Genomic DNA, 57,671 nt, shown 5'->3' with positions numbered 1-57,671 from the left:
ATACAACGGCTGCTTGTTTCAGCCATATCAACTTTTACTGCCTCTAATAGCCCTTCCGTACTTAAAAAAGCCAATGAATCTGCGCCGATCGCTTTTCCCATTGCTTGCTCATGCTCATGCACATTAGCAAATAATTCTTCCTTCGTCGGCATATCAATCCCATAAAAAAATGGATTCCGTACCATGGGCGAGCTAATTCGGACATGAACCTCTTTAGCGCCAGCCTGCCGAATTAATTGAACAATTCGCTTGCTTGTTGTTCCTCTTACGATGGAATCATCAACAAGCACTACTTTTTTTCCTTCGAGAATTTCTTGTACCGCACTTAATTTGAGACGAACCGCTAATTCGCGTAATTCTTGAGTTGGTTCAATAAAGGACCTGCCGGCATATGGATTTTTGATTAATCCCATTTCATATGGAATACCTGATTGTTGAGCAAAGCCAATAGCAGCGGGAACGCTCGAGTCAGGAACAGCGACTACCACATCCGCTTCTGTTGGATGTTCTTTTGCCAATATTTGCCCCAGCTCCTTGCGAATCGATAAAACACTTCTCCCTTGGATCACACTGTCAGGACGGGCAAAATAGACGAATTCAAAAGAACAAAGAGAAAGGTTTTCTTTTGCGGCAAATCGCCCTGTCTTCACTCCTTGTTCATCAACAAGAAGCCATTCACCAGGCTCTACGTCGCGCCAAAACTTAGCATCAACAGCCTTCAACGCACATGTCTCTGACGCAGCAACAATAGCATCCCCAATTTTCCCAAGTGAGAGAGGACGCAAACCATTGCGATCAAGAGCGATCAGCATTTGTTTTTCTGTCATGATAAGCAGGGCAAAAGACCCGTCAAGCTTTTTTAACACATCAGGGGCTGCTTCTCCAAACAATTTTTTCTTAGAGCGGGCGATAAGATGGGCAATAATCTCTGTATCAGTCGTCGTTTGAAAAATGCTCCCTTGCTGTTGTAAAATATTTCGTTCAAATCCTGCATTTACTAAATTTCCGTTATGGGCTACAGCTAAATCACCTTCACTATATTTAAAAACAAGCGGCTGTGCATTTTGCAATAAACTCATGCCTGTAGTTGAATAACGAACATGACCGATTGCCATATTGCCGCTTAAGCCATTTAGAATGTCTCGTGTAAACACCTGAGTTACTAATCCCATTCCATGATGGTGTTTAAATGATTTGCCATCACTTACCACAATTCCCGCACTCTCTTGGCCGCGATGCTGCAGAGCGTGAAGCCCATAATACGTTAAATCAGCGGCTTTAGGATGATTAAAAATCCCAAACACACCGCATTTCTCTGTCATTTCCGATGACATTCCAATCCCTCCGAATCACATCATTTTTCCTATTTTTTACTTAAGAATAAATTCTATCCTCAATTATTTACGAGATATAGGAGATGGACTAGGAGGAAGATATTTTTCAATTTATAAAGTAAAGAAAATTGGAGATATTAAGGAAAAAAGTAGGAGGGTTGATTGTATGCCTTCAAGTCAAGCACCTATCTCATCCTCAGAATTAGCTAATTTGTGGATGACTTATCAAGAAAAAACAATGATTTTAAGAATGTTGGAGCATTTTATTGAACACGCTGGAGTTGAAGAAAAAAAACTGTTGCAAATGCATTATTCAGGTACACTCGAAAATATAGACAGATTGAAAAGTATTTTTCAGCAGGAAGGTGCAGTTTTACCGATTGGTTTTACAGAAGGCGATATCCATAAAGGGGTTCCAAAACTTTTTGATCATATGTTTGATAATGAGAAAGTAAAACAATATCTTGTTAAAGGGATGAAATTATCAAAAAAAATTGAGATCGAACTTGGTGAATATTTAAGGCAAAGCTTTATTGAACCTCCAGCCAGTCATGCCGGAAAAGCCACAACTTCTAAAGCAGCTCCATTTTCTGATAAAATAATGCTGTACAATACAAGTTTGCTGTCTTCATTTGGGCTCGGAAGCAATGCAATAGGAAGTGCTTTTAGCTTACGTAGCGACTTGCCATTTAAAATGGCTTTTTTGGCAAAGAATATATACTCGGAAGGTGCAAAAATCATGTTAGAAAATGGTTGGCTGGAAGAACCTCCACAAATTGAGGACAGGAATGAGCTAACGAAATAAACGACTTAACAGGAGCCTATAGAAAATGGCTCTTTTTTTCTTCTCACATTAAATATATTACATCTAAAATGTTTTTTACAATAATCCCCAAAAAAACAAGGGATTTAGCAATCTGTATAGAACCTTAAAAAGGAAAGTTGATCCCTATTGAAGCAAGGAGGATTCCAAATGAAACAGCAAACAATCGAGCTGTATGATTATCATGATTGGGCAAACCAAAAAGTTTTTGAGCACTTGAAGGAACTGCCGAGAAGCATTTACCAGAAGAAGATTCAAAGCGTTTTTTCGTCGATCTCTGAAGTGTTGGTGCATATATATTTAACCGATATAACCTGGTTGGGAGTCATGTCCAACAAAAGTTATCACGAAATAGCAGAAAATAATAATCAAGTACTCGAGAAAGTTAACGGAAAAAGTTTAGAAGAAATGGAGATCATGTATAGAGAATTATCCATAGAAATGAAAGAATTTTTTAAACACTATGACTTCGATCAAAGAATATACCCTGAACATCCAACCTATGGCCGACTGGAAACAAATATATTTGAATTAGTCCAGCATGTTGTCAATCACGGAACCTGTCATCGAGGGAATATAACAGCTATGCTGCGGCAATTAGGTTTTCAAGGTATTGGCACTGATTATGTTTTTTATTTGTATGTTAAGAAAACTGGCAAGTAGTTCTAAAGACACCCTTTTCCTTCAAGGCAGTTTCAAAAAGTTCAGCTTTTTGAAACTGCCTTTATACATACCCTCCAGCAAATCCTGCTTTTGGATAGGATACCAATCTTTTGTAAATACTATCAACAATTTAATGGAAGCATTTCAATCCTCAAGGTGATAGAATGAAGCAGGAAAAAATTAGTGCACTGCAATTACTATATATAATCGTAGGATTTCAAATTGGCAATACGTTTGTATTTGGTTTAGGCGGAGGAGCCAAACAAGATGCTTGGATCGTTATTCTAGTCGCAATGACTGGTGGTTTTATTTTGATGTTTGTCTATACGAAATTATCGAATTATTATCCAAATGATACATTGATTGAAATGATCCCTAAAATCATCGGTAAGTTTATGGCATTCCCGTTTATTTTGATCTATATTAGCTATTTTACCTATTTAGCTGCTCGTGCTTGTCGGGATTTCGCTGAAATCTTAGCAGCATCCATGCTGGTTAAAACACCTATGGTAATCATTATCGGAAGTTTTATGATCTTAATCGTGTATTGTTTTCGCGGGGGAGTTGAGTCCTTCGGCAGAATGGGAGAAGCCGTTATTCCATTTTATATTATGTCTTTAAGTATCATCTGGGTGCTTTTGTTAACTGTAAGAGAATTCAATATTCAGCAGCTTACCCCAATTCTAGGAAATGGTCCGAAACCGATTATTAAAGAAGTTTTTCCTATGGTATTAACATTCCCATTTGGAGAAGCGATCATCATCACGATGTTTTTCCCTTATTTAAACAAAATGAATGAAAAAAGAATAGCAGGAATGACTGCCATCTTCCTCACCGGTATGATCATGACCGTTAATTTGATTATGGTTTTATCTGTATTAGGCCCTGAAATATACAGTAAAGATTTCTTCCCGCTGCTTACTGCAGCTCGGATGGTTTCCATTGCAGATTTCCTGGAACGATTTGATGCCTTAGTTATTTTAACGATGTTAGCCGGCGTGTTTTTTAAAATTGGCGGCTGGACATTCGGTTCAGCAGTTGGAATTGCCCAACTATTTAAATTAAAACAAAATCGCTCTGTATACATTGGAATGGGAATGATCATCACTCCCTTATCCCTTTTAATCGCATCAAACCAAATACGTCATAATGAAATTGGTTTGGATTATTTCACATTATACTTTCATGTCCCGTTACAAATTCTCTTTCCATTATTATTGCTTTGTATTGCATTTTTGCGAAACAAGTTCCAATCTAAAAATAATCCAAAATAGCTATAAGTCACCATTAAAAAATAAAAGGAATTTCAAAAAAAATACGGAATATTATTATTTATCTAGAAAAAAGGAGGCTATTATAATGAAAAACTTTGTGACGAAATTAGAACCAACATATAAGGGTGCAACATTTACTTAACTGACATAACGTGTTTGCCCTTATATGTGAGACAGATGCATAATGAAACTCGAACATACAAGGAGCAAATGGATGAATACGAAATTCAAAAAATTTCTTTCTTATTACAAACCGTATTTAAGATTGTTTTCGGCTGTTTTAACCTGTACTTTTATCGTGTCTGCGATTTCGTTAAGCTATCCATTATTGACGCGATATATAACGAAAGATGTGCTTGAAGGAAATATCGCAAACGCACTTACAGAAATTTATTTGATTGGCGCTTTGATGATTTTATTAGTTATGATTCAAAATCTATGTAACTTTTTTTCGGATTATCAAGGACATAAGCTTGGTGCCATGATGGAAAGTGATATGCGTAACGAATTATTTGATCACTTTCAAAAATTATCATTTCGTTTTTATGATAAGCAAAAAACAGGGCAATTAATGTCGAGAATTACAAATGATTTACTTTTGTTATCTGAATTGTATCATCATGGTCCTGAGGATTACCTTAGATATCTTGTAAAGTTTGTAGGTGCCTTTGTGATCTTAATAATGATCAATGTCAAATTAACGTTGGCTGTCTTTATGTTTTTACCGCCCATGGCGTTTTTTGCCTTGTTTTTAAATAAACGAATAAATGCAGCTATTAAAAGAAATAAAGCGAGAATTGCTGATATTAATTCACAGGTGGAGGACAGCCTTTCAGGGATTCGAGTTGTAAAATCATTTGCGAATGAAGAAATTGAAAAGGATAAATTCGCATTTGAAAATAATCGCTTTCTTGAAAGCAGAAAAAGCACCTATCGAAATGAGGCCTATTTATACAATGGAATGGAAACGTTTATCCAGCTCATTACCGTTACCGTTATTGTGTTTGGCGGTGTGAACATTGTAAATGCTTCGTTAGATCTGGCTGATTTAATCACATTTTTATTATATATAGGCCATCTAATAGAGCCTTTACAAAAGTTAACCCATATGACGATGCAGTACCAGGAAGGCATTACCGGCTTTGAACGATTTATGGAAATACTAGAGATTGAACCGGAAATTCAAGACTCAAAAGATGCAATTGAATTAAATGATGTAAATGGAGACATAGAGTTTAAACATGTTAGCTTCAAATATCTTGATACCCATGACTATGTTTTGGAAAATATATCTCTAGACGTTAAAGCAGGGGACTATATTGCATTAGTTGGTCCATCCGGAGCCGGAAAAACAACATTGTGTTCGCTCATCCCCCGCTTTTATGAAGTAAGAGAGGGAGAAATATTATTAGATGGGATCAATATCAAGGATATTAGCCTGAATTCTTTAAGAAGGAACATAGGAGTAGTCCAGCAGGATGTCTATTTATTTGCCGGAACCGTCCTGGATAATATCCGCTATGGAAAACCAAATGCAACGAAAGAGGAAATTATTGAAGCAGCAAAAAAGGCCAATGCCCACGAATTTATAATGGGATTACCCCATGGGTATGAAACTGATATCGGTCAACGAGGAGTGACCTTATCCGGCGGCCAAAAACAACGATTGAGCATTGCACGCGTCTTTTTAAAAAACCCGCCTGTTCTTATTTTTGATGAAGCAACAAGCGCTTTGGATAATGAGAGTGAACGAGTCGTACAGGAGGCATTAGAAGAACTAGCAAAAAATCGAACTACATTTGTTATTGCTCACCGACTATCAACCATTCGAAATGCCAAAAGGGTTGTTGTTCTAACAGATCAAGGAATTGATGAAGAAGGAACACATGAAGAATTATTGGCATATGAAGGGACCTATGCCCATTTATATCAAATGCAATTTAAGATAAGTTGAATGATGATTGGGATTGCTGCGGCAATCCTTTTCTTTTAGTAAGAAAAAGAAAATTCTTTCAGAGATTACAGGACAATGTCCATGGTAACAAAAGTAATAAGATATAAAGACATAGCATGAAAAAGATGATTCTACTATCTTATGGAGTGATCATTATGGATAAAAAATTACCACTATTTATTGTTACTGGAGCAAGCGGTACTGGGAAAAGCACAGTCGTACCCTATATTCGTGAGTTGTTAGAGGATTTAGATGTGTTTGATATTGATGTAATACAACATGATGTCGAAGACTGGCAAAAGCTTAAAAATATCTGGGTAAAGGTTGCAAGTCACATCGCTAAAAGTCAACGAATGACAGTATTATGCGGAACCATGCTGCCTTGGGAGGTAGAAAAATGCGATGATTTTCAAGAATTTAGTAAGATTTATTATGTAAACCTTCATTGTGATGATCAGACCCGTGAAAAACGTTTGCGTGACAGAGGCTGGTCAACGGAACTTATACAGGAGCACAAAGACTTTGCAAAATGGCTAATCGAAAATGCAGATGAAGCTTTTGACCCCATAATGCCGACAATCGAAACAACATATACTCCTATAAATGAAGTTGCTCTTAAAATAAAAGAATGGGTTACAAAATATGCTGAATAAATGATTTTCCTCCGAATGAATAATCCAAGCTCTAAAATATTTGCAGTTTCATAAATTTTGATTTTGGGAGAGAGAAGAGTGAGATATTTGATAAAAATAAATCCTTTCATTGCTAATCATGAAGTCCCAGATTTAAGGGAAGTGATTGGCTGGGAAAGACGTGATGAAGACTATCCTATATTATTTAAACACTGCAATTTCTGGGCAGGAGTACGAAATGAAGAAGAAAGACTGATTGGATTTGGATATATTTCAGGGATGGGCTTACAGCATGGCTATATGGAGGACATTCTCGTACATCCTGATTATCAAAAGCAAGGAATTGGTGTTAAGTTAGTAAAACAGCTATTGAACGAAGCTGAACGATTTGGAATAGAAATTGTTACCTTGACTTTTAACTCGAAACACTTGAAATTTTACGAATCATGCGGCTTCACTGCTTGTCATGGCGGAGTGTGGAGGAAACATAATTAACATGTCCTGTTAAAAAAATTCCAATAAAAAGATTGACAATAATTAACATCCATCATATGATAAAAATGACAGTGATCACTGTCATAAAGCAAGCCCCTTATTAGTAGGGTTATTCTGCTAATTAAAATAGAGATAAAGTTTATACATTAAGGGTGAGAATATGGAAAGCCAGCAAAAGCTAAGCAATTCAGACAAAATGATGATTACAGCAATCAATTTAATTTCAGAAAAAGGCTACAATAGTGTAACAACAAAGGAGATTGCGGAAGAAGCTGGTTTTAGTGAAAAAACATTATTCCGTCATTTTGGAAGTAAACAAAATCTGCTTGAAACTGCCTTTAATCGATTTCATTATTCAGAAGAGATGAAGACACTTTATAGCGAAAAGTTGGTCTGGGATCTCCAAACTGATTTGCTTTTGATCAGTCGCAAATACCATGAACTGATGAATCGCAACCGAAAAATGATCCAAATCAGCATTAAAGAGGCTGGAAATTTACCACCTGGGTTCTTGGAAAAAACCCAAGAACATCCGAAACAATTTCTGGACATTCTGACGGAATATTTTTCCCAAATGCAGGAAAAAAGAAAGATGATTCAAACAAAGGCAGATGTGCAGGCCCTTTCATTCATGTTTATGAACTTTGGTGCTTTTATGAATAAATTAGATGACTCATCAAGCTTTACTACGGTATCACTTGATGAGTTTATCAAAGAGAGTGTTCAACTCTTTGCTAGGGCTTTAACTCCCTAGTTTTTATTTGCACAGAATGTCAGTCAGTACTGACATACCTATTTTAAATATGGAGGTTTATAATGGAAACGAAAATAACGGCTAATAACCAGAAACTAATCTTTTTACTAATGGTTACTCTTATTTTTTCAGCAATGAGTGGTACCATTTTCAACATTGTCCTTCCTCAAATAAGTGAGGAATTTGAGTTAAGTATCTCAGAAGTAAGTTGGATCTCTTCTGCTTATGGTCTGATTTATGCGATAGGAGCAGTGACTTACGGGAAGCTCGCTGACCTGTACAAATTAAAAAATTTATTGACCGTTGGACTGTTGTTGTTTGCAGGAGGATCACTGCTTGGTCTTGTCTCGCAAACTTTCTGGCTCATCCTTGTTGCAAGATGTCTGCAGGCAATGGGAGCTGCCGCTATCCCCGCTACAGCCATGATTATACCCATTCGATATTTTCCTCCAAAAAATAGGGGATATGCTTCTGGAATGGCCGCATCAGGTTTGGCAATCGGAACAGCGATCGGTCCCATTATTTCAGCTCTCATTATTAGCATAGCACATTGGCGTTGGTTATTCAGTATCACGCTCCTTATCTTGCTTGTCCTTCCTTTTTATCGAAAATACCTCGGAGATGAGGTAGGTGAAGGTGGAGGCTTCGATTGGATTGGATGTGCAAGTCTTGGTGGAACCGTTGTTATGCTACTATTGGGTGTTTCAAATGGTTCTTGGTTCTTACTAGTCGGAAGCTTACCTCTCCTGATACTCTTCATTGCGCGGATTCATAAAGCATCTGATCCATTCGTACAGCCTAAGCTCTTTAAAAACAAACAATATACATTTAGTTTAGTTCTATTCTTTCTGATCAATTCGATTGGTTATTCATTATATTTTCTTAGCCCGTTACTTCTTTCTAATGTGCAGAACTTGTCTTCAAACTGGATTGGCTTTGTGCTCGTTCCTGCAGCTGTTGCTTCAGCAGTATTTGGACGAAAGGGTGGAAAGCTCGCAGATAAAAAAGGGGCTTCCTTTTTGTTTTTTATTACTTCAGGGTTGTTAATCATTTGTTTTATGTTACTTTTTACTTTCACCGAAAGTTCTCCGATATGGATCGCTGGCTTTCTGATTTCAGGAAATGTCGGGCAAACTTTTATGATGATCGCGATGACACTTTTCGTTTCATTTATCTTGCCGAAGGAGCAAACAGGAGTAGGAATGGGGCTTTTATCGATGTCAAATTTCATTTCCGCCAGTATAGCAACAGGAATTTATGCAAAGATCGTTGATATCGGAGCAAATAACCATATCAATCCTCTTGTATCTAACTCGTCTAGTTTTATATACAGCAACATATATTTTGTATTGTTTATCTTGCATGCAGGAATTCTCTTGCTCTATTATTTTCTGCTTGTCAAGGGATATAGAAACAAAGTTCAATTAAATACTAGGTTAAAAGCATAGTGCAATTTTCCACTATAAAAAATGAAAGGATGTGATGCAGCCTATTCATGTAAATAAAAATAGTGCAGATGGTTACTTATATCCTTAAAAAAACTTTTATGAATAGCGAGGGAAGTATGATGAAAAATGAAGCATTGAGAATTGGGATTATTTTAGGAAGTACACGCCCAGGGCGGGTAAGTCCTCAAGTAGGAAATTGGGTAAAAGAAATTGCTGACAAACGCGGGGATGCATATTATGAAATCGTTGATTTAGCAGATTTCAAGTTACCTTTTTTAGGAGAATCAGGAGGGGAAAAACAAGTGAGAGCCTGGTCAGAGAAAATTAATAGCCTAGATGGATTTGTGTTTGTCACAGCTGAATATAATCACAGCATCTCAGGTGTATTAAAAAATGCACTTGATCTAATTCGAACAGAATGGAATGATAAAGCAGCAGGCATCGTAAGCTACGGTTCAACGGGAGGAGCACGGGCTGCAGAACATTCACGTGGAATATTAGGAGAACTGCATGTTGCGGACGTTCAAATCCACCCAACGTTATCTATCTTTACCGACTTTCAAAACTTTAACCAATTTAAGCCTACTGAGCTCCACCTTAATAATATAAACGGAATGTTGGACCAAGTGATTAAATGGTCTGCTGCCTTAAAAACAATTCGTGTATAGTTTTTGGTAAAAATTAAATGAAAAACTAGAAGGAAGTAGCCTCGGTACAGCTATCAGTTTTTGAACTGTTGCCGCGGCTACATCTTTTTTTGTTTAAAATTTAACCTAAATTAAACTTACTCTTTATTTGCTACTATTGATACGAGGAAAGATTCCCCTATATATTTATAGTAAAATAAATTAGATTTTCAACCTGCCCTTGATGACTATAGCAATTTAAGCAAAACTTTCCTTCTATCAGAGCAACATGGATAAAGAAATGTAGCGGAATTTTCTCTATGATTAGGGTAAGAGTTTTCATGCTCAAAATAAATCCTTTTGAAAAATGTAACTTAACCCTTTTTAGGACTTAGAAAATAAGTATTCAAAAAGCAGTTATCTATTTAAGGAAGTGAAAAAATGAGATTTGGGTGTTGTACAGATATAAACCATTCAGCCATTGTGAAAGAAGCCGGTTTTGACTTTTTAGAATGTACAGTTGTCTCTTTAGTACCTGACAATGATGGTGATTATGAAAAGATTTTAAATAGATATAAACAAAGTTCATTACCTGTTGAAGCCTGTAATATTTTTTTACCAGGAAACCTAAAAATTGTCGGAAATGAAATTAATCATGGAGCTGTTGAAAGTTATGTTGAGAAAGCACTCTCAAGGGTAAAACAAATCGGTGCTAGAACAGTTGTATTCGGAAGCGGCAGATCCCGGTCTATGCCAGAGTCCTTTTCCCGTGAGAAAGGTGAGGAACAAATCTTAATGTTTCTAGATATGGTAGCCGATTACGCGGACCCTTTAGGGATTACGATTGTGATTGAACCATTGAATCGAAAGGAAAGCAACATGATTAATAGTGTTCCAGAAGCTGTAGAAATCGCTAAAAAAGTGAACCGAGACTCTATACAGGTGCTGGCTGATTCCTATCATATGGATGAAGAAAAAGAACCAATTGAACATCTTTTTACAGCTAAGGATCATCTCAAACATATTCATGTTGCCGATACAAACAGATTTGCTCCAGGAACAGGTAAGTATCCTTATGAAACGTTTGTTCATTGTTTAAAGCAAGCCAATTATGACGGCTTGGTCTCTATTGAATGCAATTGGAAAGACTTTGAAACAGAAATCTTTCAAACCAGACATTTTTTACAAAAACTGTTTGAATAAAATCATGTGAAATTTCAGTATAATCAGTTACTCCTTTTTTGGTTTTCCTGATCGTTTCAAAGATAAGTTTCGAGGAGGGTGAGTTATGAATGACGGGAATATACGTGCTAGTTACCGAATTAAAAACGAAGTTTCCTCAAAAGACGAATTTACCTACCATTCACATGAACGCTATGAAATCTACTATTTCCATAGCGGAAACTGCAAGTATCTAATCGGTGATCACATTCATTATTTGCAAGAAAACGACATTATCATCATGAATGGGTTAACCTTACATCGGGCAAACCCTGAGCTTGGAAAGCTATATGAACGAAGTGTGATTGAATTTTCAGCAGAATGGGTTCGACCGATTTTATGCAGCCTAAAAGTTCCAGAGTTATTAAATCCTTTTCAAATGCTAAGCAACAGTTTGTTTAGAGGGGGTGAGAAAGCAAGGCTTGTTGAAATAGAAGATTTAATGAAAAGGATTGCCGCATTAAATGCATCCTATAAAAATACCAATTCTTCCAATTTTGAGATTCGCCTCTTAGAGGGAGAGGTTTCAGCACTGCTCGTTCAGCTTTTATTTAAAATCTATGAACTAAGTAAACTAAGACTAGTAAAAATACCCACTGTAAAATCGGAGAAAGCAAGTCATGCTAACCGGATTGCAAAATGGATTGAACAACATCTTGAAAGCAATATTACGTTAGATCACATTGCTGATAATTTGAATATTAGCAAATATTATATGTCAAGGATTTTTAAGGATGTAACAGGATATACGATTATGCAATATCTCATGTGCTGCAGAATCAATCGGGCAAAATATTTATTAGAAATGCATCCCGAGAAATCCATTTTAGAGGTTGCGTTAGAATCAGGCTTTGAAAATTTATCCCATTTTAGTCGATTCTTTCGAAAACAAGTCAAAATTACACCAAGTGAGTATCGAAATTTGAAAGCAATTGATTTCCAATCACGCCAAATTGAATCTCGCTAATTTGCGATTTAACATGAGGGAAAAGAGAGTAGTATGTAAACGTATCATTACATATTTACAGGCACTTACAACTGTAAGCGTTATCATTATCATTGAATGTAAGTAGGAGGAAGATGACATCAATACAAATTTTGCTTTTAATGGAAAGGAGAATAAGATGGCCAAAAGCAATCCTGAATTAACGACAGAGATCGAGATAAACTTAGTAAAACAAAAAAGCTTGAATAATAGTTTTAAGTGGTATCTCTTTTTGCTTCCTAGCTTCTTAGGCATTTTATTGTTTATGATGTATCCGGTATTTGAATCGCTCCGACTAAGTTTTTATCAATCAAATGGTACAATTGAAAACTTTATTGGACTGGCAAACTTTCAATCTGTCTTAACGTCAGGTCCTTTTTGGAATTCTGTTTGGAATACTTTCTATATCGGTATCTTTCAAATCATTATTACAATCCCTTTAGGTTTTATCTTTGCCACACTTATTAATTCAACATCAAAAGGACAGAATTTCTTCAAGGTTATCTACTTCTTGCCAAATATCACATCTATTGTTGCAGCAGCCATGATCTTTGCATTTGTTCTTCACCCTGAAATGGGGATTGTCAACTATGTACTTGGATCGATTGGTTTACCTACTCCAGGCTGGCTATCTGACCCATCCACTTCGAAATGGGGTGTCATTTTACTCGCTGTTTGGCATTGGATCGGGTTTGTCATCATTATTTGTATCGCAAACCTGCAATCCATATCTCCTGAAATGTACGAAGCAGCTAGAATTGATGGAGCCTCCAATTTTCAACAATGGTTATTTATCACGATTCCAAATATGACAGGCACTTTTGCCTTTCTTCTTATAACCGGCTGGATTGGTGCTCTTCAGCGTTTTAATGAAGTATATGTTTTAGGCGGACCAAATGGCAGTCCAGCAAGATCGATTCAAACAATGGGGGCTTTTATTTACGAACGAGGCTTCACAGGATTTGAATTCGGGATTGCATCAGCCGCCACCTATATCATGTTCATTATCATCCTAATCTTCACGTTTATTAATTTGAAAATCTCAAATATGAAACTATAAAGCAAGAGAGGAGGAGGTTATTGTGAACGATAAGATTTCTTATCAGAAAATGGAACAAATAACGACGGCGGTAAAATTTATTTTCCTGCTCATTTGCGGCTGTTTGCTTATGGCCCCATTTATTTGGATGGTAAGTGTCGGCTTCGATCGAACAGCAAATGTGACGATGCCGTTTCCGCCAAAGCTAATACCTGAAAATCCATCCCCGTTTAACTACGGAATTGTTTTTGAAAATGGACGGTTAATCCAGTCCTATATCAACTCTGGATTTATCACGGTTATCTCCGTCTTCCTTTCTGTTTCATCTGCACTGTTAGCGGGGTACGCGTTTTCAAAAGGGAAATTTAAAGGGAAAAGGATTTTGTTTCTGATCGTGCTTTGCACACTGATGATCCCTATGGAACCTCGTCTGATTCCGTTATATAAGTTATTTAATTCTGTCAATCTATTGAATACGTATTGGCCGCTGATTTTACCGTCCATCATTAGCGGAATGTTAATTTTTCTCTGCAAGCAGTTTTTCGATCAACTCCCAGACACATTGCGAGAAGCTGCACAAATTGATGGAGCAGGAGAATTTAAAACTTTTTTCCAAATCTACCTTCCGCTTGCCGGGCCTATTGCCGCAACGATGGTCATTTTATCCTTCATATGGAGCTGGAATGATTTTATGTGGCCGCTTGTTGTGTTGAGTGACCAGGATCTTCATACCGTTCCACTTTATCTTGCTAGCTTCTCTTTAGAGAATGGAACAAGCCTGGGGGGATTAACAATGGCTTTGGCAACCGTCAGCATTTTGCCAATCATCATCGTGTATCTCTTTTTACAACGATACATTATTCAAAGTATTGCGTTAAGCGGGGTAAAGGGGGAATAAATGAGCAGTTGGTTTTTTGCTAGGTGAATGATAAACAAGGGGGAATAAGGATGAAAAGCTTGTTACAAAAAGGAACTTTATTTTTAGTAATAACATTGCTGGTGATTGTAGCTGCGCTTACTGGTTGCAGTCCTAAGGCAGGAACGACAGAAAATGCTGGTGGCGGTGACGGGGAATGGGCCGGCCAAAAGATAAAGGTCCAGTTAATTGGAGATTTTACAATGGAAACATCGACAGACCCGATCACAGGTGATTCTGTCAAAGGGGTAGAGGTTTTAAAAGAAGAGTTTGAGAAGCAGCACCCAGGAGCAACGGTTGAATTTATCATTATGCCGTGGGAAGGTTACACGGAAAAAACGCAAGCAATGATCACTTCTAATGAAGCCGATGTTTATCAAATGCCTGGTGTCGCTGACTTTGCACCACAAGGCGTCTTAGAACCGTTACAACCGTTTATCGATAATGATAGCGAATTTAGTTTGGACATTTTCATTGATAATCAAGTTGAAGGATGGAAGGTTTTAGGTCCGGATGATGATGAATTACAAATTTATGGCTTGCCGTTTTTAGGAGATGCCAGATTTATTTCATATGATAAGAAATTATTTGATGACTGGGGTGTAGAGTATTTATCAGATCATCCAACGATGCAAGAAATTGCTGAAAAGGCAAAGAAAATGACGGGCAAAAATCCGGTAACAGGTGAACAAAACTACGGGATTTGGTTCCGTGGAGACTGGTCTTCAGCCTTTACCCTTGTTAATCTTGCAGAGGGGCAAAACGGTTCCTGGGGAGAAGGGTTTGCCTGGGATGAAGTGAAGTTTAACTTCAATTCTCCAGAAATGCTGAATGGATTAAAATGGTTAGCTGACATGCAACAATATGCACCAAAGGGTTTAGTTAGTAACCAGGGACAGGAAAAGTGGCTGACAAAAGATAATAATATCGCCATTATGTTAAACCAAGGACCAGGAGATATAGTTAAGCAAACATATGCCCAAGGCTTGGAAGATCGGATTGCCATTGCTCAAGAGTTTAAAAATGAACAGGGACAGGGTGGTTTATTTGCAGGAAGCCCGCTGGCCATTGCGAAAAGCAGCAAAAACAAAGAATTAGCATGGGAATGGATTAAATTTGCCACGAGCGAATTCACACAAAAATATCTTTTTGAAGAAGTGGGTGCTATTCCGGCCATTAAAACGGCAACCGAGTGGGATAGTGTTAAGGAAAAACCTTTGATGCTGCAGGTATTTGAGGCAATGAGCACACCGATGACTCCAAGATATCCTTGGGCATCCTCACAACCGCGCTTTATCTTAACATCTGAAATAGAAGCAACTTTAACTGGTAAAAGAACACCTGAAGAAGCTTTGGAAAAGGCACAGAAAGAAAGCACTGATTGGGTAAAGAACAGGTAATCGCTTTTAAGAAGGGGGAGCTATCTTCCTTCTTCTTATTTTTTATCTATCTTTTAGTATATGAAGCTATATATAATGTTCTATAAGTAACGATGAAAGCAGGTGGGTTTTATGAGAGAAGAGGTCGCAAACGGCCGATCGTATTGGATCAACATGATGCTTCAGTTGGCAACACCTGTTCTTGAAGCATTAGAAAAAAGACAGTTAAAGGCCTCCATGCCTCTAGAAATGAAAAAAGGAACAAATCGGGAAAAATTCACTCACTTAGAGGCATTAGCAAGATTGTTAGCTGGGATGGCACCATGGTTAGAAAATGAGGCAGAAGGAGAAGAAGCAACGCTTTCCTCTTATCGAAGATTAGCGAGAAAGGCAATTGATGCGGGGACTGACCCTCTGTCGCCAGACTACATGAATTTTAGCGATGATTTTCAGCCAATCGTGGATACTGCCTTTTTAGCTCAAGCAATACTCAGGGCGCCAAACCAGCTTTGGGAGAAATTAGACATGAGGGTGCAGCAAAATGTCATTGCTGCTTTGAAGGCCACGCGAACAAGGAAACCATTTTTCTCAAATTGGCTTTTATTTTCGGCAATGATTGAAGCAGCTTTATTCAAACTAGGGGAAAAGGATTGGGATCCGGTACGAATCGATTTTGCCATTAAACAATTAGACCAATGGTATTTAGGCGATGGCGTTTATAGTGATGGTCCTGATTTTCATTATGATTCCTACAATAGCTTCGTCATCCATCCGATGCTGGTGGATTTAATCGAAGCTGTCGGGGGTGAATATCCAGATTGGCAAAAGAGAAGGAGCACCATCATCAAACGGTCTCAACGATATGCTGTGATTCAGGAACGCCTTATTTCTCCAGAAGGGACATTTCCTCCAGTTGGACGTTCGCTCGCTTATCGATGTGGTGCTTTTCAATGTCTTGCTCACCATGCGCTGAGAAATGATCTGCCGGAAGAACTCACTCCAGCACAGGTACGATCATGCCTTACTGCTGTAATGAGAAGAACATTAAACGCACCAAATACCTTTACGAAAGATGGCTGGCTTACTGTCGGCTTTGCCGGACATCAACCAGGGGTAGGCGAACCATACATATCTACGGGAAGCACCTATCTATGTTCTGTCATTTTTCTTCCCTTAGGACTTTCACCCTCACATCAATTTTGGAGTGATCCAGAAACGGAATGGACTCAGAAGAAAGCTTGGTCTGGAAAGGATTTTCCTATCGATCATGCTCTTCATGATTAAATTAGTCCAATTTAAGGGGAGTAATAGCATGTAAAAGGACTTTTCATTTATTCGAATTAGCTCAATTGCCCAGAGAGTTACTTTTATTAGATTTTAAGTAATTTGTTTGCCAATGCTTATTATAAACATACAGCATGATGAACATAAGGAGGATTTGACATCTCTCTATTATTAATCGAAGAATTTAAAAGCCTTTATTTCGATAAAATGTTGGCGGCACACCTTCTATGTTTTTAAATGAGCGACTAAATGAGTGGACAGAATGAAAACCAAATCTTGCAGCAATTTCTGTTATTGATAGATTAGAATACTGAATTAATTCCTTAGCTTTTTCAATTCTTATCTCCAAATGATACTTAATTGGGGTTACTTTGTAAGCTTGTTTAAATAATCTCAGTAAGTGATACTTACTTAAATTTGACATTTCACCAAGTTCCTGTAATGAAACCTCTCGATTAACGTGATGGGATAAATAAGCTTTAACGTTTTGTAAGTGATCCCAATATTTTTGGAGCTGTTCGTTTTTTTGCCAATGAGATTCTCGGGTTAAATGACTCCATAATTGCGAAAAAAGCCCTTGAATGTTTAATTCATAAAAAGGTAATTTTTGAGTGAATTCATTTATTATTTCATACAATATATTTTCGATGATGATTGGATTCCTTAATCTTATCACGGATGGGATTTGTACAGGCCATTGACGAGTGATGTCTTCGCGAAACCACTTCATTTCTTCAGTAGGCATATCATTTAATTTTTTGAATGAAACCTTTACATCCTTGCTATCTTCTTGATAATAAAAGTCAAAATGAATATGAGGTTGATGAATAGGACTATTTTTAATTGTTTTCAACATATGATTTTGTTTTGGTCTTAAAAAAATGATATCCCCTGGTATACAATGGTATGTTTCTTCACCAATCTTCGCTAGTAATTCCCCTTCTTTTAAATATATAATTTCGTGATCAAAAATGGATCGATTAAAATAAAAATTCGATTCAATTTTACTATCCATAGCAACGCGAATAAACGGAGTGAAATTTTTTAAATCCATTTCGATATAGTCCTCTCCAGCAAACTCAATAAATGTTAAACAATAGAAATAATGATTGCTTTTATACTTTCCATCTTAGCGAAAAAACAATAATTGATAAAGCAAGAATTTAATCATTTACGTCAAGCTTTTTTCTATCCTTCAGAATCACGTATAAAAGCAATTATTGTTAAAAGATTGCAAATACAGGCTAAAGACGACAAGATGAAAGCACTTTTATAATAATAAAGTACAAGTAACGGTTTTATTAGGGAGGGAATAGGATGGAAACATTTAATGGTTTAGGTATGGGGTTACATAACATCTCTTTACTTTCATCAGCAAAAAGTCGTTCAATAAGTGCTGAAAATTTCACAGGGGAGAAAGGCAAGGGCGGATTAGCCACAGAGGGTACTGGCAAAGAGTGTGCAAGAGATTTGGGGGTCGGTTGGAAAGTCTCACCGTCTATTGCTATTAAAGCACAAAGTCAATTTACAATAGCAGATATTCAGGATTCTGGCGCCATTCAACATATGTGGATGACTTGCCCAAAAGAACATTTTCGGTCATTAATCCTAAAAATCTATTGGGATGGGGAGAAAAACCCATCTGTTAATGTTCCAATTGGGGATTTTTTCTGTAATGGATGGGGAGAAAGAGTTAATGTAAATTCATTACCAATTGTTGTGAATCCTGCTGGTGGATATAACAGCTATTGGGAAATGCCATTTAGAAAATCGGCAAAAATCATCATTGAAAATATTGGGGATGATGATGCGATTTTGTATTATCAAATTAATTTTACACTAACCGAAGTTCCAGATCATGCAGCATACTTCCATGCGCAATGGCGAAGAGCCAATCCATTAAAATATAAAGAAGTGTATACAATCCTTGATGGTGTTAAAGGCCAAGGTCACTATGTGGGCACCTATTTAGCGTGGCAAGTAAACAGCAATGGATGGTGGGGCGAAGGGGAAATAAAGTTTTATCTTGATGGAGATGAACATCCTTCCATTGTCGGTACCGGGACAGAAGATTATTTTGGAGGAGCCTGGAATTTTGAACATCCAAAAGGACAGTACGGCGTTTATTCTACTCCTTTTTTAGGCTTTCCTCAGGTATCTAAACCAGATGGATTATACCAATCACAGCAGAGGTTTGGCATGTATAGATGGCATATCATGGATCCCATCCGCTTTGAAGAAGATTTAAAAGTGACCATTCAGGCACTGGGTTGGAGGTCTAAGGGCAGATATTTGCCGCTCCAAGATGATATTGCATCCGTTAGTTATTGGTACCAAGCTGAACCTCATGCCAAAATGCCAGAATTACCTGGGAAGGACGAGCTGGAAGTGATATAAAAGGCAAGTGACATATTCTTTTTAAGTAAATAAGGATAAAAAGACTGAACGCAAATGATCCGATAGGGTTCAGTCTTTTTATACAATAACTTAAGTATTTTTTCGATTCGGAATTCTGTTGTTTTGACTGCCATTACCTCGGGTAAATTCCTTTGTTTCCACTTCTTGTCCTTTTTCAATTGCTCTTTTTTCAGCTTTAGAGCGAATTTGACGGCCATCACTTTGGTTGCCCATTTTCATCATTCTCCTTTTTTCATGATCATAAATAGCTTTGGTTATTTTTTAAAAAATATGAAAAGAATATTTCCTTTACCGTATGAATTATAAAGAGGAAAAAAGAAGATGATGTCTAAATCATAATGTAACCGTTTTATTTTAACTCGTAATAGAAATGTAAATAAAGGAGCAAACGTCATGAATTTAAGCACTATACAAGAAGTAGCTGCAAAGGTAAAGAAAAATATTCAAAAAGTTGTCATCGGAAAAGAGGAACAAATCGATCAGCTTCTCGTAGCATTTATCTCATCTGGACATGTCCTTTTAGAGGATGTTCCTGGAACAGGAAAAACCCTCTTAGCAAAAGCAATGGCTAAATCTCTGGCATGCTCATTTAAACGAATTCAATTTACCCCGGATTTATTACCTTCCGATGTAACTGGTATCCATTTTTACAATCAGAAGCAGGGAGAATTTGAATTTCGGCCAGGACCTATTTTTTCGAATATTGTTCTGGCAGATGAAATCAATCGGGCAACTCCTAGAACGCAATCAAGTTTACTTGAGTGTATGGAGGAAAGACAGACGACCATTGACGGTGAGACACATCTACTAGATCGTCCATTTATGGTCATCGCGACCCAAAACCCTGTAGAAAACCAAGGAACCTTCCCGTTACCCGAGGCTCAGCTCGACCGTTTTTTACTAAAAATAAATGTAGGTTATCCGTCAAAAGAAGAAGGCATCGATATTTTAATGCGGTTTAAGGATCATAGTCCGCTGGAGGAAATTACAGCTGTTGTAAGCAGGGAGGAGATAATTGCTACTCAAAATCTTTATTCCAGCATTTTTGTAAGCGGTGACATACTTGATTACATTATGACGATTGTAGAAAAAACAAGAACACATCCTTCCATTGCATTAGGGATTAGTCCGCGCGGGAGTCAAGCGTTGTTAAAAGCGGTTCAAGTATACGCTATTCTGAAAGGAAGAGATTATGTAAGTCCTGATGATGTCAAGGCAATGGTTAAGCCTGTTTTAGGACACCGTCTTATTATTCATTCAATGATGAAAGCAAAAAATGAAAGGGTTGATACGATAATAGATGAACTATTGAATGCAATTCCAGTTCCTACAGAGAAAGAGCTGATGAAGGGGCTTCAACAGAGATGAATATTACTTGGTTTCTTATTATCACTCTTCTTATTAGCGGCTTCCAAAGCTATATTTTCACCAAATTTGGGCTATTACGATTAAAGTATTCACGTGTTTTTAGTAAAGAGGCAGTGTTTGCAGGCGAAGAAATTGAAATGGTTGATGAGCTGGTAAATAATAAACTGCTTCCAATTCCTTGGTTACGATTAGAATCAAACATTGATCGACATTTACGGTTTGCAGGCAAACATAATCAAATGACCGATTTTCAATGGGAAGAACTGCATCGGACGTTATTCAGCCTATTGCCCTATCAAAAAATAACAAGAAGGCATAAGGTTTGCTGTACGAAACGTGGTTATTACGAGCTTAAAACAGTTTCTTTGACACTTGGAGATGTACTTGGTATTACGGAAAGCTTTAAGCAATTTGATGCTAAAGCCGTTGTTACAGTATATCCTGAACTTACAGCAATGGAGGATATTCCTTTGCCATCCCATAGCTGGCTCGGAATTATAATGGTACGAAGATGGATCATTGATGACCCCTTTGTCATCGCTGGGGCACGAGAGTATTCCTATGGGGACCCGCTAAATTCTGTCAATTGGAAAGCAACAGCTCGTACAGACAAATTACAGGTTAGCAAGAGAGATTATACAGCAGATCATCACCTGATGATTTATATAAATTTTGATGAGACAGAGGATATTTGGATGCCGATACAAAACAAAGCTCTATTTGAAAAAGGAATTTCTTATGCTGCTTCCATTGCTCAATATTCAATTTCAAAAGGAATAAGCACAGGATTTGGCTGTAACGCCTATCTAATTGAGCCTTTCGGACAATCAACTGATCCTAATGTGAAATTACCAGTTCGAATTGAACCAGCAAGTGGGAAGCAGCAGCTGACCTACCTTTTTGATACAATGGCCAAGTTAAGCATGGACAGGAGCATGAGCTTTAATCGATTTCTAATGGAAGACATTGAGCAGCGAAACAATACAGATATCCTTATCATCACGTCAACCCTAACAGAAAATGTCACTGAAAAAATCCGGCTTTTAGAAACACAGGGGAATAAAATTGAATTTCTAATGCTAATAGATGATTCGATCAATATCGATGACAGAGAAGGGGAAGTAAAAAATGAACAGATTTCTTGAAAGATTTGGATACAGCATGATCGAACTGACCCTCATCTTTCCGATTGTTTTTTTCATTGCCATATCCTTTGCTCCTAACCCTTATCTTTGGATCGCTAGTCTGCCCTTTCTCTTTATCTTAGGGTATTTTATTCGGATGATTGCTGGTACTCAAAAGAGAATGGTTTATCTGGCAGCTGCAACCATCATAAATGCAGGAGTGACGATGTTTTTTCATGATTCTCTATTAACATACTTGCTCATTTTTGCTGCTAACAGTGTGATGTTTTACCGAAGCATTCTTTATGCAGAGCGGGAAATCGAGGATTTAATCAGGTTTTCATCATTATGGATATTTGGGTTTCCGATTTACTTTATTGCTTTTTTCGTCTTTCGATTCGTTGATTGGCTAAATCCTTATCTTGAAATTATCACCTGGAGCTGCATCCTTTTAGTCACCATCACTTTATTCCTTTCTAATCATCATATGTTAAAAACATCAACCCTATCAAAACAAAAAAAGCCGTTTGTAACTGGTTCCATTAAAGGCAAAAATCGTGTCTATATTTTGGTTATTTTATGTATTATTGCAGTCATAACCAATTTGGAAACGATAAAACATTTCCTTAAAAAGCTTGCTTCAACCGTCATTTCTATGATTATATCTGTCTTATCTCTGTTTGAAAATGAAGAGCCTGTTGAAAGTACACCGCCACCTAATGAAGCTGCTTTTCCGGTCATAGAGGAAGGCGAGCCTTCTGCATTTGCTGTCATTATGGAAAGGCTGATGTATGTTGTCTTTTATGGGATTGCGCTAGTTATCATTGCTTTTTTTATCATTTATGCCGGAAAGAAGTTTGGTCGCCTGTTTAATCTTCTTCTCAAATGGCTGATTGAATGCTTGAATCAGATTTTCAAGATACTAGATAGTGAACAGGATGAAGAAATCCAGTATATTGATGAGAAGGAAAGTTTAATCGATTTTAAAAAATGGCGAAAAGGAAAAGAAAATCAGGCAAGAGAATTTTTTTCTCAGTTGTTTAGCCGAAAACAAAAATGGGATGAATTATCTGACAAAGAAAAGGTACGTTTTGCATATCGTCATGTCGTATTAGATGAGGTTATGCAAGGATTAAACTTTAAAGTTTCGCAAACCCCGTCTGAAACAATCAATGAAATTAACAAAGGCGCCAAACAGCAAAAGGATTTGCACATGTTATCAGAAGCGTATGATAAAGCTAGATACGGAAATACGGATATAAGTTTGCCGGAATTAGAGCAGGTAAAACAGCTTGTTGATCGTTACGAGTAATCCAATTCGTTATAGAAAGTGGACAAGGAGTTTTAATATCGTACATCAAGGACCAGAGAGACAGTGTTTTCCTTACTGTTAATCTGGTCTTTTTGTGTAAGTATTTTTTTTGAGAAAATAAATTATTGTTACTGACCCACACCATTTGTGTACCACACACGTTCCCATAATAAAAAAATCCATTATTGACATTATCTAACAACATGCTATAATTCATTTGAAAGTTATCAAATAGTAATCATTACGATTTATAAAAAATAAAGGTAGAGGTAGTTGTGATGAAACAGGAAATTGACTTTATAAAAGTAAATCCAACACAGAATATGACCATTCTTGTTAAAAGTAATTATTCAGTTGAGAAGTATAAGGACATCGCATCAAAAATGATGGCATATGACAGTGTATACGCTGAACAAGTTGGTTTTATAGCAAAACCGGCAAACAAACAAGCTGCTGCCCGCCTGCAAATGGCAGGAGATGAGTTTTGCGGTAATGCTTGTATGGCATTGGCAGCCTTGATTGCAGCTGAAAAAGGACTAAAGCAAAATGATTTGACGGAAATAGTATTAGAGGTTTCAGGAACAGATTCGTTAATTATGTGTCAAGTGAAAAAAACTTCAGATGAATATTATTGTCAGGTTACAATGCCCATTCCAAAAAAAATCGAACAGAAAACAATAAAGTATGATGGCAATGATTTGAACATCATTATCGTGAGATATCAAGAGTTTATACATATTGTGATAGAAGTAGATGAATTTAGTAAGACAGTAAGGGAAAAAGCGCAATCATTGGCAAAGTTACTCGGAGTCACTTTAGGTGCTGGCTTGATCGGCATATTATTGTATAATCCGGATTCTTATGAATTGGCTCCCCTAATTTATGTCCCATATTTAGACAGTATGATCTGGGAAAGGGGGTGTGGTTCTGGTACTGCCTCTATTGGAGCCTATCTTGCTTGGAAGAAGAAAGGGGAAATTGTTGCAAAGATTAAGCAGCCCGGAGGTACGATTAATGTTTTTGCTACTTATGATATAGAGGAAATAACAAGTCTTAGTATTGAAGGAGCTGTTGGAATTGTAGCACAAGGCAAAGCTTTTATTGATGTTAATCAAAACAATATAGTGAGGTGAAATGATTGAATGCATTAAAAACGTTTCAGGAATGTTTAAGCGAGTTTTCAGAAAAATTTGATGAATTATCAGGACGATACGATCATACAATCAATCATTGTTCAGAGTTAGAGATTTTAATAGATGACTATTCAAAATTTATTACAAACGAGAATAATAGAGAAGCGTGGGAACAACTTGAACAGCAAGAATCCAGTGGATTCATTCAGCTTGTAGCGGATTTAAGAAAAAAATCGTCACTTTGTGTGGCTATTATGGAGAAATATCGTGCTTTAAAGCTGCTGAATGGATATGCAGACATGACTGATTACTTCAAAAATATCGAATCATGTATTGAAAAAGAATTCGGCAGTTTTCAAATTACTTCTGAATCAAAAGTATTATTAGTAGGCTCAGGTTCATTCCCGATGACATTATTGTTAATTGCTAAGCGAACAGGAGCAGAGGTTGTCGGGATTGATATTGATGATGAGGCCATTCAACTTGGATTAAACGTAGTAGAGAAATTAGGAAAGGGATTAAATATAAGATTAGCAAAAGAATTAGTGGAAAATCTGGATTTTACAAAAGATGTTACACATATCATTTTTAGTTCTACTGTTGAACAAAAATATGACATATTGGATCAATTACATACAATGACGAATGAACATGTCGTTGTTGCGATGAGATATGGGAATCTTATTCCTGTTACATTTTCGGATATCGCTGTTATTTCAAGCAGCTCTATTGGATCAATGATCCTGCAAATTTCAGGGTTTTCCTTTTTGGGTTTAGGAATCCAAGCCCCAAATGCTGAATGGGGGATGATGTTAAATGAAGCGAGAGAAGTTATGTTTACGAGACCAGAGCTAATGGCTGCACCTGGTTTAGCCATTGTTTTGATCGTATCTGCTTTTCATTTTTTATCGGATGCACTTCAAGTTGCTTTAGATCCTAAACTTGTAACCTCAAAATCGGAACTCGAGGAAAAACTGGAAACCTCTAAGATTAAGTTTCAAGAAAAAGAGGCGGCAAATAAATGATGAATATATTAGAAGTTAAAAATTTGAACATACGGGATGTTAAATCCGGTAATGAGATTATCTATAATAGTTCATTCAAACTAAAGCAAGGAAGCTGTCTGGCCATTGTAGGTGAAAGCGGAAGCGGGAAGTCTGTGACTTGCAAGTCTATTATGAGATTGAATACATCCTCGCTTCGCCAATCAGGAGACATTCTATTTAATGGAGAAAATTTAAACCATCTATCCGAAAAAGAGATGAGAAGGAAAAGGGGAAGAAACCTTTATATGATTATGCAAAATGGGATGAGTGCTTTTGATCCTTCTTGTGTAATTGGTATTCATGTAAAGGAAACACTTTCTCAACATTTCGGCTGGAACCATAACGTAATCGATGGAAAAATAAAAAATGCCATGGAAAGCGTCATGCTGAAAAATCCATCAGAAATTTTGAATAAGTATCCATACCAGCTATCGGGTGGGATGCTCCAGCGAATGATGATTGCATTGGGATTCGTATTAGAGCCCGACATAATGATCGCCGATGAACCGACAACATCGTTAGATACAATCTCACAATTTGAGGTTGTTGAACAATTTATTAAAGTAAGAGAAAGAATGGACTGCTCGATGATCTTTGTTTCTCACGATTTAGGCGTTGTAAAAAAGATCGCTGATTATGTTTTGGTCATGAAGGATGGAAAGATTATTGAAAGAGGAAATACCCAATCTATTTTTTCAGACGCACAACATGAATATACAAAATACTTAATATCCACTAAAGAAGAGCTGAGTAATCATTTTAAAAAAATGATGGGGAGGAGTTATCTTGCTGAAAATTGATTCAGTAGAGAAATGCTATAAAAAAGGTGGTTTGTTTTCTAAAGAACGACAGCAGGTTTTGAAGAATGTTAGTTTTGAATGCAAGAACGGTGAATGCCTTGGGATTATCGGAGAAAGTGGAAGTGGAAAATCCACATTAGGACGTTTGATAGTAGGAATTGAAAAGCCGGATCATGGCACGGTTTTATTCGTGGGAAAGAATGTAAGGGATAAAAGAGTAAGATTAGGTGCCATTAGTGCTGTTTTCCAGGACTATAAATCGTCCATAAATCCTTTTTTTACAGTTGAAGAAGCCATTTTGGAGCCATTAATCGTTCAAAAAAAGACGCAAAAAGAAAAGCAAAACAAGATTGAACTTCTATTAAATCAAGTTGGTTTAGATCCTTCCTATAAAAAAAGTATCCCCATGAGTTATCAGGAGGAGAGGTTCAGAGGGTGTGTATTGCAAGGGCCATATCCACAGAACCTAAATGTATTTTATTAGATGAAGCAATCAGTTCTCTAGATGTATCTGTTCAAATACAAGTACTTAATTTATTAAAAGAATTAAAAAAAGTCTACAATATCAGTTACATTTTTATTACTCATGATATTCAAGCTGCGGCTTATATTTGCGACAGAGTCATTATCTTTAGAAATGGTCAAATTGAAGAGAACGTCAACATTGAACAATTAAAGGACGTTCAGTCAGAATATGCAAGAAAACTATTAAAGATGATAATTAACATTTGAATCAAATACATAAACTCGCAGAAGTTATTATAGATTAGGAGGGGAAAAGATTGAGAGGAGCGATGTCTTGGCCGTTTTTACGTTTGTATCTGTTGGTACTCCTTTATTTTAGTGCCAATGCTATATTAAACGTTATTATTCCTTTACAAGGGGAAATATTAGGAGCCAGCAATACAACAATTGGCTTGATTATGGGGGCATATTTGTTTACAACAATGTTCTTTCGGCCATGGGCGGGTCATATTATTCAGAAGCATGGACCGATAAAAGTGTTACGCGTTATTCTTATTATCAATGGCTTTGCTTTAATCCTTTATACGATTACCGGTTTAGGAGGCTATCTAGTTGCACGTATGCTGCAGGGGGTGTCGACAGCCTTTTTTTCTATGTCATTACAGATAGGCATTATTGACGCATTGCCGGAGAAGGATCGTTCTCAAGGAATTTCCCTTTATTCTTTATTCTCTTATGTTCCTGGTATCATTGGCCCCTTATTGGCATTAGGCATTTGGCGGGCAGGGGATATGAATACTTTTACAGTGGTGATGATTGCTATTGCCGCCTTTACAGGGGTAATTGGCTATAGTGCCAAAATAAATAAAGGGAAGATTCAGCCTGCTTCAACTCAAACTGAACAGGAAGTAAATATGTTTCAATCGTTTGGTCAGCTAGTCAAAAATCCGTTTTTGTTTAAATGCAGTGTATTGATGTTAGTGGCATCCCTTGTATTTGGAGCAATTACAACCTTTATACCACTGTACGCAATGCAAATAAAAAATGCTAATGCCGCTATTTATCTCATGCTCCAGGCCGGTACCGTTGTTTTTGCTCGTTTTGCTTTAAGAAAAAAAATCCCTTCAGACGGTATATGGCATTCATCATTTATGATGGGAACGATGCTTCTTTTAGCCGTATCTGCACAATGTGTAAGCTTTTCTATAAATGGTGGAGCTATCTTTTTCTATATCGGTGCCATTCTAATGGGACTGGCTCAGGCATTCCTCTATCCAACATTAACAACCTATTTAAGCTTTGTCCTGCCTCAGATGAATCGCAATGTATTACTTGGTTTATTTATTGCAATGGCAGATTTAGGTGTTTCATTAGGTGGTGTCATCATGGGGCCGATAGCTGATCTTTACTCATACTCAATAATATATATGATTTGTGCAATTCTAGGAGTAACGATGTTCTTTTTTGCTTATGATCGCAGAAAGATATTTGTCGGAGTAAAATGAAAAGAGATTAGTTCTGAATTAAATCAAAAAGTATTTTAATAATGCAATTTTGTAGAATGAAGAAAGACCAGAGAGAGAGAGCTTATTCCATAAGCACTGACTTTCTGGTCTTTTCTCTGTAGATAGCCTATTAATAATACGGCGAAATCATAAAATAGACCAAAACACCGGTGAAGCTAACATAAAGCCAAATCGGCATTGTCCAGCGAGCAATTTTCCGATGCTTTTCTACTTGCATATTTAAACCTCTGCCTAGCGTAATAAGAGCTAAAGGCACAATTGCTGCTGCAAGGAAAATGTGAGTGATTAACACAAAATAGTAGATATTCTTTAATAATCCCTCGCCACCGTAGCTTGTAGATTCAGCCATTGAATGGTAGGTCAGATAACTGATACAGAACAGGAATGTTGTCGTAAATGCTGCAATAATAAAACGACGGTGCAATTTAATGTTTTTTTGCTTGATTGTAACTAAAGCGAGAACGAGAAAAACGAAGGTAAAGGTGTTAAAAATCGCATTCATCAACGGCAGTACAGTTAAATCAATTCCAAATATTTTTCCGGTACTGCTTTTAGGCAGGAAATAAGTCCCGACGATCACACCTACAATGACAATTGACAGAATCCAAATTAAAGAATTGTAATTTCGCTGGTTTACTGAATGATTATTGCTCATATTTTTTCTCCTAGATGTTAGTGGTTTCCTTAAGAATAAAAAAAGAATCAGTAAAGAGCAATATATTTATACCTGTGGAACGTATTTGTCATCATTTCGACATAAACATTTAAAAAATTGTTTAAAAAAAGTATAGGTAAAACAGAGATAATGATGGCTATTTCTCTTTTTGAAAAAGATAAAAAGTAGATTTAACATATCTATATTCTCTTTTATGTTAAAATAAGGGCAAAAATTATTGAAAAGAATATTTTTAATTTAATTGCTGATCAAAAAAATACATATTGAATTAAACTGCTTACGGGGGAACGATTGATGGTAGTTGTAAAGTCAGTCCATATTGATGGGGAAAGGATTCATGTATTTAATAGTGCCATTTATATCTTAGAATCGAGTTTGGGATTCACGTTAGAATTGGATCTCATCGTTAGTGAGGTTGTTGTAAAAAAATACAAAAAGGAAGATAACCTCATTATTGAAATAGAGCTCGAAGACGGCAGGATCATCCATTCCATAATGCATGTAAAAAGTCTGCCAGGCGGTTTGCCACAGCTTAATTTATTCTGTGAATTGGATGACCTTAAAGAGTATGCAGATTTTAAAATCGTTAACGAAAACGATGCATGGTTTCCAAATCTAGAAGAAGGAATCACCTTAGACGAAATAAGAAAAGTGGAAATGCCTATAGAACCAGTAAATTTAAAATTAAACTTGCCAATCGACCAGGTGGAATGGTTAAAAAAGCAAAAGAAGAAAGATTTGAATGAAATCTTCAAGGACCTAATCTATGAATATAGGAATAAATAGGATAAATCATAGAAATAAGTTTGAGGCAGAATGAAATCCTGTCTCTTCCTCCAAGACATAAATCCAAACATGAAAACGCTTATATATATTAAACGTTATAACGGGCGACATATATGCTGATTTAACATACAATTACGAAAAAGGACTTTTTAAAAAATTATTTCTAACAAAATACATTATTTCAATTAAGCCCAATTCTCGAATTTAACAGACCTTTCTTTACATACTATACATGTAACGAAAAAAGGCATATTAAATAAAATTAAAATAAATGTAATTAAATAAAAGAGAAGGATAGTGGTGAGTAAATTGACAAAACAAACGATACGCGAAAGGACTTGGAGATTTTTGGAGGAAAATAAACTCGGTCGTTTCCCGTTTCCTTTGAAAAATCGTATTCCAAATTTTAAGGGGGCAGAAAAGGCTAGTCAATTTGTCACTTCAATGCCTGAGTATAAAAGAGCCAAGGTTATTAAGGTTAATCCTGATGCTCCCCAGCTGCCGATAAGAGCGCAAATCCTAAGAGATGGAAAAATATTGTTAGTTCCAACTCCTAGACTAAAAGCCGGATTTATCTTAGTTGAACCCGACTGGGTCCCATCAGGGGAAGAACGGAGGGCAGCTAGCCTATCACATATTAAATCCTATGGAAAGGAGATTCCTCTTTCAGAAATGCCGCAAATTGATTTATTTGTAGTTGGTTCGGTTGCCCTTAACCGGGATGGGAGACGAGTTGGCAAAGGGGAAGGGTTTGCAGATAGGGAATATGCAATTATAAGGGAACTCGGGAATCCTGATGCACCAGTTATTGGAACTATACATAGTACCCAACTGACTAATGAAGATATTCCAAAGGATCCATATGACCTTACATTAGACTGGATAGCAACGGAAACAGAACTAATCCAAACAAACACTCCTTATAAAAAACCGGAGGGAATTCAATGGGAACTAGTGACTGAAAAAGAGAAGGAAGAAATGCCCGTTTTGAAGGACATTTGGGAACTGACAAAAGGAAAAGGCAGCTAACTTAGTTAAATAGAAAATAGTTAATCTTAACAAGAGTTTGCTTCCGATGCTTGAATTGTTGATGTCATACCGTATATATCTATACTTATTGATTTGACTATAAAGTGGATAACAGAAAACATTATTGATTGGCTGATCTCTTTTACTTGTCATCTAAGTATAGAATAAAGAAGAGTTAATCAACTGCCTGATCTAGAGTTTTATTTATGACTTTAATAGTGTACATTACATTATTACGTCAAATATAAATTTGACGTAATAATAATTAGAAAATAAAATATAAATTAGAAATATTGAATTGAGGTGGTTATTATAGCAAGTGAATCTCAGCAACAACATTACAAAAAACTAAAATTATTACTTAAAGAATTGCCATGGTATGTTGAAGAATATGTCGACCATAAACGCAGAAAGCTTTCTGCAGCATCGCTACTTAATTATTGTCACGACTATAAAATTTTCTTTAATTGGATCGTTTCAGAGCAGCTCTTTACTGATGAACCTAAGAATATTCCTTTAGATCTTCTAGAGAAACTGACAGTTCAGCAAGTTGAAGGCTTTTTGTATGCACTTGAATATGAGTTAAATAATAAAGAAATCACCGTTAATCGTAAGTTATCAGCGTTAAAATCTCTTTTTAATTACTTACAAAACATTGCCGAAACAAAAGATTTAAAGCCCTATATTCAGCGAAATGTGATGGCGAAAATTGAATTCAATGAAATTAAGGAAAGCATGGAAACGATCGCTAATAAAATGGAGGGAAAAATTTTACTTGGAGATGAATACGAAAGATTTCGCCGGTTTGTTGCACATGATTACGGTGAAACCAGCCAGGATAATAAGAAACTGCAAAACTTTTATAAACTCAATCAGGAACGGGATATTGCGATTATTTCATTAATTTTAGGCTCAGGACTAAGGCTATCAGAGCTTGTAAACCTGGATTTAGATGATATTGATTTTAGCAAATATTCTGCACGAGTGATTCGAAAAGGAAATAAAGAACAATACGTATTCTTTAGCAAAATTGCTATGGATGATCTCCAAGAATACTTAAAAATCAGAGAAAAACGCTATAATGTAGATAAGAATAACAAAGCATTGTTTGTGGCAGCTCCAATGGGGCCAAAAGGAAAATCAAGACGCTTAACAGCACGCTCTATTGAGAAAATGATTGAAAAATACGCCAAAGCATTTGGAAAACCCGCATTATCTGTACATAAATTAAGACATTCGTTTGCTACAAGATATCATTCGGAAATTAATGATGTACCTAAATTAAGAAGGCAATTAGGACATTCGTCGATACAGACAACGATGATATATACGCATATTAGGAATGATGATTTAAGAAATGCCGTGTATATGATGGATATACCGAGAGACCATGATTAAATTTGGCCTCTCTTTTTTGAAATTTCACTTTCTAGTTTACATAATATATATTATCGGAAGTTAAATATTATTTATAAATTTCGTCTCAAAACCAAAGTTTACTTAAGTAATTGAGACGAAATTTATTTTTATTTAATAATCCATTTTTAAATCATTTTATTAATGCCTATATCAGATTGTTTCCTCACAACGCTAAGTTTTTCTGTTTGTTTAACATCAATTTCAAATTCATTTCAAATTAATTATTGGCCATCCTATTTTTTCCTTAAGGAATTATTTTCATTACATTATACCTCTGATTCTTACTCCCTCAAACAAACTGGGAAATAATTTCCCATCACTTAAATTTATTTGCTATTCATTAATAATTCTTTTTTCATGATTTACTTCATTTACTTCGTATTTTTTGCGATATTTAGCCGGTGAAACATTCATCATCGAAGTAAATACACGTGTAAAGGAATGTACGGATCCGAAACCAGTCATGTCAGTTATTTCTTTAATTGGAATACTTGTCGTTTCAAGCAGCCTTGCAGCTTCCTCTACCCTTTTCCTGCGAATATAATTGGAATAGCTTTCACCAAGTTCTTCAGAAAAAAGTCTTGATAAATGTCGTGTAGATATGTGCAAATTGTTAGCAACATGTTCCAGCCTCAATGGATCTGATAAATTATCACGGATGAACAGCTTCGCTTGATATAAATGGCTTAAGCGGTTTGAGAACAATCGTTCCTGATTTTCCATTCTTTGTTTTTCATCAGAAAACATCGAGCGAAAAGACAAGATAAGTGTGACTGCCATATTTGAAATAAAACTGTATTCGTTGGCACCGCCTTTTGATGTATAATCGACCAAAGCCCTCCAAATTAAAGCAGTCGGAGAATCATCAGCAGCATTTAAAAACATTTTATTTGTTATTGCAAGTTTATTAAACGTTCTAATCGCATCATCCTTTGATTCTTCATCAATGATTTCAAAGGCCACGAACAATAAAAAAAGACCTGTTTCACTTAAAATTTGATGTTGATTGTTAGGTCGGGATAAAAATACAGAACCCTTTTTTAACTGATATTGTCCATCCAGTTCATGATAAACCCCTTCCCCGCTCAGTACATAACAAACCTCAAAAAATGAATGCTTATGTAATAGGTTATTAAAATGCCTTGGGTTAACACCCCAATAATGCACCTTAAAGGAAATTCCTTCTCCAGACAGCTTTGTTGCATATTGATTAAGTATTCCTTCACTCAATCTACAAGAATGGTTGACCACACATTTCCCCCCGATGTCCTCATTAGACAAAATCATAGCCTCTCCAGATAAAGACTTGAAACTTTTAATTTTCTAAAATTATAGCAAGGTTACAGTCAATCTAAAAGGAGGAATTTTAGGATGATTACATTAAAAGATGCTGAATTTTACAAAGAGAATGGTTATTTGCTTGTTAAAGGAGTGTTTTCTAAGGATGAAGTAGAACAAATGAAAAATGCGGTTGAACAAATCATTCAATGCGCAGCAAATGCAAAGCTTGATCGAAATCACGCATGGCAAGGAGATTATATCCCGCCAAACGAGTTAAAAAGACTTGTTTTAAAAGGTTTTCATGATGTTCATTATCATGATGCCTCGTTTACTAAAGCGATTTCTCATCCTAACATGGTGGCTATTTTACAAAAGCTTATCGGCCCAAATGTTCAATTACATCACTCAAAAATGTTGGTCAAGCCACCTGAAAAGGGAGCAGCTTTTCCTATGCATCAGGATCATCCTTATTTTCCACATGACAACCATACCATGCTCGCAGCAAGTGTCCATTTGGATGATGCCGACTTGGAAAATGGCTGCCTAAGAGTGATACCAAAATCTCATAAGCAAGGTCCCATTTCCCATATTGGGCGTCACTACTTAGACCAAAAGGAATATCCGATCTCGAGCGGTACCCCATGCCCTGCTGAAGCTGGGGACGTCTTGTTTTTTAATTATTTGACAATCCATGGCTCTGACATTAACCGCAGTGAAAGGCCGCGCAGAAATGTATTATTCCAATACCGTGACCCAGCGGATCAACCGTCTGCCGATACTCACGTAAACTGGGGCCAAGGCTTAATGGTATGCGGAGAAAACCCAACGTTCCGTGAATATCAACCAGACTTTGCCTTAAAAGTTTAACAACAAGATAGGGTCAGTCCCCCAACAAAGGACTGACCCTTAAACTGCTTTTTCTACTTCATAGTGGTTGACACTCCTGTATTAGCTTTAACAAGGATTTCATCAAACTTCTTTGCATCCTCTTTTTTACTGGATAGAAGAGTTCCTAAAATCGCTCCAATAAAGCCTAAAGGAATCGAAACAATCCCAGGATTTGCTAATTTGAAAAGCGGTTCTCCAATAAGAATCGCTGCTCCTGCTTCTGGTGACAAAACACTTGGACTAACAGCAACCAGCGCAAGTGAACTAATTAATCCAACAAGCATACCTACTACAGCACCTGTTGTATTAAATCGTTTCCAAAAAATCGTTAACAAAATAATTGGCAGGTTAGCGCTCGCAGCTACCGCGAAGGCTAATGAAACAAGGAAAGCAACATTCATCTTTTGGGCAAATAAAGCAAGAATAACCGATAATACTGACACACCAACAGACGCCCATCTTGCCGCAACCACTTGTTCCTTTTCAGTAGCATTCCCGCGGCGTACAATGTGGCTATAAAAATCATGAGCAAACGCTGATGCTGCTGAAAGCACAAGACCGGCAACTACGGCCAAAATCGTCGCAAAGGCAACGGCTGAAACAAAAGCAAACAAGAAATCTCCGCCTATTGCTTCAGCAAGTAATGGGGCTGCCATATTCCCTGCAGCATTCGCTTCAATGATTTTGTCATATCCTACAAACGCTGCTGCTCCAAAGCCAAGGAAAATGGTCATCACATAAAATAAACCAATAATCCATGTTGCATACACAACAGATTTGCGAGCTGTAATCGCGTCTTTTACGGTAAAAAAGCGAATTAAAATATGCGGTAACCCAGCAGTACCTAATACAAGCGCTAAATTAAGTGAAATCGTATCTAAAGGGTCTTTAAATTTATTTCCCGGATTCAAGAAACCGTCTCCTAATGGAGTTGCAGCTTTCATTTCTGTAAACATTTTGAAAATACTAAAATCAAACTTTGCAAAAACAATGATTGAAATAATGAATGTTCCAATCATTAATAGTGCTGCCTTAACGATTTGCACCCAGCTTGTTGCAGTCATACCGCCAAATACAACATATACTGTCATCAATGTACCAACGATTAATACAGAATAAACATAATCAAGTCCAAGTAATAAATGAATGAGTCCCCCTGCACCAACCAGCTGGGCAATCATATAGAAAATCGAGATCGCGATCGTGTTTAACGCAGCTACTCCCCTCACCTGTTTCGCATTAAATCGTGCTGCAATCATATCGGCCATTGTATATTTCCCTAAATTACGAAGAGGTTCAGCAACAATATATAAAACAACGAGATAGGCAACAAGAAAACCAATGCTGTAGAAAAAGCCGTCAAAACCGGAAAGGGCTATCATGCCGGCGATTCCGAGAAATGATGCGGCTGACATATAGTCTCCTGCAATCGCCATCCCGTTTTGCCAGCCAGTCAAACTTCCATCAGCTGTATAGAAATCGCTCGTCGTTTTTGTTTTTTTGGAGGCATAATACGTTATGACAAGTGTTAAAGCCACAATACCTAAAAACAGCGAAAATGCTAGTGTATTCATGAACCTTTTCCTCCCTTGTTCTCTTCTCCCACCACACGAAAATAGTACTTAACTTTATTTCTAATTGAACTTAAAGCTTTTATTTTGCTTCTTCAATTATTTCATTAACCATTTCATCAAATTTTGCCGCTCGCTTTGAATAAAGAATACATAATGCCCACGTCATAATAAATTGAGCAAACGCAAATACCCACGCCCAGCTAACCGAACCAAATGCAGGTTGATTTAATACGGTAGAATAAGCTGTCATTATAGGCAATGTAAAATAAAAGGCTAAATAGAATAAGGACATTGGCAGAATAAAATTGCGTTTTTTCCGAAGCAGTTCCTTGAATTTTGCAGATTGGGCGATTTTTGAATAATCAATAGAGGTTTGTGATCGTTCCATTTGTTGTTTTAATGAATTTTCATTCATGCTCATAAAAAACTCCCCCTTAAATGGTGAAATAGATAAAATAAACCTCCTTTCATAACTATACACTGTAAGCGGTTACAAACAGTATAAGATCAAATTGTAATCAATTGTTAAAATATTCGTAAAATGTTCACAATGATGTCTCAATTGCAGAAAACTGTGTTCGAAATGCCTATTCCCCTATTTAACATGCACCAGCTTTTCAATCCTGTAACAGATCAAAAAGCTGCTTCGCTGCTGAACGACTTACCGGAATTTTTGTTTGGTCAATATTTTTTAGAATGATATTATATGCCCCGTTAAACCAAGGGACGATTTCATCGATATAATCAAGGTTTACTAAATAACTGCGATGTGAACGGAAAAAAGCGGGCGGCAGCTTTTCTTCCAGTTCCTGAAGTGTCATTTTCGTTTGAATGAGCCCTTTATCTGTATGTATGTCAACGAGCCGTTCTGAGCGGACAGCATAATATATGGACTGTGGTGTTAAGACAACAACCTTTTCCCCATTATCAATTAACAGCTTTGAAGAGTTACTGTTCTTTCGTTCAGGCTGCACCATTTGCTTTTGAACACGTGATAATGCTTCCCTAAACCTTTCAACATCATAGGGTTTTAGAAGGTAATCCACCGCTTCTAGATTAAATGCTTCAACAGCATATTCATCATATGCAGTTGTAAAGATTAAATATGGCTTACTCTTTCCATTTGAGAGCTTCCTAAGCTGTTTTGCCGCTTCAATTCCAGATAAAGATGGCATGTTGATATCAAGAATGACAAGATCTGGTTTATATTGTTCATATAACTCAATAAGCTGTTGCCCATTTTCCGCACTAGGGCATAGAATAAACTCTTCTTCCTGTTGAATTAAAAAAGCTAAGTCTTCTCTTGTCAGTCTTTCATCCTCTGCAATCATAACTTTTATTTTCATTTTTTGTCCCTTCCCTTTACGGATATTGGTAGAGTAAACGTGATTAGACTACCTCCAGAAGAACGATTTCGAAATTGCAATCGGGCTGTTTCACCAATTATCGTCGTTAGCCGTTGATTAACATTATAAATGGCAATGCCATTTCCTTTTTCACTTTGTAACGGTTTACTACCTAAACAGCTTATCAATGTAGGGGGAAAACCGCTTCCATTGTCTTTTATCTCAATCACCACGGAATTACCCTTTTTCTTCGCTTTTATCCAGATCATTCCGCCTGATGAAACATTTTTTAATCCATGATTAATACAGTTTTCGACTAACGGTTGTAAGGTAAAAGGAGGAATCATTGCCGCTCCTACCCCATTTTCCATATCCACCTCAATGGTTAATTGGTCTGAAAACCTCGCCTTCATAATCTCAATATAGGAATGCAAATAGGTACTTTCTTGATTCAAAGTAATTAATGAAGCTGACGATAATTTCAAACTGCTTCGCAAAATTTGCCCTAATTGTACAATTAACCCTCGTGCTTGCCCTGGATTTTTCTGTATTAATGCCGAAATGACATGGAGTGTATTAAACAAGAAATGGGGATTAACTTGTGCCTGTAAATGTCGTAATTCCGCTTCTTGAACCATTGTTTTCATTTTCTCAGCAGCAACTGCATCCAACTGGTTAGAAATTAATTTTCCTAATCCATGCGCAAAAGCAATCTCAACCGCTCGAATTTGCTGCGATCTTCTAAAAAACAATTGAATCAATCCGGTTACTTCACCTGATTCCCGGATAGGGACGATAATAGCTGCCTGTAAGGGACAATCGGGGTTATTGCATTGTATCTGTTCAGTCCCATAAGCTGCTTGGATTTCACCAGTTTCGATAGCCAATCTAGTGAATTGAGATCGAATAGGTTGGTTATGATGGTGATGATCAAAGCCTAGTCCTGTATGGGCAAGGACCTTTTCCGTGTCAGTTAGGGCAACAGCAGGAATTTTTAATTCTTCACGCAACAGATCAGCAATCTTCGCTGCCGTTTGAAAATTCAACCCACGCTTTAAAAAAGGTAAAGTTTCCTCCGCAATTTTTAAGGCGCGTTTTGTTTCTAACGCTGCCTCTTGTTCTTTTTCATTTAATGCAATCCGAATCATGGCTGTAAAGATCGCGATGGCTACACTATTTGTGACAACAAGCGGAATTCCAATTGTATTGACCAGCTCAATTGTTTCCTCAGGTGTTGATGTAAATATCAATAAAAAAGCCATATGCAAAATCGGAGCAAACATTCCAATAAATAATGCTTTTTCCGAGGCGATGACCCGTTCATGTGAAAAAAAGCGTGCGGTATAACCAGCGATCAACCCTGAAAGCATATTTGCCAGACAAACAGCAAGTACATGCTCTCCCCCTAACAAATAACAATAAACGGCAACAATAGTTCCTGCGCCAAGCCCTACATATGGGCCTCCAAACAAACCGGAAATGACAATCGCTACCAAGGATGACCCGACAAGCATTTCGCCCTCAGCAAGCTGTAACACCCATATATGTGAAGTAATCTGTCCATCCGCTATCTTTACACCCGCTTGAGCCCCTGCAATCGCTAAAATACCAAAAATAATAGAATGATAGATGGTTGTTTTAACAGAAAGCTCACGATCCAATAGATAGCGGAAAGAAGGAATCCGCGTCAGCATAAAAGCAAAAATCAACAACATGCCAATTCGTTCAAATAATATAATCGTTAAATCCCCCAAGTTGTCACCTGCTCTCATTTCCTAATTCCTGTTTTCTCCTATCGTTTCACCCCAGTTTGGGCTTGTACAACTAGTTTAGTAAACATCTCTTCATCTACCTCCTTTTTAGAGAAAAGGGTTCCTAAAATTGCTCCTAAAAAGCCGCAAGGAATAGCGATGATTCCAGGATTTTCGAGAGGGATAAGCATTTTATTTCCTAAAAGTTCCATTTGCGGACCAAGTAAAACAACTAGCAATGAACCTGATAAACCGGAAAGAACGCCTACAATTGCTCCAGTCGAATTAAAACGCTTCCAATATAATGTGAATAGTAATAGTGGAAGATTTGTAGCCGCTGCTATGGCAAATGTTAAGGATACAAGATAGGTAACATTACTTTCTTTTAGACTAAGAGAAAGAATGATAGACAATAACCCAACACATACAGCAGCAAGCTTAGCAACCTGCATTTGCTGCCTTTCTGTTGCCTTCCCCTTTCGCAGCACATGATGATAAATATCATGGGTAAAGGATGAAGTTGCAGCGGTGACAAGTCCTGTTACGACAGCTAAGATGGTGGCAAATGCGATTGCTGATATAAACGCAACGAGGAAATCACCTCCAAGTACGGACGATAATAACAATGCAGAAAGATTTCCTGTAGCATCGACTTCAATCAATCTTTCCCAGCCGACAAGAGCGACCGCTCCCATGCCTAAAACTAGCATGATACAATAGAACAGGCCGATAATCCATGTCGATGTAATAATCGATTTCCGAACAGCTCTTGCATCCTTGACAGTAAAAACACGGACTAAAATATGCGGCAACCCAGCCGTTCCAAGAATTAATGTGAGATTGAGAGACAGCATTTCTGAAGCATCCTTAAATAGGTTGCCAGGAGAAAAAAACTGCTCCCCATACGGTGTATTTTCCTTTACAAGGTGGAATAATTGGAGAATATTCCAGTCAAAACGAGCCATTATCATTAATGTCATCAAAAAAGTCCCTGACAATAAGAGAACCGTTTTAATAATTTGAACCCATGAAGCAGAAACCATACCGCCAAAAATGACATACAATGTCATCAAGCTGCCGATCACCCATACGGAAGAGCTATAATTCATTCCCAGCATTAAATGAACGAGAAGCCCAGCTGCAACAATCTGTGGAATAATATATAAAACGGAAATCATAATGGTACTAAAACCTAATAGCAAACGAATTCGTTGTTCCGGGAATCTCGAAAAAATGACATCCCCAAGTGTAAAGGTACCGAGATTGCGAATCGGCTCGGCAAAAACAAATAAAAGCAGGAAAAAGGAGGCAAGAAAGCCAATCGAGTAAAAAAATCCGTCGAAACCATACAAGGCAACAGCTCCTGTAATCCCAAGAAATGAGGCCGCACTCATAAAGTCTCCCGCAATTGCCAGCCCATTTTGAAAACCAGTTAAACTGTGTGATACAGAATAAAATTGCTGTGTTGTTGTGACTCTTTTTGCAGCCCAATATGTAATAATTAACGTTCCTGAAAGTATGAACAGAAAAAAGATAAAATTAGAAAGATTCATACTCTGCTCCTTAAATTTCGGCTTCTAAGCATGATGCTTAGTTTAGTTATATCAAGACTGTCTACCCTAGGCAATTATTTTTTATGTTCCGATGATAAGAGACAAACATCAAGCATCAAACTGGTCCCGTTCATTAAAAAACGTTCGATACCCAAAATGGGTAAAGATCATAACCGTTAACGCCACACTGCCGGTAATCCCTAATAAAACGGCGATCTGATACTCAATGGCGATTAGCGGACTAATACCCGCTAAGATTTGCCCTGTCATCATCCCTGGTAAAAACACAATTCCCATTCCTACTAAACTATTAATGGACGGCAAGATCGCTGAATCAAATGCTGAGTTGACAACTGATTTCGTTGCTGCTTCTGGTGTTGCCCCAAGCATAAGCGCTCCTTCAATAAGATGTTTTTCCCTTTGGATCCCTTCAATTAAATTCTTTACCCCCAATGTAATGCCTGTCATCGAGTTTCCGATAATCATCCCTGCAATTGGAATCAGATATTGTGGTTCATACCATGGCTGAAAATGGATCACAACAAAATTAAAATAAAGCAAGGTTACGATTGAACCTGCTGCCATCGAAATGGCGATGATCTGCTTTAGCTTCCTGCTTATTGGAATTGCCACTTGTTTATATGTATTGTAAACAGCAAACCATAGCATTAGGATGATGATAAGCGTAATAAGAAATGGATTTGGTTGTTCAATAATGTAAGTTAAAATATAGCCTACTAAAATTAATTGAATCGTCATTCTTGCTGTTGAGACGATAATTTGTTTTTCTCGTTTTAAGCCGCGCCATTTTACAAAAACAATTAATAACAATATAAATAGATAACCGGCAACTAACCGCCAAAATTCTATATCTTTTATGACATTACTCATCTTGTTCCCCTGCTCTTTTCTCTAGTTTAATGATATTCTCACCATATTTTGCTGCAAGCTTTTGGGAATGTGTAATCATGACGACTGTTTTCCCTTTTTCTTTGAGCGTACTGATAAAACGATTCATCACAAGCTCCTCTGTTTCCACATCAAGCGCTGAGGTTGGTTCATCAAGCAAATATACTTCAGGGTCCATAAGCAATACTCTCGCTAAAGCAAGCCGCTGTTTTTCCCCTCCAGAGAGCCTTTCAGCATCCTCATCCAATTTTTTATGTAAATGCACAAGCTCTAACGCGCGGCTCAGCTCATCATCTTCTTTAAGCCTTTTTTCAGCAAAAGCCAGTCCCTTGTTTAGATTATCACGAATCGTCCCTGGAAAAATCGTCGGCTGCTGCGCGAGCATCACCACTTTCCTCCGGTGTTGAACCGGGTCGATGTCTTTTACATGTTGATCTTGAAAAAAGATATCACCTCGGTCAGGTGATAACATGAGATTTAGCATTTTTAAGAAGGTAGATTTCCCTGCCCCGCTTTCTCCAACAAGACAAGTGATTGTCTTTGCCGGGATTTCCATTTTGCTTATCTGTAATATATTTTTATAGATTAGGCCTTCGATGACAAACATAAGTTCCTCTCCTTAATTTAGTCTATATTTATATTGCTTTATCTCTCTTTTTTTGTAAATGGAAAACACTTTTAAATACAAAAATACCCACGCTTTTACTCATTGCGTGGGTATTTTCGTATTTACCTTATTCTTTTAAATCCTCAATAGAATCAATGTCCATGTATTTGGGAACAACCAATCCGGTTTTCGCACCTTCAAGATTGGCACCTAAATCCTCAAATTTGCCTTCATATTTTTCATATTGGTCAGCATGTGTTAATGGCAGCCAGCCAGCTACATGTGCATCAATACTGCCATCAGCAACACCTGCCCACATTGGACCAGCTTCCACCTGACTGATGGTTACTTTATAGCCTAAATCTTTAAGAACCTTTGAAATGACATTTGTACTTGCAATTTCACTATCCCAAGAAACATATCCTAATTTTACTTCTTCGCCATTACCAGGCTGCGCATTTTTCGTCCATTCCGCTACTTTATCAGCATTATCTTCCACCCATGCTGCAGCAGCTTCTTCTGGTGATGTGCCGTCCTGGATCGCGCTCATTACAACACCCATATCATCTGGCGTCCAATGGAATTGATCCAACACTTTATGAACACCTGGCAGATCTTCAGCTAATCCGTTACGTGCGATTGAGTGAATATCTTCAGCTTCACCATATGCACCTTTCGAATCTTCCAAATATTTTAAATCAAATTTTGAAAACATCCAATGTGGTGTCCAGCCGGTGATGATAATCGGCTCTTCATCATCATAAGCTTTTTTTAGCGCTGCTGTCATCGCTGCACCTGAGCCCTCAACAAGCTCCCATTCTGATAACCCATACTCCTCAATTGCAGCTGAGGTAGCTTTCATGATACCTGCACCTGGGTCAATACCTGTGATTTTGTAATCGACCGTATCTCCAACAGACGCAGAATCTGCCTGACCACTGCTCTCCTCTCCGCCGCTGCATGCAGCTAATCCAAACGTTAATCCTAATGCTAATGTAAGTTTTGATATTTTTGTAAACATTAAGCTGTTCCCCCTTTTTTCGATTTTCCTATATTTTGAGTTAACCGATCTAAGATAATCGCAATGATTACGATTGCTAAACCAGCCTCAAACCCTGTTCCTGTTTGCAGCTGTGTAACTGCGCGGTAAACATCCGCTCCCAAACCAGGTGCACCGACCATTGATGCGATGACAACCATAGATAAGGCAAGCATGATGCTTTGGTTAATCCCGGCCATGATTGTCGGCAGGGCCAATGGTAATTGAACCTTCAGTAATTTTTGTCCTGTTGTTGAACCGAATGCTTGTGTTGCCTCGATTAAATCCTCCGGTACCTGTTTAATCCCTAAAATCGTTAAACGAATTGTTGGCGGCATCGCAAAAATAACCGAAGCCACAACCCCTGGGACGACACCAATATTGAAGAAAAAGATGGCAGGTAATAAATAAACAAAGGCAGGCATCGTTTGCATAAAGTCAAGAATTGGCGTAACAATTTTGCCAACTGTTTCACTTTGCGATGCCCAAATTCCAATCGGAATACCCAGAATAATAGAAATAGCAACAGACGTAATGACAAGAGCAATCGTGTCAATCATATTTTCCCAGTATCCTAAATTATTGATGAGAAATAACCCGATAAGTGTAAATAAGGCAATCTTCCAATTACAAACCTTCCAGGCTAGTAAACTAACCAAAATAATGATAATAATTGCAGGAATAAAGCCTAAACCTACTACAATTCCTTCTACAAAGCCTTCCAATCCAGTTGCAATTCCTTCAAAGAATGGTTCGAAATGATCAACAAGCCATTCAATCAATAAATCAATCCAACTGGCTAACGGTAATTTCGGGAATAATTCTTCCATATTAACGTACCTCCCTTTCTTCATTTACAGGGAGCTCTTGATGTGATGTTCCATTTATATAGGCATCATTACCAGCCAATGCTCCAATAACAGCACCTCTAATAACGATTCCCTTCAGTCGATTTTCTTGATTGACAACGGCCACAGGGATTTCTGCTGTTGAAACATCATCAAAAAGATCTGTTAACAATGTATCTGGGTGGACAGTTGTTACATCTTTAATCAATACATCAGCTAATGAAAGGTTCATTTCAATCGCCTTTTTCGCTTCAGCTGCTGTTATAGCTCCTAGCAGCTTCTTTTGCTTATCAACAAGATATACAGTCGAAATCCCGTTATCCTTCATCACTTTGAGTGCTACCCTTGCCCCTCTTTCAAGCTGGACGGTTTCTGCTCGCTTCATGACATGACCTGCTGTTAACACTTTTGATAAATCCACATCTTCCACAAATCGTTCAACATAATCATTTGATGGATTCATCAAAATTTCCTCTGGTGTACCAATTTGAACAATATTTCCATCCTTCATTAAGGCAATTCGGTCACCAATGCGCAATGCCTCATCTAGATCATGCGTGATGAAAATAATTGTTTTTTCCATAGTCGACTGAAGGTCTAATAACTCATCCTGCATATCTTTTCGTATTAGCGGATCGAGTGCACTAAAAGCTTCATCCATTAACAAGATATCTGGATCATTTGCTAACGCTCGTGCCAGACCAACCCTTTGCTGCATGCCGCCGCTAAGCTGACTCGGCAATTGATGCTCATACCCTTCAAGTCCAACAAGCTTAAGGGCTTCTAAAGCTTTTTGCTTACGACTTTCTTTATCTACGCCTTGAATTTCCAATCCGTATTCCGTATTAGCGAGAACGGTGCGATGAGGAAAAAGAGCAAAACGCTGGAAAACCATGCTTAGTTTTTTTCTCCGCACATTTCTTAGCTCTTCCTTGTTCATTGCGACGATATCCTCACCGTCAATGAATACTTGACCGCTCGTTGGTTCAATCAATCGATTAAACATCCGAACAAGCGTAGATTTACCGCTCCCGGATAGTCCCATAATCACGAAGATCTCTCCGGGATAAACTTCAAAATTAGCTCGATTTACACCGACTGTTGAGCCTGTTTCTTTCAAAATTTCTTGCTTTGTTTTGCCTTGTTTGAGGAGCTGTGCCGCCTTTTTGGTGTTTTTGCCAAAAATTTTCGACACGTCTCGTATGGCGATTTTAGCCGTTCCATCTTTCTTATTCATTTTTTCACCTCTAGTTAACTCTTTAAATACGCGACTTTCAATCTATATAATTTTATCCTTCCCTTCTATGAATTAGTCGTCACGAACACTCTGCCTTATTAATTATAGAAATAGTACAATTTGATTACAAAGCGCAAATAGCCGCATATACCTCCGTAAACTTTGTACAGAAAAAACTGTACGTACTTTATATACTGTATTCTTACAATTCCTCCATATTCCTTTTACTTCATCTCCTTTACTTTCAAATTGGAAATAGGTACTCTGTATATATAACTGCTTATAGGATGTGAAAGGCTTTGCAAGGTAAAGACGAACTTGAGAAAGCTCGTGAACGTGTGATAGAAGCAATTTCTCAAAATATGAATTTATATGGTGTGACACCATCTGTAGGCCGATTATGGGGCCTGCTATATTTTCAAAATCAACCGATGAACTTAGATGAGATGAAAATTGAATTAGGCATGAGTAAAACAAGCATGAGTACTTCCGTCAGGTCTCTAATGGATTTGCATATGGTCGACAAGGTTTGGAAGAAGGGAAACCGAAAGGATCTGTATGTGGCTGAAGAGGATTGGTATCAGACCTTTATCGATTTTTTTACGATCAAATGGCGTAATGGTGTAACAATAAATGTTTCTGCTATTGAGAAATCGCTGCGTGATCTGCATCTCCTCCTTGAAAAACCTGATCTCTCAGAAGAAATCGTTCATGAAATAAACAGTGATATAAAAAAGCTTCATCAAGCATTGGAATATTACGATTGGTTAAATCGCTTAGTCGATAGCTTTGAAACACATGAAATTTTTAACTTCATCCCAAAAAAACCGCTAGATCACAAAAAATAGCTGCTGTGTGATCCAGCGGTTTTTGTGATCTAGCGGTTTTATACTTGCCTGTTGCTTTCCGTTTCAGGCACTCTATTTTTAGCAGGTGGTACGCGAGGCCTCTTCAAAGATGTTTGATGGATCCACTTTGTCTGGATTATTCTCTATATAAGGGCTAAAATCTTTTTGTTTTCTTTTTGTTGTTGTTTTTCTTTTCGTGCCCTATTGTATTACCAGACAAAGGACGTATCGTCAAATTTTTTATCCGTATCTAGAGATGTAACATATTCATTTCGGTTTTTTTTCCTTGTCAGACATTCTTACAGGCTCATAAAAGGATTCATATATGCTTCGAATTTCCTGTTTATAAATAGATTCCAACACAAATGGAATAAGCGAGGTATCGTTAATTTCTTTTAATTCCGAAAAAATACGATCCATGACTGGTTTCCCACCTTTACGCAAGTTATATTTATCCCAGTCTTTAATGGCTAATTCTCTTGTTTCGGGATTGTAACGAATCAAATTGTGGTGCTCGATGAACCGTTCCACTAACGAATGAACTCTCTCAATCGAATAACCCAAATCAAAAGCCATTTGCTTTTTCGTAATTCGATAGATTCCAATTTGAGTCGTATGTGGATTCGTAAGAAGATAGAGGTAAAAATACTTATCCTCCGGGGTCATCATTTCTGAAACAATCGGATTCTTCCAAAAATCAGTACGGACCATTCGATATTTTGCCATCTTTATCACTGCCCTTTCTTCTAATAAAATTCTATTCATAGACTATATATAGATAAATGAGGTTAAGAGTAGCGTAGGTTTCATATAAAAATGGAAAATATGAATATTTTGCGAATGAACTAATCTGTGGGCCCCATTCAATCCCCATTATAATTTTTCATTGATTAATTACATGTAAGTAAGGAATTTCGTACACGGTATTTTTGCATGAATTATATTGTTAAAAAATAAAAAACGTTCCTTACGAAGTGTAAGAAACGTGATAAGGTACTTTTTTAAATCTTATTCACAGAGTGGTGGATCTGGGTCGTCGCGGCGAAATCGATTTAATGTACGTAAGCAGAGGGAAGTTCATAAATGACATACTGCTTGTAACGGTTATTTGGATTTATTGACAAGCAATATGTTTATTACTTACTGTTCTCCCTCTTCATGGGAGGCAGCTAGCGAGTAATCTGACTCCTTTTTCAATTTCTTCAATTGATAATCCACCAAATCCTAACATGATATAGGAATTACCTTCAGTGTTTGGATTAAGCCAAAACCTTGACGGGGAATAAACTTTGACACCCTTCTGTAAACCATTTTTGATCAGCTCGAAGGCTGTTACGCCTTTTAGTTTCAATAAGATATGTAAGCCTGACTTTTCTCCAACAATTTTTACTTGATTGCCCATATATTGTTCAATACTCCTTAGCAAAGCTTGATGTTTTCTTTGATACAATTTGCGCATTCTTCGAATATGCCTTTCGAATTCCCCTGTTTGCATGAACAGGTCCATAGCCCTCTGAATAATAGGAGAGACAGATTGATTATAAGCCGCGAACTTTCGTAAATATTGAACCATTAGAGAAGGTGGAAATACAATATAACTTAACCGAGCTGAAGGGAGAAATGATTTAGAAAATGTACCTAAATAAATAACCCTTTCCTGTTCATCCAGGGATTTTAGCGAAGGAATCGGATGACCCCGGTATCGAAACTCGCCGTCATAATCATCCTCAATAATGTATCCTCCAGTTTGATAAGCCCATTTTAGTAATCGCATTCTTTTCGAAATGGATAAAACCATACCAAATGGAAATTGGTGAGAAGGCGTTAAGTATACGGCTTTTGCCCTGCTTGTTTGAATATGCTCTACTGACAATCCATCCTTCTCAAGAGGCACGGGATCAATATAGCATCCCTGGTCTTCTAAAACCGATCGAACTCCACTGTAACCCGGTTCTTCCATAGCCACGGTTTTTTCCCGGAGTGCTAAAAGAAGGCAGATCAACGCCATGGAGGCCTGAGTTCCGGCCGTTATAAGAATCTGTTCTGGTGCAGAGCGAACACCTCTGGATTGCAGTAAATAGTTTGATATCTCCCGCCTCAATTCAAATTCACCCTGATTCTCACTATATAGGGGTAGCGTCAGGAAAATGCGGATTTACAACGTTAAGGAAACCAAAATATAAAAAGTCTAATTTCTCGGTGTTATAAGTGAAAAATTAGGCTTTAGTTACTTCATTAAAGCGCCTGATTGTTGAAGACTAAAGTTTATATTCACCAAGAAAATTGATGTGCTCTTATCCTAACAAATTTTATTTAGGACTTACATGTATGCCTTCACTCTCTCGCCAATCTGCGTAAAGTATACGCTTTACATTATCATATCCATTGGTAGTTAATTGGTTATCTAACCACTGTTGATCAAATCCGAGTTCATGTAAATTATCCCATAAAATTTCCCCATCTATAATTAACGATGTTGGGAGGTCTACTGGACTTTCTGGAAGATTGAGATCTTGCTTGTCTGGTTTTTGATACTTGGATTTTAATAATAAACTTATTTGCCCATTAGCTTCCAATATACCGTATTTGACTTCGCGAACTGAAAAGACATTATTTTGACGGAGTATACTCAATACTTGATTTACATCCAATTTGTTCTTTGTAAGTAACTTTCTGTCCATAACACCATCTCGAATGATGATGTTAGGATTGCCTAATAAGAGAGAACGTGTCGATTTATTTTTTAGAGTCATAAACTCTATTCCCAACATAAGAAACGTCCACAATCCGATGGCATATAAAAAGTGAAAAATCCCTACCTTATCTTCATAAATGTTATTTCCTAAAAAATCTCCAAGTACTAACACAAAAACTAAGTGAAACGGGGTTAACTGATAGATGGATGTTCTGCCTGTTATGATAATGATAAAAAATAAAGTTGCAAAACCAACGATGACTTTGATCGTCAGTAAACCAATATTAACTTCTTCCAAAGTTTTTTCCTCCAATTTAAATTTTACTTAGTTGTAAGATCTTGAGGTTTAGATAAAGAGGCTAGTTTTAGTATTAAAGCTCGAGTTACAATTCCAACAATGATGTAATATATGAATGAATATCTGTATCTCCACTCTAAATAATTAACAAGTTTGACCCACTCGCAAAAGGGTTCACCTATATAGGCATATGTTAGTGCCATAATGATCTGGGCTAAAATAAAAGATTTCCATGTTCTAAAATATTGATATAACAACATGTAAGCTACAGGTACCATTGAAAAATCAAAAGGAAAGGCCCTGGGAATAAAAGGTAGGAGCGCAATGGGGTAATCCCAAAAACTGTATTGTGCACCAACTACATCTAATAAGGTTGTTGTCAAGATAATTATGGTACCAAATAACAAAATTTCTAAAATAATGTCTCGTTTAACAAGTTTAGCCCATATAACCCAAGGCACAACTAAAAAAACGACTAGTGTCCACCATTCCCAAGTTAAAAACTCATTTTTTAGCCAACTATTTAATTCTAAATGATAGAGCTTATCTTCTAATAAACGTATTTCCTTAAGATTTTCAAATATATTATCTATTGATATCACCTCTATATTTAAATGAAAAGGTAACAGATATTTTTGAATTCAAACTCTTTGAGCTGCCTTTTTAGTATTACCGTTTTTTAGTAATGAATTTCCATCGTAAATAAGAAAAAACCCATGTTGGAAGTTCTTATAATACACGGGTTTTCGACTTTTTTTCAAATAAGTCAGAAATATATTAAAAACAAAGTTAAATCTAGATTTAAGATAGAACAATAAAAACAGGATACATCAACTTATAATAATGGAGAAAGCACGCGAGCACCCTGTTCAACAATGCGCTCGGTCAGAGATCGTTGCAACAAGTCTTCAATTCTTAATGGTACAGAATCAGTAAGATCCCTCTCGAACTGCTCTGTGAGTTCCCTTGCCACATCAGCACTGTACACGACTTGACACACCTCATAATTCAGGCGAAAACTTCTCATATCATAGTTTGCTGAGCCTACGGCAGCAATCTCCTCATCGATGGTCAACACCTTCGCATGTAACATTCCTTTATCGTACTGGTAGATTTGGACCCCAGCTTCTATAAGTTCCCCGTAATAGGTACGACTTGCAAGACCCACGATTTTTTGATTATTGTGGCGAGGAACCAGCAATCTTACACGGACACCACGAGTTACTGCTGTCTTTAATGCCATGATAATATCCGTTTCTGGTACAAAATAGGGTGTTGTTAAATCAATAGTCTTGGTCGCCTGTGTTATACATATAAAGTAAGCTTGCCGAATGACTGGGGTAGGAATTCCAGGGTTTCCTTCCAACGTATGGATATACGCTTTATGCAATGTCCTAGTTTTTCCGGATATGTCCATTTCTTTATCATCAAGGGTGCTCAACTCTGATCCCAATTCGGCTGACCATTTGGAATGATCTGCTCTGCCGATTGAATTGATTTTCGTTACCTCTGATTTTGTTTTCAAATTTGTTTTTGATTTTATCCTTTCCGGCACAGCGATTTCCCAATGAACATCAAAAACAGTCTGCAAGTCGCCTGTTGCTTCCCCTATAATTTGCAAATGAGTGTCCCTCCAAAATCCTACGTCTGGCTTTAATCCTGTATATTCATACCCAACGTTCATACCGCCAGTAAAGGATTCCTTTCTGTCAATCGTCACAATCTTACAATGATCCCGATAATTCCAATTGGACAAAATCCAGGGAAATCGCAGAGGAAATATTGTCCTGCATTCTATCCCTGCTTCAACCATCTGCCGGATTTTTTCACGCGGGAATTTATAACTCCCCAAGCTATCTCTCATAAAACGAACCTGCACTCCATTTAATGCTTTTTCGATTAGCAGTTCTGTGATTCGATTACCAATTTGGTCGTTCCGATAGATGAAATATTCCAGATCAATGGTTTCTTGGGCTTTTTGCAGGGATACAAGGAGTTGATCATATTTTGCTATCCCATTGTTAAACACTTGGACTTGGCCCATTCGAAGCCCATTCACAGTGAAATGCCGTAAAGCATTGGCAATTACCGATGCTGAAGCACCGAATGTCTCAGGTAATTTGTTAGATTCATTTTTAGAACAGGTCAATCTTTTTCGATGAATAAACTTAGGGTTTGATATGCTAAGATATAGCCAGAAACCAATGACAGGTAAAAAAAGGACGATTATTATCCAATTCAAAGCCTTGGCAGGCCGACGAACTTCCCAAATTGCTATGAATAAGATAAAGAACGTATTTAACAGGTATAGATAAAAAATCCACTCCAACTGGAATCCCTCCTTCTGTTTCTCTTAACATGTACAAACTATGTAACCAGTATACGTATGGAATATGAAGGGATTGTCTGTTATATATTATGGACTACCTTAATAAGAACTTGTATAAGATATTAAGAACGAAAAAAAGAGAATTAAGGTTGGGAAAGTTCTGACATCACGAAAGGCGTAATGATCTGGGCACTGTCCTAACTAGAGACTTAGTGATTTTGAAAATTACCATCTGGTAAATTCCTAAATATAGGTATAATTTTTTATAAATTTGGAAAATGAAAGTGGTAAATGCAATAAGGAGTAAATAAGAGAAAACATTAATTTATAGTGGGAGGAAATCGTCTTAAAATTAGTCGTTAACATCTTTTTTGTTAATGGTTAATGAATGATCGGTATCTCTAACAGCAGCATAAAAAAAATCTTTGATTTGAAGATATCCCTTTGCCTTTAGTTCTTCCTTTGACCACTTTTCATTTTTGTTGATAAATTTTAATTTACGCTTTTGCACTTTCCCTTCAATGACAACGGCTATGGGTAATCCGCGGTATTCCACTTTCATATGTAAATCTTTTGGAGTAATAGGAACTAATTCTTTTCTTGGAAAAATGCTATTTTCACCTGTTGCTTCCAAAATCGCATATTCATTATCGTGAATATCCGGATATCCTGATGTTCTTAAATTAGACAACAGCTCAGGTAAAGGATATCTACTTTCCTTTAAATTTCGATTAAGATAAAAAAAGAATCGCTCCAAAATCATGAGGGGTAAGTTGGGCTAGAGCTGATTTCCCTAAAATATTTACTGCTACAATAAACACAATATAGATAAAAATAACTTTAACTAAAAAAATAGACACTTCTAACACCTCGTAAAAAAATTCACCTTAGTCCGAAATTGGACTAAGGTTTTTAAACTTATTTCAATTAAAAATGGTATCTTTTTTTCGTCATGTATGAATCTAAGCTAAATCCTTATCCTTTTAAAATAGGGGTCACTTTATCAATGACTTCTTGTAATTTTTCACTGTTTAACCTATACATTTGTTTGGCGTCTTTTGATTCCGTTCCAAGAGCAAATAGTTCTAAGTCTGCTTGACATTTTTTCAAGGTTGAAAGAATTAAGGGTCTTTCTTGTGGGGGTGCGACTTGTAATTTATCGTCAAACAGATCAATCGTTAACTCTCCGTAAGAATTAACCTGTCCCAGAAATACATTTTCAATCGTTACCCCTAGTTTTTCTAATTCAGTTTGTAGCCAAGCCCGACTTCGTCCAATCGTGGCTAGTGGTTCATCCATTATTGTACCATCCATAATAATGGTCTGAGGCTCCTTGATTGAAGCAACCTTCAAGTTTATATCCTTTGCTGTTAAAGGTTGATTTTCTTTCTTTAGCATCACAGATAAATCACCTGTTGGCTCTAAAACAGCAAATTCTACATCAGAGACTTGAAAGACATCCTTCCTGCGAAGTAGCTCTAACAGTTCATCTGTCGTATATCTTTCCTTTTTTAAATTATCTTCCATAATCTTCCCATCTTTGATAAATACAGTTGCTTTTCCTTCTATAAAATCGCGAAAACGTTTACTTTTTAATGAAATTAAACCAGCGAAAAAGGGAATAGCCGCAAAAATGACAATTCCAATAATTCCGTGAAAAATGTTCCGTTCAAGTCCCATAGCCACTTCTGCACCAATACTTCCAATAGAAATACCGGTGACATATTCAAAGAAAGATAGTTCTGAAATTTGCTTTTTCCCTAACCATTTTGTAATGAAAAATAAAACAGCAACAAATAATGCTGAGCGTACAGCTATATCTAACCATTCAGGCACTGCTTACACCCCCTGTAAATATAGTTTTTCTAGAAACCTTTGTACTGAAGTTCATCTCCTTCTAGTTCTCCTACTCTTTTTTTTAAATCTTTTGTTACTTCGTGTACTACCATCATAGCCTCATGCAAAGTTCGCTTCGATTCATCATCAAGAGTCCGTAATGCTAAACTTGAGAGACTTGCTTCTACCCCTTTTAGACTGGCAAAACACTGTTTAACATCTGATCCTACTGTCATCCTAATTCTCCTTATCCTTTTGGCTTAAAAATTAAAGCTCCTATCATGCCGAAAACAATGGCAGCTGAAATACCAGAACTAGTTACTTCAAACATTCCTGTCAGTACACCAACTAACCCATGTTTTTCTGCTTCCTGCATCGCACCATGAACAAGCGAATTCCCAAAACTTGTAATCGGAACGGTAGCCCCTGCCCCAGCAAAATCAATCAAAGGCTCGTATAGTCCAAATCCATCTAAAAGCGCCCCAATCACTACAAGAGCACTTAAGGTATGACCTGGTGTCAATTTAAATACATCAAACATAATTTGCCCAATGATACAAATTAAACCGCCTACGACAAAAGCCCAAAAATAGATCATGTTAATTGTTCACCTCCGTATTCAATTGACACTGCATGGGCGATACAAGGAATTGTTTCATTTTGCTGAAAGGACAACGGTGAAAGCAAAGCACCTGTAGCCACAACTAACATTCGTTTAAATTCACCTTTTTTCATGCGGTTTAATAAATGCCCATAAACTACCGTTGCTGAACAGCCTGCACCGCTTGCTCCTGCAAGAACGGGTTGTCCTTCCCGATAAATCATAAGGCCACAATCTTGGTATTGTTCTTCACTAATAGGAGTTCCATGCTTTTTAAATAGATCCATGGACACTTCCTGTCCGATTTGGCCAAGGTCACCGGTTACAATTAAATCGTAATAAGATGGCTCAACATTTCGTTCCTTTAAATGGGCTTCAATGGTATCAACCGCAGCTGGCGCCATAGCTCCTCCCATGTTAAATGGATCTGTCAATCCCATATCGATTACACGACCAATTGTGGCAGATGTGACATGAGGTCCTTCCCCAGAATCACTTAATAGGGCTGCACCTGCACCAGTAACCGTCCATTGTGCCGTAGGTGGCTTTTGTCCACCATACTCAGTTGGATACCGAAATTGTTTTTCAACAGCTGTATCATGACTGGAAGCTCCTGTTAACAAATATTTCGCTCCTTTTGTATTTACAATATAAGCACCTAGAGCCAGTCCTTCCATCGAGGTAGAGCAAGCACCGAATAAGCCAAAATAAGGCGCTCCAATCGTTCTGCTAGCGAAACTTGTTGGGGTGATTTGATTGATTAAGTCCCCAGCTAGGATAAATTGAACTTGATCCTTTTGTATGCCCCCTTTTTCCATGGCTTTTTGGCAAGCCTCTTCAAAAAGGATTTTATGTGCTTTCTCATAGGAATCCTGCCCAAGCCATAAATCAGCATGAAGAGTATCGAAATCATCTGGGATAGCACCATTGGCTTCAAATGGTCCACCAACGGTTCCAGTGGAGATAATGACAGGCTTTTGTTCGAAGATCCATGTACGATGACCTGCTAGCATTATAAACCACCCCACTGGATTAAAGTGGTTTTAATTAAGGCAATGACAAAAGCAGAAAAAACACCAAATAAAATAACCGCCCCCGCTAATTTAAACATGTTGCCACCTACGCCCAGTACAAATCCTTCGGTTCGATGCTCAATGGCAGGCGATATAACCGCATTGCCAAAACCTGTTACAGGTACAGCTGTTCCAGCCCCACCAAATTGGGCCATTCGATCATATACGCCAAAACCAGTAAGAAGCATTGTAATAAAAATTAACGTACCCACCGTCGGATTTCCGGCCGTTTGCTCAGTAAAATCGAAATAATAAATGTAAAAGTCTGAAATAAGCTGACCAATCAAACAAATAAGTCCACCGGTTAAAAAGGCCTTAATACAATTTTTAACAACCGGTCTTTTGATCTCTCGTTGTTTTTGCAATTTTTGATATTCCTGTTGCACAGGAGTAAGTTGTTTCTTTTGATTGTTAGACATAACTCGATCCTTCCTCTTTAGGTTTGTTCCTTCATAAGACTTTTCAGTTTGTTCAAATCATTTTTTAAGTTCTTCTTATTCATATCGTTTTTTTTCAGTCTTTGCTCGACCTTTTCAAGCTCCCAGAATATTTTTTTATCAGTCGAAACAAAAACTTTATAGTCGGGATATTTTTTTTCTAAGTCGGATTTTACTGACTTCTCGATACTCTTTAATCGAAATCGATCAAAATTCTCAACTTTAATCGCTGCCATAAGCTCTTTATCAGTATTCACAGCTTTTACGTCTGTAATATCTTCCTTGGCAATTATCTTTTCTTTCGCATGATTGGCAACGGATTGATCAATTGGCTTACTTGTATGTACTTGTGAAATACCAAAAGTACTATTACCTTGAATAAATTCATTTTGATTACCATTACATCCTGATGCGAAACCAATGACCATTATAATAAAAAGTAGGTTTTTCAATGTGGTTATTTTATCTTTCAAAAAAATCACCTCCATTTTTTTCTATTATTTGAACAGCTGAAAAAAGGTTGGTTAAGAGGCCAACCTTTTTTCGCCTTACTAATTACTGTTGTTTGTATTGAGGTTCTTCTTGTTCGATTTGTTGAACACGTGGTTCAATGCTGTCTACAACGGATTGGGTTTGCTTAGCTGCATCTTGGTAAAGTTGCTTAGCTTGTTGATTATCTGTACTAAGAGCAAATGTTTCAAAACTTGCTTGAGCACTTTTCAATCCTGCTAGAGCTGTTTTAACGTCATTTATTACTGTCATGATAATTTCCTCCTTGAATTTTTTTTTACTCTTTTATTTTGCTTTATGGAGAATTTTTTATTCAATGATTTTTGGGAAATTTAAATCTAAATTATTTTTGACGTATAGCTCCATTTTTTCGATAATAACCCCTTTTCCATATCCCCATCATTTCTTCTATTTCTCGTTGACAGCAATAGCTCTTATAACTTTTCATTTTTTCTTTTCTCAACTTCAATTTTTTTACACCCCTACCTTTATAAAATAAGATGATTGTATTTCCTGAAAGGACTAATATTTTTCCCATTTTTCGGATATTATCCCAAAGTTTTAAGAGTTTCTCCCTCTTAATCATCCTATTTATGGGTATTTAACATTGAAAATGTAATAACAAAGATAAACGCATGCATTTGTCGCTGTATTAAGGTTTGTCTAATACATAAAAAGGAACTGTTTTGTTATTAAACATCAAATTTTTCATACATTTTAGAAGGTGAAAAAATGACAACAAAACAAAAAAGGAAATCCTTTCAACGTTTAACGTTAAAACCAAAAAAGGACATTGAAGAAATAAAACTTGGGATTAAACTGGGAGAAAAAAAGGAAACCAAAAATCCGAGATTGGGCGAAAGAGATGTATAGCTATATTTGATGGGGATTAATACAGAATTACAGGTAGGTGACATTGTCAAATTAAAAGTTGGAGATGTGAAAGGGAAAAATTCTTTTATATTCTGGAAGGCAAGACAACAAAAAACAGAAAGTAAATATTAGTATGCTATCTAATAGAATTGATAAAAAAATTGGATACATAATTGTTTCAAACTAAAAAGAATCAATATCTCTACATAAGAATACAGGGAAAAAAGTGTTTATAATACTCATTAGAAGGTATGATAAAGAAGGAATTGGCAAACTTTGCACCAAAGATTCACTGTAAGCCAGTTTCTTTTTTGGATAGGTTTTTAAAATCGTGTTTTAATCAAATATTAAATTATGGCTCTTATCACAAAAGGCAAAGGGATATCATCAAATTAAAGATATATTTTACGCTTCTGTTAGAGATACCGACCATTCACTAAACATTAACACATTTGATATTAGCGACTAATCTTAAAACGATTTCCCCTCCCTATATTAATCCTTTTCTAGACTTGATCGGCAAATAGAGAGATTTAACCTGAAAGTCGAGGCGGCTGCACTTGATTCGGGGTACCTTACAAATCCTATTTGTAAAGGCTTATCTGAGAATTCATAAAGGTAATCATCAAACAAAACCTAGTTGATTAACTTCCCTCTATCTATTTCAACTGAATTGGTGTCCATTTTTATGATCAAAAATAAAGTCCTCTATAAAGAGCGATTGTTTTTTGCAAGCGAAAAGTGCAGAAAGTTGCAGCGAAAAATACATAGGCTTGCAGCTCATCATTTAATTCAAATTATATCTGGGGGTTTCACTGAGGAAAGTGCATTTTTTAGCCGGTAACTTTCTCCTGTGAATGCTACAATGTGCGCGTGGTGGACCAGTCGGTCCACGAGTGCGGAGGTCAGTCGGTTATCTCCAAACACTCGGTTCCATTGGCCAAATTCTAAGTTGGATGTTACAATTACGCTTTTGTGTTCATAACAGTCGGCAACGATGTGAAACAACAATTCAGATCCCTGTTTTTGGAAAGGGACGTAACCAACTTCATCTAATATAAGTAAGTCACATTTTTCAATCTGTCTTTTTAACTTTTGTAAGGTTCCTTCTTTTAGGGCTTCTTCCAATTGACCCACTAAATCTGCTACTCTGAAAAAACGTACCTCATATCCATTCTCGCAGGCTTTAACCCCAAGTGCCGTAGCCAG

General features: G+C 37.0%; 57 protein-coding genes and 2 pseudogenes (1 of these 59 running past the window's edge). 30 read left to right on the top strand and 29 right to left on the bottom strand.

Annotated features, from left to right (window positions below; genetic code table 11):
- Nucleotides 1-1,334, bottom strand: the 5' portion of a protein-coding gene (gene purF, locus Q1B07_RS09735; protein WP_299088733.1) for an amidophosphoribosyltransferase. 46 nt of this gene lie to the left of the window's left edge; only the first 1,334 of its 1,380 coding nucleotides appear in the window; it begins with the start codon at nt 1,332-1,334; its stop codon lies beyond the left edge, outside the window.
- Between the two features lie 166 nt (nt 1,335-1,500).
- Between purF and Q1B07_RS09730 the strand changes: the two genes are divergently transcribed.
- The 15 genes from Q1B07_RS09730 (at nt 1,501) to Q1B07_RS09660 (ending at nt 16,827) form a co-directional block, all read left to right on the top strand.
- Complete coding sequence (locus Q1B07_RS09730; RefSeq protein WP_299088731.1) at nt 1,501-2,139, top strand: DUF3231 family protein; 639 nt, start codon at nt 1,501-1,503, stop codon at nt 2,137-2,139.
- Between the two features lie 168 nt (nt 2,140-2,307).
- Nucleotides 2,308-2,820, top strand: coding sequence for a DinB family protein (locus tag Q1B07_RS09725; protein ID WP_299088729.1), 513 nt, complete (start codon nt 2,308-2,310; stop codon nt 2,818-2,820).
- A gap of 164 nt (nt 2,821-2,984) precedes the next feature.
- Nucleotides 2,985-4,094, top strand: a complete 1,110-nt coding sequence (locus tag Q1B07_RS09720) for an endospore germination permease (protein WP_299088727.1) — start codon at nt 2,985-2,987, stop codon at nt 4,092-4,094.
- 214 nt (nt 4,095-4,308) lie between these two features.
- On the top strand, nt 4,309-6,048 hold the full coding sequence (locus Q1B07_RS09715; RefSeq protein WP_299088725.1) for an ABC transporter ATP-binding protein: 1,740 nt from the start codon (nt 4,309-4,311) through the stop codon (nt 6,046-6,048).
- A 155-nt stretch (nt 6,049-6,203) separates the two neighbouring features.
- Complete coding sequence (locus tag Q1B07_RS09710) at nt 6,204-6,701, top strand: AAA family ATPase (RefSeq protein WP_299088724.1); 498 nt, start codon at nt 6,204-6,206, stop codon at nt 6,699-6,701.
- A 78-nt stretch (nt 6,702-6,779) separates the two neighbouring features.
- Nucleotides 6,780-7,175 carry a GNAT family N-acetyltransferase gene (locus Q1B07_RS09705; RefSeq protein ID WP_299088723.1) on the top strand — a complete coding sequence of 132 codons (396 nt, stop codon included), beginning with the start codon at nt 6,780-6,782 and terminating at the stop codon, nt 7,173-7,175.
- Between the two features lie 196 nt (nt 7,176-7,371).
- Nucleotides 7,372-7,929 (top strand): TetR/AcrR family transcriptional regulator, encoded by a 558-nt coding sequence (locus Q1B07_RS09700; RefSeq protein ID WP_299832654.1) that lies wholly within the window; start codon nt 7,372-7,374, stop codon nt 7,927-7,929.
- Nucleotides 7,930-7,991: 62 nt separating this feature from the next.
- A complete protein-coding gene (locus Q1B07_RS09695) occupies nt 7,992-9,377 on the top strand; it encodes an MFS transporter (protein WP_299088721.1) in 1,386 nt (461 codons plus the stop codon).
- 119 nt (nt 9,378-9,496) lie between these two features.
- Nucleotides 9,497-10,045: an NADPH-dependent FMN reductase gene (locus Q1B07_RS09690; RefSeq protein WP_299088719.1), complete on the top strand. Its 549-nt coding sequence runs from the start codon at nt 9,497-9,499 to the stop codon at nt 10,043-10,045.
- A gap of 399 nt (nt 10,046-10,444) precedes the next feature.
- Nucleotides 10,445-11,206 carry a sugar phosphate isomerase/epimerase gene (locus Q1B07_RS09685; RefSeq protein ID WP_299088717.1) on the top strand — a complete coding sequence of 254 codons (762 nt, stop codon included), beginning with the start codon at nt 10,445-10,447 and terminating at the stop codon, nt 11,204-11,206.
- Nucleotides 11,207-11,291: 85 nt separating this feature from the next.
- Entirely contained in the window at nt 11,292-12,191 is a 900-nt protein-coding gene (locus tag Q1B07_RS09680; RefSeq protein ID WP_299088716.1) for an AraC family transcriptional regulator, read from the top strand.
- Nucleotides 12,192-12,348: 157 nt separating this feature from the next.
- Nucleotides 12,349-13,269: a carbohydrate ABC transporter permease gene (locus Q1B07_RS09675; protein WP_299088714.1), complete on the top strand. Its 921-nt coding sequence runs from the start codon at nt 12,349-12,351 to the stop codon at nt 13,267-13,269.
- Nucleotides 13,270-13,291: 22 nt separating this feature from the next.
- The gene (locus tag Q1B07_RS09670; protein ID WP_299088712.1) at nt 13,292-14,146 is read left to right on the top strand and encodes a carbohydrate ABC transporter permease; all 855 of its coding nucleotides are present in this window, start codon (nt 13,292-13,294) and stop codon (nt 14,144-14,146) included.
- Between the two features lie 50 nt (nt 14,147-14,196).
- The gene (locus Q1B07_RS09665; protein WP_299088711.1) at nt 14,197-15,564 is read left to right on the top strand and encodes a sugar ABC transporter substrate-binding protein; all 1,368 of its coding nucleotides are present in this window, start codon (nt 14,197-14,199) and stop codon (nt 15,562-15,564) included.
- Between the two features lie 111 nt (nt 15,565-15,675).
- The gene (locus tag Q1B07_RS09660) at nt 15,676-16,827 is read left to right on the top strand and encodes a DUF2264 domain-containing protein (RefSeq protein WP_299088710.1); all 1,152 of its coding nucleotides are present in this window, start codon (nt 15,676-15,678) and stop codon (nt 16,825-16,827) included.
- A gap of 184 nt (nt 16,828-17,011) precedes the next feature.
- On the opposite strand, the gene Q1B07_RS09655 is transcribed toward Q1B07_RS09660, so the two are convergent.
- Nucleotides 17,012-17,881, bottom strand: a complete 870-nt coding sequence (locus tag Q1B07_RS09655; protein WP_299088709.1) for an AraC family transcriptional regulator — start codon at nt 17,879-17,881, stop codon at nt 17,012-17,014.
- Between the two features lie 263 nt (nt 17,882-18,144).
- Here Q1B07_RS09655 and Q1B07_RS09650 point away from each other — a divergent pair, with 263 nt between their 5' ends.
- Nucleotides 18,145-19,224 (top strand): glycoside hydrolase family 172 protein, encoded by a 1,080-nt coding sequence (locus Q1B07_RS09650; protein WP_299088708.1) that lies wholly within the window; start codon nt 18,145-18,147, stop codon nt 19,222-19,224.
- A gap of 90 nt (nt 19,225-19,314) precedes the next feature.
- Here Q1B07_RS09650 and Q1B07_RS09645 read toward each other — a convergent pair whose 3' ends face one another.
- Nucleotides 19,315-19,458 carry a hypothetical protein gene (locus tag Q1B07_RS09645; protein ID WP_299088706.1) on the bottom strand — a complete coding sequence of 48 codons (144 nt, stop codon included), beginning with the start codon at nt 19,456-19,458 and terminating at the stop codon, nt 19,315-19,317.
- 180 nt (nt 19,459-19,638) lie between these two features.
- Between Q1B07_RS09645 and Q1B07_RS09640 the strand changes: the two genes are divergently transcribed.
- From Q1B07_RS09640 to Q1B07_RS09605, 8 genes and pseudogenes are all read left to right on the top strand, one after another.
- On the top strand, nt 19,639-20,613 hold the full coding sequence (locus Q1B07_RS09640) for a MoxR family ATPase (protein ID WP_299088705.1): 975 nt from the start codon (nt 19,639-19,641) through the stop codon (nt 20,611-20,613).
- Nucleotides 20,610-21,758, top strand: a complete 1,149-nt coding sequence (locus Q1B07_RS09635; protein ID WP_299088704.1) for a DUF58 domain-containing protein — start codon at nt 20,610-20,612, stop codon at nt 21,756-21,758. Before Q1B07_RS09640 ends, Q1B07_RS09635 begins: the two co-directional genes overlap by 4 nt.
- A complete protein-coding gene (locus Q1B07_RS09630) occupies nt 21,742-23,049 on the top strand; it encodes a DUF4129 domain-containing protein (protein WP_299088703.1) in 1,308 nt (435 codons plus the stop codon). Before Q1B07_RS09635 ends, Q1B07_RS09630 begins: the two co-directional genes overlap by 17 nt.
- Before the next feature lie 278 nt (nt 23,050-23,327).
- On the top strand, nt 23,328-24,182 hold the full coding sequence (locus tag Q1B07_RS09625; protein ID WP_299088702.1) for a diaminopimelate epimerase: 855 nt from the start codon (nt 23,328-23,330) through the stop codon (nt 24,180-24,182).
- Nucleotides 24,183-24,187: 5 nt separating this feature from the next.
- Nucleotides 24,188-25,207: an ABC transporter permease subunit gene (locus Q1B07_RS09620; RefSeq protein ID WP_299088700.1), complete on the top strand. Its 1,020-nt coding sequence runs from the start codon at nt 24,188-24,190 to the stop codon at nt 25,205-25,207.
- On the top strand, nt 25,207-26,028 hold the full coding sequence (locus tag Q1B07_RS09615) for an ABC transporter ATP-binding protein (RefSeq protein WP_299088828.1): 822 nt from the start codon (nt 25,207-25,209) through the stop codon (nt 26,026-26,028). Before Q1B07_RS09620 ends, Q1B07_RS09615 begins: the two co-directional genes overlap by 1 nt.
- Nucleotides 26,015-26,760 (top strand): annotated as a pseudogene (locus tag Q1B07_RS09610) (ABC transporter ATP-binding protein). Before Q1B07_RS09615 ends, Q1B07_RS09610 begins: the two are co-directional and overlap by 14 nt.
- A gap of 50 nt (nt 26,761-26,810) precedes the next feature.
- Nucleotides 26,811-27,998, top strand: a complete 1,188-nt coding sequence (locus Q1B07_RS09605) for an MFS transporter (protein WP_299088698.1) — start codon at nt 26,811-26,813, stop codon at nt 27,996-27,998.
- Nucleotides 27,999-28,128: 130 nt separating this feature from the next.
- Here the strand turns inward: Q1B07_RS09605 and Q1B07_RS09600 are convergent, their stop codons facing one another.
- On the bottom strand, nt 28,129-28,674 hold the full coding sequence (locus Q1B07_RS09600; protein WP_299088696.1) for a DUF420 domain-containing protein: 546 nt from the start codon (nt 28,672-28,674) through the stop codon (nt 28,129-28,131).
- A 315-nt stretch (nt 28,675-28,989) separates the two neighbouring features.
- On the opposite strand from Q1B07_RS09600, the gene Q1B07_RS09595 reads away from it, so the two are divergent.
- The 3 genes from Q1B07_RS09595 to xerS all read left to right on the top strand — a co-directional run bounded on the left by Q1B07_RS09595 (nt 28,990) and on the right by xerS (nt 31,908).
- Nucleotides 28,990-29,481 (top strand): hypothetical protein, encoded by a 492-nt coding sequence (locus Q1B07_RS09595; RefSeq protein WP_299088693.1) that lies wholly within the window; start codon nt 28,990-28,992, stop codon nt 29,479-29,481.
- 300 nt (nt 29,482-29,781) lie between these two features.
- Complete coding sequence (locus tag Q1B07_RS09590; RefSeq protein ID WP_299088690.1) at nt 29,782-30,510, top strand: 5-formyltetrahydrofolate cyclo-ligase; 729 nt, start codon at nt 29,782-29,784, stop codon at nt 30,508-30,510.
- 312 nt (nt 30,511-30,822) lie between these two features.
- On the top strand, nt 30,823-31,908 hold the full coding sequence (gene xerS, locus Q1B07_RS09585) for a tyrosine recombinase XerS (RefSeq protein ID WP_299088826.1): 1,086 nt from the start codon (nt 30,823-30,825) through the stop codon (nt 31,906-31,908).
- Between the two features lie 354 nt (nt 31,909-32,262).
- On the opposite strand, the gene Q1B07_RS09580 is transcribed toward xerS, so the two are convergent.
- A complete protein-coding gene (locus Q1B07_RS09580) occupies nt 32,263-33,180 on the bottom strand; it encodes an AraC family transcriptional regulator (RefSeq protein ID WP_299088688.1) in 918 nt (305 codons plus the stop codon).
- Between the two features lie 120 nt (nt 33,181-33,300).
- Between Q1B07_RS09580 and Q1B07_RS09575 the strand changes: the two genes are divergently transcribed.
- Nucleotides 33,301-34,077: a phytanoyl-CoA dioxygenase family protein gene (locus Q1B07_RS09575; RefSeq protein ID WP_299088686.1), complete on the top strand. Its 777-nt coding sequence runs from the start codon at nt 33,301-33,303 to the stop codon at nt 34,075-34,077.
- Nucleotides 34,078-34,130: 53 nt separating this feature from the next.
- Here Q1B07_RS09575 and Q1B07_RS09570 read toward each other — a convergent pair whose 3' ends face one another.
- From Q1B07_RS09570 to Q1B07_RS09525, 10 genes are all read right to left on the bottom strand, one after another.
- Nucleotides 34,131-35,672, bottom strand: a complete 1,542-nt coding sequence (locus tag Q1B07_RS09570; protein ID WP_299088684.1) for a cation acetate symporter — start codon at nt 35,670-35,672, stop codon at nt 34,131-34,133.
- Nucleotides 35,673-35,751: 79 nt separating this feature from the next.
- Complete coding sequence (locus tag Q1B07_RS09565) at nt 35,752-36,093, bottom strand: DUF485 domain-containing protein (RefSeq protein ID WP_299088682.1); 342 nt, start codon at nt 36,091-36,093, stop codon at nt 35,752-35,754.
- Nucleotides 36,094-36,289: 196 nt separating this feature from the next.
- Nucleotides 36,290-37,018: a LytTR family DNA-binding domain-containing protein gene (locus tag Q1B07_RS09560; RefSeq protein ID WP_299088680.1), complete on the bottom strand. Its 729-nt coding sequence runs from the start codon at nt 37,016-37,018 to the stop codon at nt 36,290-36,292.
- Nucleotides 37,015-38,790 (bottom strand): LytS/YhcK type 5TM receptor domain-containing protein, encoded by a 1,776-nt coding sequence (locus Q1B07_RS09555; protein WP_299088678.1) that lies wholly within the window; start codon nt 38,788-38,790, stop codon nt 37,015-37,017. Before Q1B07_RS09555 ends, Q1B07_RS09560 begins: the two co-directional genes overlap by 4 nt.
- A 20-nt stretch (nt 38,791-38,810) precedes the next feature.
- On the bottom strand, nt 38,811-40,322 hold the full coding sequence (locus Q1B07_RS09550; RefSeq protein WP_299088675.1) for a cation acetate symporter: 1,512 nt from the start codon (nt 40,320-40,322) through the stop codon (nt 38,811-38,813).
- Between the two features lie 108 nt (nt 40,323-40,430).
- Nucleotides 40,431-41,213: an iron export ABC transporter permease subunit FetB gene (gene fetB / locus Q1B07_RS09545; protein WP_299088673.1), complete on the bottom strand. Its 783-nt coding sequence runs from the start codon at nt 41,211-41,213 to the stop codon at nt 40,431-40,433.
- Complete coding sequence (locus Q1B07_RS09540) at nt 41,206-41,838, bottom strand: ATP-binding cassette domain-containing protein (RefSeq protein WP_299088671.1); 633 nt, start codon at nt 41,836-41,838, stop codon at nt 41,206-41,208. Before Q1B07_RS09540 ends, fetB begins: the two co-directional genes overlap by 8 nt.
- 127 nt (nt 41,839-41,965) lie before the next feature.
- Nucleotides 41,966-42,859: a glycine betaine ABC transporter substrate-binding protein gene (locus Q1B07_RS09535; RefSeq protein WP_299088670.1), complete on the bottom strand. Its 894-nt coding sequence runs from the start codon at nt 42,857-42,859 to the stop codon at nt 41,966-41,968.
- Complete coding sequence (locus Q1B07_RS09530; protein ID WP_299088669.1) at nt 42,859-43,707, bottom strand: proline/glycine betaine ABC transporter permease; 849 nt, start codon at nt 43,705-43,707, stop codon at nt 42,859-42,861. The genes Q1B07_RS09535 and Q1B07_RS09530 overlap by 1 nt, the downstream gene beginning before the upstream one ends.
- 1 nt (nt 43,708) lies before the next feature.
- Nucleotides 43,709-44,962, bottom strand: a complete 1,254-nt coding sequence (locus tag Q1B07_RS09525; RefSeq protein ID WP_299088667.1) for a glycine betaine/L-proline ABC transporter ATP-binding protein — start codon at nt 44,960-44,962, stop codon at nt 43,709-43,711.
- 299 nt (nt 44,963-45,261) lie between these two features.
- On the opposite strand from Q1B07_RS09525, the gene Q1B07_RS09520 reads away from it, so the two are divergent.
- Entirely contained in the window at nt 45,262-45,810 is a 549-nt protein-coding gene (locus tag Q1B07_RS09520; RefSeq protein ID WP_299088665.1) for a GbsR/MarR family transcriptional regulator, read from the top strand.
- Nucleotides 45,811-46,077: 267 nt separating this feature from the next.
- Here Q1B07_RS09520 and Q1B07_RS09515 read toward each other — a convergent pair whose 3' ends face one another.
- The 13 genes and pseudogenes from Q1B07_RS09515 to Q1B07_RS09455 form a co-directional block, all read right to left on the bottom strand.
- Entirely contained in the window at nt 46,078-46,536 is a 459-nt protein-coding gene (locus Q1B07_RS09515) for a hypothetical protein (RefSeq protein ID WP_366945173.1), read from the bottom strand.
- Between the two features lie 430 nt (nt 46,537-46,966).
- Nucleotides 46,967-47,953, bottom strand: a complete 987-nt coding sequence (locus Q1B07_RS09510) for a PLP-dependent aminotransferase family protein (protein WP_299088824.1) — start codon at nt 47,951-47,953, stop codon at nt 46,967-46,969.
- Nucleotides 47,954-48,119: 166 nt separating this feature from the next.
- Nucleotides 48,120-48,803 (bottom strand): DUF421 domain-containing protein, encoded by a 684-nt coding sequence (locus tag Q1B07_RS09505; RefSeq protein ID WP_101552371.1) that lies wholly within the window; start codon nt 48,801-48,803, stop codon nt 48,120-48,122.
- 23 nt (nt 48,804-48,826) lie between these two features.
- Nucleotides 48,827-49,405, bottom strand: coding sequence for a CBO0543 family protein (locus Q1B07_RS09500; protein ID WP_299088660.1), 579 nt, complete (start codon nt 49,403-49,405; stop codon nt 48,827-48,829).
- 233 nt (nt 49,406-49,638) lie between these two features.
- On the bottom strand, nt 49,639-51,132 hold the full coding sequence (locus Q1B07_RS09495) for a phospholipase D-like domain-containing protein (RefSeq protein WP_299088659.1): 1,494 nt from the start codon (nt 51,130-51,132) through the stop codon (nt 49,639-49,641).
- A 352-nt stretch (nt 51,133-51,484) separates the two neighbouring features.
- Nucleotides 51,485-51,992: pseudogene (locus tag Q1B07_RS09490) on the bottom strand (DUF421 domain-containing protein).
- Nucleotides 51,993-52,107: 115 nt separating this feature from the next.
- A complete protein-coding gene (locus Q1B07_RS09485) occupies nt 52,108-52,968 on the bottom strand; it encodes a DUF421 domain-containing protein (RefSeq protein ID WP_299832641.1) in 861 nt (286 codons plus the stop codon).
- Between the two features lie 29 nt (nt 52,969-52,997).
- Nucleotides 52,998-53,204 carry a DUF1657 domain-containing protein gene (locus tag Q1B07_RS09480; protein ID WP_299088655.1) on the bottom strand — a complete coding sequence of 69 codons (207 nt, stop codon included), beginning with the start codon at nt 53,202-53,204 and terminating at the stop codon, nt 52,998-53,000.
- Between the two features lie 11 nt (nt 53,205-53,215).
- A complete protein-coding gene (gene spoVAE, locus Q1B07_RS09475; RefSeq protein ID WP_098797242.1) occupies nt 53,216-53,566 on the bottom strand; it encodes a stage V sporulation protein AE in 351 nt (116 codons plus the stop codon).
- A complete protein-coding gene (gene spoVAD, locus Q1B07_RS09470) occupies nt 53,563-54,582 on the bottom strand; it encodes a stage V sporulation protein AD (RefSeq protein ID WP_061794311.1) in 1,020 nt (339 codons plus the stop codon). The genes spoVAE and spoVAD overlap by 4 nt, the downstream gene beginning before the upstream one ends.
- A complete protein-coding gene (spoVAC, locus tag Q1B07_RS09465; protein WP_009336486.1) occupies nt 54,582-55,061 on the bottom strand; it encodes a stage V sporulation protein AC in 480 nt (159 codons plus the stop codon). The genes spoVAD and spoVAC overlap by 1 nt, the downstream gene beginning before the upstream one ends.
- A gap of 17 nt (nt 55,062-55,078) precedes the next feature.
- Nucleotides 55,079-55,552, bottom strand: a complete 474-nt coding sequence (locus Q1B07_RS09460) for a YhcN/YlaJ family sporulation lipoprotein (RefSeq protein ID WP_009336487.1) — start codon at nt 55,550-55,552, stop codon at nt 55,079-55,081.
- A gap of 82 nt (nt 55,553-55,634) precedes the next feature.
- Nucleotides 55,635-55,841 carry a DUF1657 domain-containing protein gene (locus Q1B07_RS09455; protein WP_013352384.1) on the bottom strand — a complete coding sequence of 69 codons (207 nt, stop codon included), beginning with the start codon at nt 55,839-55,841 and terminating at the stop codon, nt 55,635-55,637.
- A 480-nt stretch (nt 55,842-56,321) separates the two neighbouring features.
- On the opposite strand from Q1B07_RS09455, the gene Q1B07_RS09450 reads away from it, so the two are divergent.
- Nucleotides 56,322-56,462 carry a hypothetical protein gene (locus tag Q1B07_RS09450; RefSeq protein ID WP_013354185.1) on the top strand — a complete coding sequence of 47 codons (141 nt, stop codon included), beginning with the start codon at nt 56,322-56,324 and terminating at the stop codon, nt 56,460-56,462.
- Nucleotides 56,463-57,254: 792 nt separating this feature from the next.
- On the opposite strand, the gene Q1B07_RS09445 is transcribed toward Q1B07_RS09450, so the two are convergent.
- Nucleotides 57,255-57,671 (bottom strand): ATP-binding protein (locus Q1B07_RS09445; protein WP_299088582.1); only part of this gene is annotated, 417 nt, incomplete at its 5' end.

Origin of the sequence: uncultured Metabacillus sp., from assembly GCF_947503125.1 — a bacterium.
Taxonomy (GTDB): Bacteria; Bacillota; Bacilli; order Bacillales; family Bacillaceae; genus Metabacillus.
The sequence above is the reverse complement of the archived record's forward strand: the minus strand, read 5'-3'. Positions and strand labels throughout refer to the sequence as shown.

Excerpts from the sequence above, each read along its gene's own strand:
- Q1B07_RS09730 (WP_299088731.1), top strand. The coding sequence starts at position 1,501 with ATGCCTTCAAGTCAAGCACCTATCTCATCCTCAGAATTAGCTAATTTG.
- Q1B07_RS09725 (WP_299088729.1), top strand. The coding sequence starts at position 2,308 with ATGAAACAGCAAACAATCGAGCTGTATGATTATCATGATTGGGCAAAC.
- Q1B07_RS09720 (WP_299088727.1), top strand. The coding sequence starts at position 2,985 with ATGAAGCAGGAAAAAATTAGTGCACTGCAATTACTATATATAATCGTA.
- Q1B07_RS09715 (WP_299088725.1), top strand. The coding sequence starts at position 4,309 with ATGAATACGAAATTCAAAAAATTTCTTTCTTATTACAAACCGTATTTA.
- Q1B07_RS09710 (WP_299088724.1), top strand. The coding sequence starts at position 6,204 with ATGGATAAAAAATTACCACTATTTATTGTTACTGGAGCAAGCGGTACT.
- Q1B07_RS09700 (WP_299832654.1), top strand. The coding sequence starts at position 7,372 with ATGATGATTACAGCAATCAATTTAATTTCAGAAAAAGGCTACAATAGT.
- Q1B07_RS09695 (WP_299088721.1), top strand. The coding sequence starts at position 7,992 with ATGGAAACGAAAATAACGGCTAATAACCAGAAACTAATCTTTTTACTA.
- Q1B07_RS09690 (WP_299088719.1), top strand. The coding sequence starts at position 9,497 with ATGAAAAATGAAGCATTGAGAATTGGGATTATTTTAGGAAGTACACGC.
- Q1B07_RS09685 (WP_299088717.1), top strand. The coding sequence starts at position 10,445 with ATGAGATTTGGGTGTTGTACAGATATAAACCATTCAGCCATTGTGAAA.
- Q1B07_RS09680 (WP_299088716.1), top strand. The coding sequence starts at position 11,292 with ATGAATGACGGGAATATACGTGCTAGTTACCGAATTAAAAACGAAGTT.
- Q1B07_RS09675 (WP_299088714.1), top strand. The coding sequence starts at position 12,349 with ATGGCCAAAAGCAATCCTGAATTAACGACAGAGATCGAGATAAACTTA.
- Q1B07_RS09665 (WP_299088711.1), top strand. The coding sequence starts at position 14,197 with ATGAAAAGCTTGTTACAAAAAGGAACTTTATTTTTAGTAATAACATTG.
- Q1B07_RS09660 (WP_299088710.1), top strand. The coding sequence starts at position 15,676 with ATGAGAGAAGAGGTCGCAAACGGCCGATCGTATTGGATCAACATGATG.
- Q1B07_RS09655 (WP_299088709.1), bottom strand. The coding sequence starts at position 17,881 with ATGGATTTAAAAAATTTCACTCCGTTTATTCGCGTTGCTATGGATAGT.
- Q1B07_RS09650 (WP_299088708.1), top strand. The coding sequence starts at position 18,145 with ATGGAAACATTTAATGGTTTAGGTATGGGGTTACATAACATCTCTTTA.
- Q1B07_RS09645 (WP_299088706.1), bottom strand. The coding sequence starts at position 19,458 with ATGGGCAACCAAAGTGATGGCCGTCAAATTCGCTCTAAAGCTGAAAAA.
- Q1B07_RS09640 (WP_299088705.1), top strand. The coding sequence starts at position 19,639 with ATGAATTTAAGCACTATACAAGAAGTAGCTGCAAAGGTAAAGAAAAAT.
- Q1B07_RS09635 (WP_299088704.1), top strand. The coding sequence starts at position 20,610 with ATGAATATTACTTGGTTTCTTATTATCACTCTTCTTATTAGCGGCTTC.
- Q1B07_RS09630 (WP_299088703.1), top strand. The coding sequence starts at position 21,742 with ATGAACAGATTTCTTGAAAGATTTGGATACAGCATGATCGAACTGACC.
- Q1B07_RS09625 (WP_299088702.1), top strand. The coding sequence starts at position 23,328 with ATGAAACAGGAAATTGACTTTATAAAAGTAAATCCAACACAGAATATG.
- Q1B07_RS09615 (WP_299088828.1), top strand. The coding sequence starts at position 25,207 with ATGAATATATTAGAAGTTAAAAATTTGAACATACGGGATGTTAAATCC.
- Q1B07_RS09600 (WP_299088696.1), bottom strand. The coding sequence starts at position 28,674 with ATGAGCAATAATCATTCAGTAAACCAGCGAAATTACAATTCTTTAATT.
- Q1B07_RS09595 (WP_299088693.1), top strand. The coding sequence starts at position 28,990 with ATGGTAGTTGTAAAGTCAGTCCATATTGATGGGGAAAGGATTCATGTA.
- Q1B07_RS09575 (WP_299088686.1), top strand. The coding sequence starts at position 33,301 with ATGATTACATTAAAAGATGCTGAATTTTACAAAGAGAATGGTTATTTG.
- Q1B07_RS09570 (WP_299088684.1), bottom strand. The coding sequence starts at position 35,672 with ATGAATACACTAGCATTTTCGCTGTTTTTAGGTATTGTGGCTTTAACA.
- Q1B07_RS09565 (WP_299088682.1), bottom strand. The coding sequence starts at position 36,093 with ATGAGCATGAATGAAAATTCATTAAAACAACAAATGGAACGATCACAA.
- Q1B07_RS09560 (WP_299088680.1), bottom strand. The coding sequence starts at position 37,018 with ATGAAAATAAAAGTTATGATTGCAGAGGATGAAAGACTGACAAGAGAA.
- Q1B07_RS09555 (WP_299088678.1), bottom strand. The coding sequence starts at position 38,790 with ATGAGAGCAGGTGACAACTTGGGGGATTTAACGATTATATTATTTGAA.
- Q1B07_RS09550 (WP_299088675.1), bottom strand. The coding sequence starts at position 40,322 with ATGAATCTTTCTAATTTTATCTTTTTTCTGTTCATACTTTCAGGAACG.
- fetB (WP_299088673.1), bottom strand. The coding sequence starts at position 41,213 with ATGAGTAATGTCATAAAAGATATAGAATTTTGGCGGTTAGTTGCCGGT.
- Q1B07_RS09540 (WP_299088671.1), bottom strand. The coding sequence starts at position 41,838 with ATGTTTGTCATCGAAGGCCTAATCTATAAAAATATATTACAGATAAGC.
- Q1B07_RS09535 (WP_299088670.1), bottom strand. The coding sequence starts at position 42,859 with ATGTTTACAAAAATATCAAAACTTACATTAGCATTAGGATTAACGTTT.
- Q1B07_RS09530 (WP_299088669.1), bottom strand. The coding sequence starts at position 43,707 with ATGGAAGAATTATTCCCGAAATTACCGTTAGCCAGTTGGATTGATTTA.
- Q1B07_RS09525 (WP_299088667.1), bottom strand. The coding sequence starts at position 44,962 with ATGAATAAGAAAGATGGAACGGCTAAAATCGCCATACGAGACGTGTCG.
- Q1B07_RS09515 (WP_366945173.1), bottom strand. The coding sequence starts at position 46,536 with ATGGCAAAATATCGAATGGTCCGTACTGATTTTTGGAAGAATCCGATT.
- Q1B07_RS09480 (WP_299088655.1), bottom strand. The coding sequence starts at position 53,204 with ATGACAGTAGGATCAGATGTTAAACAGTGTTTTGCCAGTCTAAAAGGG.
- spoVAE (WP_098797242.1), bottom strand. The coding sequence starts at position 53,566 with ATGATCTATTTTTGGGCTTTTGTCGTAGGCGGTTTAATTTGTATCATT.
- spoVAD (WP_061794311.1), bottom strand. The coding sequence starts at position 54,582 with ATGCTAGCAGGTCATCGTACATGGATCTTCGAACAAAAGCCTGTCATT.
- spoVAC (WP_009336486.1), bottom strand. The coding sequence starts at position 55,061 with ATGTCTAACAATCAAAAGAAACAACTTACTCCTGTGCAACAGGAATAT.
- Q1B07_RS09455 (WP_013352384.1), bottom strand. The coding sequence starts at position 55,841 with ATGACAGTAATAAATGACGTTAAAACAGCTCTAGCAGGATTGAAAAGT.
- Q1B07_RS09450 (WP_013354185.1), top strand. The coding sequence starts at position 56,322 with ATGACAACAAAACAAAAAAGGAAATCCTTTCAACGTTTAACGTTAAAA.